At 64.6% G+C, this 56,698-nt stretch carries 53 protein-coding genes (1 of these 53 only partly in view); 20 read left to right on the top strand and 33 right to left on the bottom strand.

What is annotated here, in order from left to right:
• The 10 genes from DX905_RS12850 to DX905_RS12805 all read right to left on the bottom strand — a co-directional run.
• Positions 1 to 1,305, bottom strand: the 5' portion of a protein-coding gene (locus DX905_RS12850) for a PQQ-dependent sugar dehydrogenase (protein WP_116091699.1). 168 nt of this gene lie to the left of the window's left edge; the window shows 1,305 of its 1,473 coding nt (coding positions 1-1,305); the start codon lies at positions 1,303 to 1,305; the stop codon falls past the left edge of the window.
• 18 nt (positions 1,306 to 1,323) lie between these two features.
• Positions 1,324 to 1,641, bottom strand: a complete 318-nt coding sequence (locus tag DX905_RS12845) for a c-type cytochrome (protein ID WP_162875609.1) — start codon at positions 1,639 to 1,641, stop codon at positions 1,324 to 1,326.
• A 71-nt stretch (positions 1,642 to 1,712) separates the two neighbouring features.
• A complete protein-coding gene (locus DX905_RS12840) occupies positions 1,713 to 3,608 on the bottom strand; it encodes an outer membrane protein assembly factor BamB family protein (RefSeq protein WP_162875608.1) in 1,896 nt (631 codons plus the stop codon).
• 18 nt (positions 3,609 to 3,626) lie between these two features.
• Positions 3,627 to 4,532, bottom strand: a complete 906-nt coding sequence (locus DX905_RS12835; protein WP_116091696.1) for an MBL fold metallo-hydrolase — start codon at positions 4,530 to 4,532, stop codon at positions 3,627 to 3,629.
• A complete protein-coding gene (locus DX905_RS12830; RefSeq protein WP_116091695.1) occupies positions 4,533 to 6,158 on the bottom strand; it encodes an acido-empty-quinoprotein group A in 1,626 nt (541 codons plus the stop codon).
• Positions 6,155 to 7,117 carry a c-type cytochrome gene (locus tag DX905_RS12825; protein ID WP_116091694.1) on the bottom strand — a complete coding sequence of 321 codons (963 nt, stop codon included), beginning with the start codon at positions 7,115 to 7,117 and terminating at the stop codon, positions 6,155 to 6,157. Before DX905_RS12825 ends, DX905_RS12830 begins: the two co-directional genes overlap by 4 nt.
• Entirely contained in the window at positions 7,118 to 7,609 is a 492-nt protein-coding gene (locus DX905_RS12820; protein WP_116091693.1) for an SRPBCC family protein, read from the bottom strand.
• A 14-nt stretch (positions 7,610 to 7,623) separates the two neighbouring features.
• A complete protein-coding gene (locus tag DX905_RS12815; RefSeq protein ID WP_205412252.1) occupies positions 7,624 to 8,526 on the bottom strand; it encodes a ThuA domain-containing protein in 903 nt (300 codons plus the stop codon).
• A 28-nt stretch (positions 8,527 to 8,554) separates the two neighbouring features.
• On the bottom strand, positions 8,555 to 9,310 hold the full coding sequence (locus DX905_RS12810) for an SDR family NAD(P)-dependent oxidoreductase (RefSeq protein ID WP_116092541.1): 756 nt from the start codon (positions 9,308 to 9,310) through the stop codon (positions 8,555 to 8,557).
• Between the two features lie 22 nt (positions 9,311 to 9,332).
• Positions 9,333 to 10,586, bottom strand: a complete 1,254-nt coding sequence (locus tag DX905_RS12805) for an MFS transporter (protein ID WP_116091692.1) — start codon at positions 10,584 to 10,586, stop codon at positions 9,333 to 9,335.
• Positions 10,587 to 10,806: 220 nt separating this feature from the next.
• Here DX905_RS12805 and DX905_RS12800 point away from each other — a divergent pair, with 220 nt between their 5' ends.
• Both DX905_RS12800 and DX905_RS12795 read left to right on the top strand, forming a co-directional pair.
• Positions 10,807 to 11,640 (top strand): SDR family NAD(P)-dependent oxidoreductase, encoded by an 834-nt coding sequence (locus tag DX905_RS12800; protein ID WP_116091691.1) that lies wholly within the window; start codon positions 10,807 to 10,809, stop codon positions 11,638 to 11,640.
• Positions 11,641 to 11,650: 10 nt separating this feature from the next.
• Positions 11,651 to 12,391, top strand: a complete 741-nt coding sequence (locus DX905_RS12795; protein ID WP_116091690.1) for an SDR family oxidoreductase — start codon at positions 11,651 to 11,653, stop codon at positions 12,389 to 12,391.
• 6 nt (positions 12,392 to 12,397) lie between these two features.
• Here DX905_RS12795 and DX905_RS12790 read toward each other — a convergent pair whose 3' ends face one another.
• The gene (locus tag DX905_RS12790; RefSeq protein WP_116091689.1) at positions 12,398 to 13,243 is read right to left on the bottom strand and encodes a fumarylacetoacetate hydrolase family protein; all 846 of its coding nucleotides are present in this window, start codon (positions 13,241 to 13,243) and stop codon (positions 12,398 to 12,400) included.
• A 46-nt stretch (positions 13,244 to 13,289) separates the two neighbouring features.
• On the bottom strand, positions 13,290 to 13,991 hold the full coding sequence (locus tag DX905_RS12785; protein WP_116091688.1) for a GntR family transcriptional regulator: 702 nt from the start codon (positions 13,989 to 13,991) through the stop codon (positions 13,290 to 13,292).
• A 307-nt stretch (positions 13,992 to 14,298) separates the two neighbouring features.
• Here DX905_RS12785 and DX905_RS12780 point away from each other — a divergent pair, with 307 nt between their 5' ends.
• Positions 14,299 to 17,337 (top strand): TonB-dependent receptor plug domain-containing protein, encoded by a 3,039-nt coding sequence (locus DX905_RS12780; protein WP_162875607.1) that lies wholly within the window; start codon positions 14,299 to 14,301, stop codon positions 17,335 to 17,337.
• 99 nt (positions 17,338 to 17,436) lie between these two features.
• On the opposite strand, the gene dld is transcribed toward DX905_RS12780, so the two are convergent.
• Positions 17,437 to 19,161 carry a D-lactate dehydrogenase gene (gene dld, locus DX905_RS12775; protein WP_116091686.1) on the bottom strand — a complete coding sequence of 575 codons (1,725 nt, stop codon included), beginning with the start codon at positions 19,159 to 19,161 and terminating at the stop codon, positions 17,437 to 17,439.
• Between the two features lie 48 nt (positions 19,162 to 19,209).
• The gene (locus DX905_RS12770) at positions 19,210 to 19,608 is read right to left on the bottom strand and encodes a c-type cytochrome (RefSeq protein WP_205412251.1); all 399 of its coding nucleotides are present in this window, start codon (positions 19,606 to 19,608) and stop codon (positions 19,210 to 19,212) included.
• A 117-nt stretch (positions 19,609 to 19,725) separates the two neighbouring features.
• Between DX905_RS12770 and DX905_RS12765 the strand changes: the two genes are divergently transcribed.
• Positions 19,726 to 20,760 (top strand): beta-propeller fold lactonase family protein, encoded by a 1,035-nt coding sequence (locus DX905_RS12765; RefSeq protein WP_162875606.1) that lies wholly within the window; start codon positions 19,726 to 19,728, stop codon positions 20,758 to 20,760.
• A 25-nt stretch (positions 20,761 to 20,785) separates the two neighbouring features.
• Here the strand turns inward: DX905_RS12765 and ubiB are convergent, their stop codons facing one another.
• Together ubiB and DX905_RS12755 are read right to left on the bottom strand one after the other, a co-directional pair.
• The gene (ubiB, locus tag DX905_RS12760; RefSeq protein ID WP_116091684.1) at positions 20,786 to 22,318 is read right to left on the bottom strand and encodes a 2-polyprenylphenol 6-hydroxylase; all 1,533 of its coding nucleotides are present in this window, start codon (positions 22,316 to 22,318) and stop codon (positions 20,786 to 20,788) included.
• Between the two features lie 7 nt (positions 22,319 to 22,325).
• Complete coding sequence (locus DX905_RS12755) at positions 22,326 to 23,057, bottom strand: class I SAM-dependent methyltransferase (RefSeq protein WP_116091683.1); 732 nt, start codon at positions 23,055 to 23,057, stop codon at positions 22,326 to 22,328.
• Positions 23,058 to 23,103: 46 nt separating this feature from the next.
• Here DX905_RS12755 and mutM point away from each other — a divergent pair, with 46 nt between their 5' ends.
• The 5 genes from mutM to DX905_RS12730 all read left to right on the top strand — a co-directional run bounded on the left by mutM (position 23,104) and on the right by DX905_RS12730 (position 28,187).
• A complete protein-coding gene (gene mutM, locus DX905_RS12750) occupies positions 23,104 to 23,919 on the top strand; it encodes a bifunctional DNA-formamidopyrimidine glycosylase/DNA-(apurinic or apyrimidinic site) lyase (protein ID WP_116091682.1) in 816 nt (271 codons plus the stop codon).
• Positions 23,920 to 24,024: 105 nt separating this feature from the next.
• Positions 24,025 to 24,288 (top strand): 30S ribosomal protein S20, encoded by a 264-nt coding sequence (rpsT, locus tag DX905_RS12745; protein ID WP_116091681.1) that lies wholly within the window; start codon positions 24,025 to 24,027, stop codon positions 24,286 to 24,288.
• A 407-nt stretch (positions 24,289 to 24,695) separates the two neighbouring features.
• Complete coding sequence (gene dnaA, locus DX905_RS12740) at positions 24,696 to 26,105, top strand: chromosomal replication initiator protein DnaA (RefSeq protein ID WP_116092539.1); 1,410 nt, start codon at positions 24,696 to 24,698, stop codon at positions 26,103 to 26,105.
• An 8-nt stretch (positions 26,106 to 26,113) separates the two neighbouring features.
• Positions 26,114 to 26,563, top strand: a complete 450-nt coding sequence (locus tag DX905_RS12735; protein ID WP_116091680.1) for an MAPEG family protein — start codon at positions 26,114 to 26,116, stop codon at positions 26,561 to 26,563.
• Between the two features lie 151 nt (positions 26,564 to 26,714).
• Positions 26,715 to 28,187: a GT-D fold domain-containing protein gene (locus tag DX905_RS12730; RefSeq protein WP_162875605.1), complete on the top strand. Its 1,473-nt coding sequence runs from the start codon at positions 26,715 to 26,717 to the stop codon at positions 28,185 to 28,187.
• Between the two features lie 28 nt (positions 28,188 to 28,215).
• On the opposite strand, the gene acs is transcribed toward DX905_RS12730, so the two are convergent.
• The 3 genes from acs to DX905_RS12715 form a co-directional block, all read right to left on the bottom strand.
• On the bottom strand, positions 28,216 to 30,153 hold the full coding sequence (gene acs / locus DX905_RS12725) for an acetate--CoA ligase (protein WP_116091678.1): 1,938 nt from the start codon (positions 30,151 to 30,153) through the stop codon (positions 28,216 to 28,218).
• A gap of 10 nt (positions 30,154 to 30,163) precedes the next feature.
• On the bottom strand, positions 30,164 to 31,141 hold the full coding sequence (locus DX905_RS12720; RefSeq protein WP_240320843.1) for a bile acid:sodium symporter family protein: 978 nt from the start codon (positions 31,139 to 31,141) through the stop codon (positions 30,164 to 30,166).
• Between the two features lie 146 nt (positions 31,142 to 31,287).
• Complete coding sequence (locus tag DX905_RS12715; protein ID WP_116091676.1) at positions 31,288 to 31,470, bottom strand: CsbD family protein; 183 nt, start codon at positions 31,468 to 31,470, stop codon at positions 31,288 to 31,290.
• A gap of 108 nt (positions 31,471 to 31,578) precedes the next feature.
• Here DX905_RS12715 and DX905_RS12710 point away from each other — a divergent pair, with 108 nt between their 5' ends.
• Positions 31,579 to 33,162 carry a peptide chain release factor 3 gene (locus tag DX905_RS12710; protein WP_116091675.1) on the top strand — a complete coding sequence of 528 codons (1,584 nt, stop codon included), beginning with the start codon at positions 31,579 to 31,581 and terminating at the stop codon, positions 33,160 to 33,162.
• 54 nt (positions 33,163 to 33,216) lie between these two features.
• Complete coding sequence (locus DX905_RS12705) at positions 33,217 to 34,806, top strand: serine hydrolase (RefSeq protein WP_116091674.1); 1,590 nt, start codon at positions 33,217 to 33,219, stop codon at positions 34,804 to 34,806.
• A 5-nt stretch (positions 34,807 to 34,811) separates the two neighbouring features.
• Here the strand turns inward: DX905_RS12705 and DX905_RS12700 are convergent, their stop codons facing one another.
• The 5 genes from DX905_RS12700 to DX905_RS12680 all read right to left on the bottom strand — a co-directional run bounded on the left by DX905_RS12700 (position 34,812) and on the right by DX905_RS12680 (position 39,360).
• Complete coding sequence (locus tag DX905_RS12700) at positions 34,812 to 35,267, bottom strand: MaoC family dehydratase (protein WP_116091673.1); 456 nt, start codon at positions 35,265 to 35,267, stop codon at positions 34,812 to 34,814.
• On the bottom strand, positions 35,264 to 36,475 hold the full coding sequence (locus tag DX905_RS12695) for an alkaline phosphatase family protein (protein WP_116092538.1): 1,212 nt from the start codon (positions 36,473 to 36,475) through the stop codon (positions 35,264 to 35,266). Before DX905_RS12695 ends, DX905_RS12700 begins: the two co-directional genes overlap by 4 nt.
• Positions 36,476 to 36,515: 40 nt before the next feature.
• Entirely contained in the window at positions 36,516 to 37,613 is a 1,098-nt protein-coding gene (gene ychF / locus DX905_RS12690) for a redox-regulated ATPase YchF (protein ID WP_116091672.1), read from the bottom strand.
• Between the two features lie 599 nt (positions 37,614 to 38,212).
• The gene (locus DX905_RS12685) at positions 38,213 to 38,764 is read right to left on the bottom strand and encodes a pseudouridine synthase (protein WP_116091671.1); all 552 of its coding nucleotides are present in this window, start codon (positions 38,762 to 38,764) and stop codon (positions 38,213 to 38,215) included.
• A gap of 53 nt (positions 38,765 to 38,817) precedes the next feature.
• A complete protein-coding gene (locus DX905_RS12680; RefSeq protein ID WP_116091670.1) occupies positions 38,818 to 39,360 on the bottom strand; it encodes a DUF1579 family protein in 543 nt (180 codons plus the stop codon).
• Between the two features lie 105 nt (positions 39,361 to 39,465).
• Here DX905_RS12680 and DX905_RS12675 point away from each other — a divergent pair, with 105 nt between their 5' ends.
• Positions 39,466 to 40,296 (top strand): helix-turn-helix domain-containing protein, encoded by an 831-nt coding sequence (locus tag DX905_RS12675; protein ID WP_116091669.1) that lies wholly within the window; start codon positions 39,466 to 39,468, stop codon positions 40,294 to 40,296.
• 9 nt (positions 40,297 to 40,305) lie between these two features.
• On the opposite strand, the gene DX905_RS12670 is transcribed toward DX905_RS12675, so the two are convergent.
• Genes DX905_RS12670 through DX905_RS12650 form a run of 5 tightly spaced genes read right to left on the bottom strand, consistent with a single transcriptional unit; the run spans position 40,306 to position 42,908 of the window.
• Complete coding sequence (locus tag DX905_RS12670) at positions 40,306 to 41,070, bottom strand: SDR family NAD(P)-dependent oxidoreductase (RefSeq protein WP_116091668.1); 765 nt, start codon at positions 41,068 to 41,070, stop codon at positions 40,306 to 40,308.
• Positions 41,071 to 41,094: 24 nt separating this feature from the next.
• Positions 41,095 to 41,694, bottom strand: a complete 600-nt coding sequence (locus tag DX905_RS12665) for a TIGR02466 family protein (RefSeq protein ID WP_116091667.1) — start codon at positions 41,692 to 41,694, stop codon at positions 41,095 to 41,097.
• Positions 41,691 to 42,077 carry a VOC family protein gene (locus DX905_RS12660; RefSeq protein ID WP_116092537.1) on the bottom strand — a complete coding sequence of 129 codons (387 nt, stop codon included), beginning with the start codon at positions 42,075 to 42,077 and terminating at the stop codon, positions 41,691 to 41,693. Before DX905_RS12660 ends, DX905_RS12665 begins: the two co-directional genes overlap by 4 nt.
• A 58-nt stretch (positions 42,078 to 42,135) precedes the next feature.
• Positions 42,136 to 42,372, bottom strand: coding sequence for a helix-turn-helix domain-containing protein (locus DX905_RS12655; RefSeq protein ID WP_116091666.1), 237 nt, complete (start codon positions 42,370 to 42,372; stop codon positions 42,136 to 42,138).
• Positions 42,372 to 42,908: a hypothetical protein gene (locus DX905_RS12650; protein ID WP_162875604.1), complete on the bottom strand. Its 537-nt coding sequence runs from the start codon at positions 42,906 to 42,908 to the stop codon at positions 42,372 to 42,374. Before DX905_RS12650 ends, DX905_RS12655 begins: the two co-directional genes overlap by 1 nt.
• A gap of 189 nt (positions 42,909 to 43,097) precedes the next feature.
• Here DX905_RS12650 and DX905_RS12645 point away from each other — a divergent pair, with 189 nt between their 5' ends.
• From DX905_RS12645 to DX905_RS12635, 3 genes are all read left to right on the top strand, one after another.
• Positions 43,098 to 43,703, top strand: coding sequence for an outer membrane protein (locus DX905_RS12645; protein ID WP_162875603.1), 606 nt, complete (start codon positions 43,098 to 43,100; stop codon positions 43,701 to 43,703).
• Between the two features lie 9 nt (positions 43,704 to 43,712).
• Positions 43,713 to 44,030, top strand: a complete 318-nt coding sequence (locus DX905_RS12640) for a hypothetical protein (RefSeq protein ID WP_162875602.1) — start codon at positions 43,713 to 43,715, stop codon at positions 44,028 to 44,030.
• A 76-nt stretch (positions 44,031 to 44,106) separates the two neighbouring features.
• On the top strand, positions 44,107 to 44,565 hold the full coding sequence (locus tag DX905_RS12635) for a DUF4126 domain-containing protein (protein ID WP_116091662.1): 459 nt from the start codon (positions 44,107 to 44,109) through the stop codon (positions 44,563 to 44,565).
• Here the strand turns inward: DX905_RS12635 and pth are convergent.
• Both pth and DX905_RS12625 read right to left on the bottom strand, forming a co-directional pair.
• On the bottom strand, positions 44,562 to 45,128 hold the full coding sequence (gene pth / locus DX905_RS12630) for an aminoacyl-tRNA hydrolase (RefSeq protein WP_116091661.1): 567 nt from the start codon (positions 45,126 to 45,128) through the stop codon (positions 44,562 to 44,564). The genes DX905_RS12635 and pth overlap by 4 nt on opposite strands.
• A gap of 119 nt (positions 45,129 to 45,247) precedes the next feature.
• On the bottom strand, positions 45,248 to 45,877 hold the full coding sequence (locus tag DX905_RS12625) for a 50S ribosomal protein L25/general stress protein Ctc (RefSeq protein WP_116091660.1): 630 nt from the start codon (positions 45,875 to 45,877) through the stop codon (positions 45,248 to 45,250).
• 381 nt (positions 45,878 to 46,258) lie between these two features.
• Here DX905_RS12625 and DX905_RS12620 point away from each other — a divergent pair, with 381 nt between their 5' ends.
• Complete coding sequence (locus DX905_RS12620) at positions 46,259 to 47,452, top strand: class I SAM-dependent methyltransferase (protein WP_162875601.1); 1,194 nt, start codon at positions 46,259 to 46,261, stop codon at positions 47,450 to 47,452.
• Between the two features lie 49 nt (positions 47,453 to 47,501).
• On the opposite strand, the gene DX905_RS12615 is transcribed toward DX905_RS12620, so the two are convergent.
• Entirely contained in the window at positions 47,502 to 48,401 is a 900-nt protein-coding gene (locus DX905_RS12615) for a TraB/GumN family protein (protein ID WP_116091658.1), read from the bottom strand.
• A gap of 88 nt (positions 48,402 to 48,489) precedes the next feature.
• On the opposite strand from DX905_RS12615, the gene DX905_RS12610 reads away from it, so the two are divergent.
• From DX905_RS12610 to ppdK, 3 genes are all read left to right on the top strand, one after another.
• Positions 48,490 to 49,362 (top strand): glycine--tRNA ligase subunit alpha, encoded by an 873-nt coding sequence (locus tag DX905_RS12610; protein WP_116091657.1) that lies wholly within the window; start codon positions 48,490 to 48,492, stop codon positions 49,360 to 49,362.
• Positions 49,362 to 51,632, top strand: a complete 2,271-nt coding sequence (glyS, locus tag DX905_RS12605) for a glycine--tRNA ligase subunit beta (protein ID WP_116091656.1) — start codon at positions 49,362 to 49,364, stop codon at positions 51,630 to 51,632. The genes DX905_RS12610 and glyS overlap by 1 nt, the downstream gene beginning before the upstream one ends.
• A gap of 126 nt (positions 51,633 to 51,758) precedes the next feature.
• Complete coding sequence (gene ppdK / locus DX905_RS12600) at positions 51,759 to 54,446, top strand: pyruvate, phosphate dikinase (protein WP_116091655.1); 2,688 nt, start codon at positions 51,759 to 51,761, stop codon at positions 54,444 to 54,446.
• A gap of 352 nt (positions 54,447 to 54,798) precedes the next feature.
• Here the strand turns inward: ppdK and DX905_RS12595 are convergent, their stop codons facing one another.
• On the bottom strand, positions 54,799 to 55,320 hold the full coding sequence (locus DX905_RS12595; protein ID WP_116091654.1) for a hypothetical protein: 522 nt from the start codon (positions 55,318 to 55,320) through the stop codon (positions 54,799 to 54,801).
• 246 nt (positions 55,321 to 55,566) lie between these two features.
• Here DX905_RS12595 and DX905_RS12590 point away from each other — a divergent pair, with 246 nt between their 5' ends.
• Positions 55,567 to 56,670, top strand: coding sequence for an NAD(P)/FAD-dependent oxidoreductase (locus DX905_RS12590; RefSeq protein WP_116091653.1), 1,104 nt, complete (start codon positions 55,567 to 55,569; stop codon positions 56,668 to 56,670).
• The last annotated feature ends 28 nt before the right edge of the window (positions 56,671 to 56,698 follow it).

Raw genomic sequence — 56,698 nt, 5'->3', positions numbered from 1 at the left:
CACCTGCCGGCCGTGGATTTCCAGTCGCCGCAATTGCTGGCCGGCGAGGCCAGAAACGAACAGCGAGTTCTTCCAGCCCGGATATTTGCTGCCCGAATAGAAAGTGATGCCGCTCGGAGCGATAGTAGGCGTGTAAAAGACGACCGGCTGCTCCATACCGGGAGCGCTGGTGCCGGTGATGCCGGGCTGCTTGCCCATCGAGATAACGCCCCAACCGTAATTCCGGCCCTTCTCAATGATGTTGATCTCGTCGCCGCCGAACGGGCCGTGCTCCGATTCCCACAGCAGGCCCGTGACCGGATCCCAGGCGAGCCCTTCCGGGTTGCGGTGGCCGTAGGACCAGATGGTCGGAACTGCGTCCGGCGTGTGCACAAACGGATTGTCGGCAGGCACGCTGCCGTCGGCATTGACGCGGTGGATCTTGCCGAGTGGGCTCGCCAGATCCTGGGCGTTGCGCATGTCGCCGCGCTCGCCGACCGAGAAGAAGAGATGCCCGTGACGATCAAACAGGAAGCGCGAGCCGTAATGCGAGCCGCTGGTCGTATAGCGCGCGGACGGCGCCCGGAAAATAGTCTGGGTGTCGGTCCAGCGGTTGTTAGCATCCAGCCGGCCGCGGATCGCCACCGTCATCGTGCGCGGCACCGGATCGGCGGACGAGCCCGGGTCCGCCTCGCTGTAGGACAGATAGATCCAGCCGTTGCGGCGATAATCGGGGTGGATCGCCACATCGAGCAGGCCGCCATCCTGCCCGGCATGGATCGGCGGCAGGCCCGACACGGGAGCGGGCAACAGGGCGCCATTCCTGGCGACGATGCGCAGGCGGCCGGGGCGCTCGGTCACCAGCATGCGCCCGTCGGGGAGGAAGACCATGCCCCATGGCGTTTCGAGCCGAGCGACGACCTCCACCCGCACATCCTGCTTCTGCGTGTGCAGCACCTGACCGTCTGGACTGGGCACGAAGGGATGGCGCGGCGGCGTGGCGGGCGCGGGCGTGCGCAGATAGGCGGCCAGTGCGGCGATCTGCGTGTTGCTGAGCGTCCCACCGAAGGCGGGCATTTCGGTGCCTGGCACGCCGGCGGCAATGGTATGGCGAAGCTGGGCGTCGACCCGCGCGACCAGGCGCGCCTCGGTCAACGCGGGCCCGCGACCGCCCGCGCGATCTGCACCGTGGCAGCCGGCGCAATTGTCCGCGAACAGCCGTGCGGGACCGGCGGGTGGGTCGGACGGAGCTTGGGAGTGCGCCGCACTCCACAGGAGCAGGACGCTAGCGGTGGCCGCGGCAAGAGTCCTGATCGTGAGGCCCATTGCCGACTCGCTCTGTGACTATTGCGACTTAGCCGCAGACTTGGCGGGCTCGGCCGGAAACGACTTGCTAAGGTAGGCCTTGATCTCCGCCACCTCGGCATCGCTCGCCTGGGCGCCTCGCCCGACCATCGTTTCGACCAGTTCGTCCCAGCCGGCGGGGGTGAGCCGTTGGGTCGCGGCGATTTCGGGCGCGTGGCAGGCAGAGCAGACCTTCACGACGGTGTCGTGGCCGGGCCCGGGCGGGAGGGTCGAGGCTTGTGAAGGCTGCGCCGTTGCGGGGGCCGGCGCGGCTATTGCGACCGCGGCCACAACGAGGCCAACAATAGGTTTACGCATGATCAACTCCATCCAGTCCGTGCGCTACGTCTATCATCGCCGCCTTGCCCTGTACTGAAGATTCGCCTGCATCATGGCAGTGAGAAAGCCACCACCTCATCACCTTCCAGCTTGGTGATGTTCTGGCTGCCGCCGGTGGCGACGACCGCGATAAATTCCTTACCGCCCGCGCCGGCATAGATGATCGGCGTCGAGGCGGCGGCCGCCTCCAGCTTGGTGGTCCAGATTTCCTTGCCGGTGCGGCTGTCGAAGGCGCGGAAGCGCTTATCGTCCGTGGCGCCGACGATGGCGAGGCCGGTAGCGGTCAGCGTCGCGCCGCCGAGACCGGGGCGGCCGGTATTCTGCAGGCCGGCGGGGAAATCGTCGGTCACGCCCAGCGTCGAGCGCCAGGCGATCTTGCCCGTGTTGATGTCGACCGCGACCATCTGACCCCACGGCGTCGGCCCGCAGGGCAGGCGCCGGTCGGCATCCCAGAAGCGGCGCGTGCCGGCGAGCGGGCCCTGATTGACGTAGGTGCCCTCGGCGGTTTTCACCATCCGCATCGGCTGGGCGAGATTATTGACGTTGGCAATGAACAGGCCGCGCTTGGGATCGTAAGCGCCGCCATAATAATTCACGCCGCCCTGCGTGCCGGGCAGCGACACGGTGTAGCGATCGAGCTCGAGCGGCGTGTAGATCGGGCCGAGCTTCATATTGTTGTCGTCGACCAGTTTCTCGCAATAGGCCTGATGCGCCGCCTCGCCCTTGTAGAGATTGTCGCGACGCAATTCGGTCTGGGCAAGCGGCTCGGGTAACACCGGAAAAGGCTGGGTCGGCGACAATTGCTCGCCCGGGATCGTGCTGGCCGGAACCGGGCGCTCGACCGCGCCAAAGATCGGCTTGCCGGTGACGCGATCCAGCACGAACATCAGGCTGTTCTTGTTGACCGTGACCAAAGCCGGGATGACGCGACCGTTGCGGCGCACGTCGACCAAGGTCGGCGGAGATTGGGTATCCATGTCCCACACGTCATGGTGGGTAACCTGGAAATGCCATAGATATTTGCCGGTGTCGGCACGCACCGCCACGATCGAGCTGGAATAGAGATTGTTGCCCGGACGGTCGGCCCCGACGCGGTCATTATTGGGCGCGCCGAGCGGCATGTAGAGAATGCCGCGCTTCGCATCGATCGTGAAATAGCCCCACACGTTGACGCCGGAGCGCTGCTTCCAGCTGTCGCCCCCCCACGTCTCATGGCCGGGCTCGCCGGGGCCGGGAATGGTCTTGAAGGTCCAGACGAGCTTACCGGTGCGCGCATCCCAGGCGCGCGTATCGCCGGCCGGACCCTTGCCGCCGCTCGATCCGCCGGGCCCTTCGCCGGGTCCGGCGCCGGTGATGAGCAGGTTCTTCCAGACGATCGCGGGCGACGGCAGGATGTAGGAATCGCCCGGCCGGCCGTTCATGACCTCCGGCGTCTTGAGATCGACGATGCCCCCATTGCCGAAGCCGGCGTTGAGCGAGCCGTCGCGCGCGTTGAGGGAGATGAGCTTGCCGCCGCGCGTGCCGACCACAATCGACGGTGGCGCGGTGTGATCGCCGGGCCAATAAGAGACGCCGCGGATCGAGCCGACATCGTTGTTCGGCAGGATTGCGACCCATTTCTCCTGGCCGGTCGAGGCATCGAGCGCGACCACCCGGCTATAGGGCGTCGGCAGATACATGACGTTGCCGATGACGAGCGGGATCGCTTCCGAGGTGAAGCGCCGGTTGCTTGCGGTCGCGCCAGGGGCATCGGCGGGCTTCATATGGTAAGTCCAGGCGCGCCGCAGCCTGGTGACATTGGCCGGCGTGATCTGGGTCAGCGGCGAATAACGCTGGCTACCGAGGTCGCGGCCGGAGGTCGGCCAGTCGCCATCGGCCGCACAGGCGGTGCCCGTCAGCAACGCGGCGAACGATGCGCCGGCGATCAGCCTGTGTACGGCCCTCATACTCATCCTTCCTGACATTTATTTGGGAGTCCGGCCGCCGGCTTCAGCCCACAATCCGTCGAGCCGGGCCTGGGGCCAGGCGGTCGGGCTCCAGCTCCAGCCGAGATCGTCGACCTTGATGCGCGCGATCAGCTGTGCCTCGCCAGTGCCGGCGCCGACGGCCGCGCGGGCGCGATCGAGGAAGGTCTGCATCTTGGCGCGGAAGGCGAGCACGTCGGGCCGCCGCATCGGGTGATCGCCATGGCCCGGCACGGCCAACTCGAAATCGAGCTTGAGCATTTCGTCAAGTGTGGCGATCCAGCCGGCGATATTGGCGCCGCCGCCATAATCGATCGTCGGCGTGCCGCCGTTGAGCAGATCGCCGGCGGCGACGATCCTGCCGGTCGGGAAATAGACGACCGTGTCGCCGCTGGTGTGACCGGGGATGTAATGATGCGCGTCGACCCGACCGCGCGTCAGCACGAGCGAGAAATCCTTGCTGAACAGGATGTTGGGCGAGGCTGGTGCGGTGCCGCCGGCCGCCTGCGCGGCAAGCCGTTCGGCAAGGCCGTCATTGCCGATGACCATTACATGCGCGTCGATGAAGCGGCCATTATTGCCGACATGATCGCCATGATGATGGGTGTTGAATACCGCTATCACCGGCAGGTCGCTGACAGTGCGGATGGCAGCGACCAGATTGTTGAAATTGGCCTCGCCCGCCAATTTGTCGTCGACCAGGATCAGGCCGTGATCGGCGGTCCATACGGTGACATTTCCGCCGGCGCCGGTGACCATATAAAAACCGGGGGCGATCGCCTTGATGGTCTGCGGCTGAACGGCAGGCGGCGGGGCGGCGGGTTGCTGGACCGCAGGGGACTGGGCCGCGGCAGCGGAGGCAAAACCGGCCGCGGCCCAGAACAGGAATGGTAGGCAGCGGACCACTTAGTGGGCGACCGTTCCGCCGGCAGGCAAGGTGAAGGCATACAGATTTTCGCCGGCGGCGAGCACGACGTATTGCTTGCCGTCGAGCATGTAGCTGATCGGGGCGTTGGACTGATTGGCAGTGGCCTTGAGGTGCCACAAGATCTCGCCATTGCTGGCGCGGTAGACGATGATGTTGTTCTGATCGTCACCGGTGAAGAGAAGATTGCCTGCCGTCGCCATCAAGCCTGGCCCGACCGTGCTGCCGGGGCTGCTGATGCTGACATAGGGATGTTCCCAAGCATGTTTGCCGGTGAGCGGATCGATCGCCATCAGGATACGCTGCGCCTCGCCGAGTGATCCGCCGCCGCCACCGGCATAGCCCGCCGGCTTGGGGCTGGTATCGTAGAGATAGTAGATGCCCAGCCCTTTGACCGTGTTGATGTAGAACAGGCCGGTCTGGTCGCTATAGGCGGGATTGTACCAGTTGGTCGGGTTGGCGTTGCCGATCGAGCCGGTAGTCTTGGGATCGTTGTCGCGATCCGAAATCGGCTCCTGCGTCTTGGGGTTGATCCCCTTCACCCATTTCAGGCCGGGCATGTAGGGCGTCGAGACGATCGGTTTGCCGGTGATGCGGTCAACCGTCACGAACCAGCCGCTGCGCGCGCCGTAGGACAATAATTTGCGCGGTTTGCCGTCGATCACGCGATCGAACAGCACCGGCGTGTTGGTGCCATCATAGTCATGCGTGTCGTGCGGCATCGCCTGGAAATGCCATTTGAGCTTGCCGGTTTCGATATCGAGCGCGACGACCGAGGCGGTATAAAGATTGTCGCCCATGCGGCCCTGGCCGGCGAACACGGGATTGGCGTTGCCGGTCGTCCAGTAGAGCGTCTTCAGCTCGGCATCGTAGGTACCCGGCATCCACGTGCCGCCGCCGCCATGCGCCGCGGAATCGACGTCGGGCCAGGTCTCGATGCCGGGCTCGCCCGCGCCGGGTGTGACGTAGAATTTCCACTGCTCCTCGCCGGTCATCGGATCGAGCGAGAGCAGGAAGCCGCGGATGTCCATCGCATCGCCGCCGACGCCGACCAGCACGTGATTGCCGACGATGACGGGCGCGGACGTGGTGAAATATTGCTTGCGGGCGTCGGCGATCTCTTTGCGCCAGCGCTCTTTGCCGGTCGCGCTGTCGAGGCAGATCACCCAATCGTCCGGGCCCATGAAATAGAGCATGTCCTTGTACATGCCGACGCCGCGATTGGCGACGAGATGGCCGCCTTTGTCGACCCATTTATAGGTCCACAGCCGCTCGCCGGTATGCGCATCGAGCGCGTAGACCAGGTTCGGCAGCGTGACGTAGAGGATGCCGTTGACCATGAGCGGCGTGCCCTTGATCACCGGCTGGGGGGCGCCGCGCTGCGCGCCGACATCGTTGAACCGAGACGTCCATGCAATCTGGAGGCCAGCGACGTTGTGTTCGTTGATTTGCGTGAGCGGCGAAAAGCGGCGGCCGGTATAATCGCCCTGAAAAGTTGGCCAGCTATCCGTCGGCGGCGCACCGAGCCGCGCCGGATCGAGATAATTGGCGAGCGCCGGCGCCGGAAGAAGCGACAGCACCAGGGCCACCGGAAGTGCGCGCCTCACTTGAGCGACCCCAGGTAGGTGACGAGATCGGTCATCTCGCGGTCCTTGATGCGGAAGGCGAAATCCTTGTGCCACTGGAGCGGATCCTTGAGCATGACCTTGACATCCGGGCCGCGCTGGAAGGCGTGGACGATGTCTTTCTGGTCGATCAGGACGATGGCGAAATCGTCGATCTTGGTAATGCGGCCTTCAATCGATCCGGCGGCGGTGGTGACGGTCGCGCGGATGGCGCGCCCGGGATGATCCTCACGCGACGGGAAGATCATCGAGCGCTGCAGATCGAGCGGGCGGAATTTGGCGCCGACGCCCTTGAGGTCGCCGGTCACCGAATGACATTCGACGCAATTCTTGCGAAAAAAGGCAGCGCCCTTGGCGCTATCGCCGGTCATGACGTTGTTGGTGTTCTGATAGGTGCCGCGATTGGCGTAATTCTCGACCTGCTGGTGCAGGAATTCGGTGACGTCAGTCAGCGCGCGATCGCCGAGCTGAGCGAAGGGTGGCATGCCCTTGTCGGGACGACCGACCTTCAGGAACGGCACCATTTTCTCGCCATGGTCGTCATCGAGCAGTTGGCTGGAATAGAGCAGATTGGGGCCGATACCGCCGCGCGCGTCGGGCCCGTGGCAGGCGGCGCAATTTTCGGCGAAGATCGGCTTGCCGCGCCCGGCGGCGATGGCGTCCGGGGCAGCGCCGAGACCGAGGAACTGGCGGACGGCGTCGGCACCGCCGCCTGCGCGACGGCCCGGCGCGGCGGCCTTCGGCCCCATCGCCGCAGCCGCATCGTCAGTCGAGGCCGCGGCAGCACCTGGCGAGGGCGGCGCCTGGTCCGGCTTGGCCGGCACGGTCGCGGCCGGATGGCCGCCGGGGGCACTCTGCGCGAGCGCGATGCTGCCCGCGAGCAGCGCCGCGCTGGATATGAGCAGCAATTTACCCAGACGGGAGCCCGTGTCGCCGGCCATCTATTTACCCTCCGCGAGGTTTTTCATCACGCCGAGCAGCTCCTGAAAGCGCTTGTCGAGCCGGGCATGCTCCGATCGCCGGACGGCATCGGACGGCAACGCGCCCTGATCGTAAAACAAGGTGTAGGACAGGCGTGACCGCGTCGTGCCGTCGGGCTCGACTGCGAGCGTACCGTGAAAATTGGTAGCTACCATCGCGCCGACCGTCTGAACGTAGGTGTAGGAATGCGTGGTCTTGGCGACCATCGGCTCGATCGTGGTGGCATCGCGCAGACGGCGCACCGTGCCGACATCGCCACTGCCGGACGCATAGTCACACGTTACCTTCATCCATTCTGCGATGGCGCAATAGCCGCCGATCCGCGCCCACACTCGATCGGCCGAGCGCGCGACCGTCACGTCGTGGCGGATCGTGACGTAATCAGCCGCATGGACCGTCGGCGCGAAGCTGACGCCGAGCAGGCAGGCCGGAAGGATGCGGGAGAAGACCATCTGCGCCGATGCCGTCAATTGCGCTTGGGCCGCTCGGGCGTCGGCGGCTGCTTATAGTCGACCAATTCGTCGACCGGGTGGTGGCCGGCCCAGGCAATCCCGCGCAACAGCATCGCTTCGATCTGCGGATTGGCGAAATTGGCATATTCATGCCCCTGCATCCACACGAAGGCGCGGGCCGGCTTCCCGCCCGCTACCGTGTGTTCATACGTCCAGATCTGCGGGACGACCTGGCCGACGCCGCCACCCTGACGCGCGCTCGGCGTGTCGTCGATCACGGTGGTGGCGAGGACGTGAATGGCGGGATTGGACGCCCACGTCATCCGGTAGAAACTCTCTTCCGGATTGAGGGTGAGATTGGTCATGCCCTTCATGATCGGCGAGGCGGGATCGACGATCTTGTACGTGACGTTGGCGTCGAGCGTGTAATTGACTTCTCCATGCTTCTTGCCGCCACCAAGCAGCGCCGCCATTTCGGCGGGGTCGGGACCGCACATGGCATCATGAAAGGCGACGATGCCGCCGCCGCGCTTGACGAAATCGTTCAGCGCCGCGCGCTCGGCGGGCGTCATGAAACCCGTATCGCCCTTGTAGACGACGAGCACGTCGACGCCTTCGAGCTCCTGCGCGCTGGGCGCGTGGAACGACCCGTCGACGACCGCGCCGTGCATCGTCAGCACTTTGCTCCAGTCGGCGAGCCATTGCGGATAATCATGCTGGCCGGGCATGTGGGTTTTGAGCCCAGCGCGCAGATAGACGTGCATGCCCGCCAGATTCTGGCCGGGAATGCGCGGCTTTTCAGCGCCGGTCGGCACGCCGCTGCCGCTTATGGCGGCGGTCGGGCTTTGCGCCGATAAGGCAGGCGCAAGCGCCATGCAGGCCAGCAGCGGCGCCCATTTGATCGCAGTCCTGATCATATCATCTCTCCTAGCCGCGGGTCGGCGGTCACTTGACCGTCCAGCCGCCGTCGATCACGAAATCGGTGCCCGTCGCGAAGCCCGCGAGATCCGAGCAAAGATAACAAGCTAGCCCGCCAATCTCGCTGGCGTCGCCCCATCGGCCGACCGGCAAGGCCGCAAGGAATGCCTCATTGGCCTTGGGATCGTTCATCACCGGCGCGTTGAGCGGGGTCGCAAACGGGCCCGGACTGATGCCGTTGACGGTTATGCCTTCGCCGGCAAGCTCGAGCGCGAGCGCGCGGGTGAAACCCAGCAAGGCTGCCTTGCCCGACGAGTATGCGGTCCGCCCGGGCAGCGAGATGTGGGCCATGATCGAGGTCATGTTGATGATGCGGCCATAGCCGGTGCCCACCATGCCGGGCACGAAGGCGCGGCAGGCGAGAAAGGTGCTGATCAGGCTGGAATCGACCACACTCTTGAACTCGTCGAGCGTGAAATCGACGAGGTTCTTGCGGATATTTGTGCCCGCGCTGTTGATCAGGATCTGTGGCCGCGGGAAGCGCGCATTGACCTCCTCGGCCAGGCGAGCGACGTCGTTCTCATCGACCAGGTCAGCGGTAAAGACCGCCGCTGTGCCGCCCTTCGCCGCCAGCGCGTCCGCGATCTGCTCGAGCTTGGGGCGGTTGCGCGCGACCAGCGCGATCTGCGCACCGGCATCGGCCAGGGCGTGCGCCATCGCCTCGCCGAGTCCGCCGCTCGCACCCACAATCACCGCCGTCTTGCCGGAAAGATCAATCTTCACGCTTCGAATACCTTCGATAGGATTAAGGTTGCTCGGCCAACGCCGGCGCTTCCGCACCGGCGCGCTTGCCGGTGGGATCGAGGAACAGCCACAGGACCGCACCGAGCAGCGCCATGCCGGTCATAACGTACAGCACGGCGTTCCAGTCATTGTTGGTATGCTTGAGGATGATGCCGGCAATCCACGGCGCCACGAAGCCGGAGAAATTGGCGAACATGTTCATCGCGGCCGCGACGGTGGCGGTATAGCGACGGCCGACCTCCACACAGGCATTCCAGGAGATCGGCACAGTCAGGTCGCCGCAGAAGCTGATCGCGGCCATGATCACGATCGCGACCCAGACATTGGGTGCCAACGGGAGTGCGAACAACAAGGCCGCGACGGCGAGGAAAGCGAAAATCGCGACCGCGCGCCGCGATATGCCGAGCGGCAGCAGCCCGCTGACGAGCGAGCCGAAGCCACCGCATAGCAAAGGCAGGACCGAAAGGCCCGCCGTCCAGGCGGCGTTCTGGCCCTGCGCCTCCCGCAGGTAGGTAGGCATCCAGGTGACGAAGAAATACCAGACATAGGACCAGCAGAAATACTGGCACATCAGCAATATCGTCTGGGGACGCAGCAGGATGCGCGTCCAATTCTCAGTCTCGTGGCTGGTCAGCGTCCGCGATTCGTCGAGCAATGCCCGCTCGGCTTCATTGACCCCGGGATGGTCGTGCGGATTTTCGCGGAACCACAAAAGGAAGGCGACGCACCAGATCACGCCCAAGGCGGCGAAGGCGACGAAGCTCCAGCGCCAGCCGAACAGGTTGATGCCCAGCAGCGCCAGCGGCGGCGCGGCGGCGCCGCCCCAGCGTGTGCACGCCCACATCAACGCCTGCGCGCGAATGCGCTCGCCGCGCGGCAGCCACTGGCTGAGCATGCGCGTTAGGTTGGGAAAGCAGCCCGCCTCCCCCGCGCCGAACAGGAAGCGGATGATCCACAGCGACAGCAGGTTCCAAGCGGCGCCGGTGAGCGCGGTGAAGAATGACCATGCCAGCACGACCTGCGCCAGCACGCGACGCACGCCGAGCTTGTCACCCAGCAGGCCCATCGGAATTTCGAACGCCGCATAAGCAAGGCCGAACGCGCCCAGGACGGCGCCCAGCTGTTGCTTATCGAGATGCAGATCCGTGGAAATCGGCCCGGCCGCCTGCGAGATCGCGACGCGCTGGATATAGGAAAGGACCGCCAGCGATAGCGCGAAGCCCACGACGCGATAGCGAACCCGGCTCGCCTTCATGCGGCAATCCTGCCGGGCACGATCCCAATCCGCGACACGCCGCTTCTCCCTTGGCCGCGCCCTAGTCCGGCGCCGTTTGTTATTACATTCTGTATACTAAATGCAGATGGAGGCTTGTCAAGCAAGCCGCGCTCCGTCAAATCACGCGTGACAACCATGAACGAATGAGTGGTAGCGCGTCCAGAACCAGACAACAATCTGTATGCAATCGGGAGGAACAATGATCCAAGAAGAGGTCAAGAGGACGGGAGATGCGCCTCTCGCGGGCAAGATTGCATTGGTGACGGGCTCCGGTCGCGGGCTCGGCCATATGGTCGCCGAATTTCTCGCAAATCTGGGCGCTGCAGTTGCCATTCACGACATTAGTGAGGATGCGCCCGCCCAATATGGCGAAGCTCCCAACCTCAGCGCTGCCGCCGCGGCGCTGGCTGGGGACGGTGGCCGCGCGATCGGCGTAACAGGCGATATCACCAGCGAAGCGGATGTTGCCCGCCTTGTGGAGCAAGTCGAACAACAGCTCGGTAGCATCTCGATTTTGGTGAATTGCGCGGGCGGCGATATCGGCGCGGCCGGCACCAAGCCCGATCCCAACGGCGCGCTCGATATCAGCCTCGCCGACGCGATGGCGGTGTTCCAGCGCAACTTCATCGGCACGATGCTGATGTGTCGCGCGATCGCGCCCGGCATGGCTGAGCGCAGCGAGGGGACGATCATCAACTTCGGCTCTTTGAACGGCCATCAGGGCGTCTCGCCCGAGGTCGTCTATGGCTGTGCCAAGGCCGCGATCGTCCATTATACACGCTGCCTGGCGCTGGAGATGCGACCGCACGGCGTACGCGTGAACGTGGTCAGCCCCGGCCCCGCCAAGAGCGCGCGCTTCCTGGCAACGCGTCAGACCGATCCGAGGATGATGGCAGAAGGCCCGTCGCTTGATCGTTATGCGAGCCCTGCCGAGATCGCCGATGTCGTGGCATTTCTTGCCTCTGAGCAGAGCCGGTTCATGACCGGCCAAGTGCTTCGGGTCGATGGCGGCATCGGCCTCTACGCGGCATGAGCGAGAAATTATGACGAACAGATTGTCGGGTAAAACCTGCCTCGTCACCGGCGCGGCCCAAGGGATTGGCCAAGCGGTGGCGGAAGCTTTCCTGCGTGAAGGCGCCGCCGTGATCGCGACCGACCTTCAGCAGGACCGGCTGGACGCGACTTTTGCTGGAAAGGGGGCGATCACCGCCCGCCTGGACGTCACCGATGCGGCGGCGGCGCAGGCGCTGGCCCGGGCGCATCCTGAAATCAATGGGCTGGTTAACTGCGCCGGCTGGGTTGCGGCAGGGACGATCCTCGACAGCGATCCGGCGGACCTCGAACGCAGCTTCGTGATCAACGTCATGTCGATGACCAACACGATCCGGGCCGTGTTGCCGGCCATGCTGGAACGCAAGGACGGATCCATCGTGAACATTGCGTCCGTGGTTTCCTCGGTCATGGCGGCACCCAACCGCTTCGCTTATTCGACCAGCAAGGCAGCGGTGGTCGGGTTGACCATGTCAGTGGCCCGCGATTTCATCGCCGAGGGGGTGCGCTGCAACGCAATCAGCCCCGGCACGGTCGACAGCCCATCGCTCGCCGACCGCCTGCGCGCGACCGGCGACGAGGCCGCGGCACGTGCCGCGTTCGTCGCGCGTCAGCCGATGGGCCGGATCGGCAAGCCGCAGGAGATAGCCGAGGTTGCGGTCATGCTCGCCTCGGACGAGGCGCGGTTTATGACCGGCACCAATATCGTCATCGACGGCGGCATGAGCCTCTAAAGGCCGTCAGGTGCCGTAGCGCCGGACGTTCTGCCGTTGCGCGCCGAGTCCGTCGATACCGAGGGTGATGACGTCGCCTTCCTTGAGCCAGACTTGCGGCTTCTTGCCCATGCCAACGCCGGGAGGCGTGCCGGTGCTGATCACATCGCCGGGCTGCAAACTCATGAACTGGCTGACATAACTGACGATGTGCGGCACGTCGAAGATCAGGCTCGACGTATTGCCGGTTTGCATGCGAGTGCCGTTGACGTCGAGCCACAGACCGAGATCGTTGATGTCGGAAACCTCGTCCAGGGTCACGAGATAGGGGCCGAACGGACCGAACGTGTCGCAGCCCTTGCCCTTGTCCCAAGTGCCGCCGCGTTCCAGCTGATATTCCCGTTCGGACAGATCGTTAACCAGGCAAACGCCGGCTACGTGATCCAGCGCTGCTTCGCGCGAGACGTAGCGCGCCTCTTTCCCGATCACCACGCCCAGCTCCACTTCCCAATCCGACTTGGCGGACTGGGGCGGGAGATAGACGTCGTCATTCGGCCCGATGATGGCCGACGTCGCCTTGGTGAAGATGATCGGCTCGCTCGGGATCGGCATGCCGGATTCGGCGGCGTGATCGCTGTAGTTCAGCCCGATGCACAGGAATTTGCCGACGCTCGCGACCGGTTCGGCCAGCCGGACATCTGGCTCGACGATCGGTAGCGTCTCGACGTCGATCTCGCGCAGCTGCCCCAGGCCGGTGGCGAGCAACGCGCCATCGATATCGGTGACGTGTGCGGCCAGCGAGCGGATCCTTCCCGCCTGATCGAGCAAGCCGGGTTTCTCCTGCCCCTTGGGGCCATAGCGCAGCAACTTCATGATCTTCCCTTCGATCAGACAGGTCCGCCCTGCGGCGGCACGGAGGTCAGGATTGGGCGAAAGCCGGCGTGGCTGCGAGACTCGAGAAGCGCTCGGGCTCGGTATAGGCCATGCGAAGATGGGTGAGGATCGCGAGCTGCGGATCGCCTTCGCCGCCGGCTACGAAGTCCAGCAACGCGCGGTGATGATTCAGACGCCAGCGGCGGATCTCCTGACTGACATGCTCCAGCGCCTTATGCGCGAACAAAGATGTTGTGAGCGAGATAAGCGTGCGCTCCAGAAAGGGATTCCCGGTCGCGTGCCACATCACCGCGTGGAATTTGCGATCGAGCGCGGCCGCATCGATCAGCGGGCCGTCCCATGCCTCCATCTGTTCGACCAACGCTGTCAACTCGGCGAGCAACTCCGGGGTCATCCGCATCCGCACGAGGCGCAGGGCCTCGGCTTCCAGCACCATGCGCAGGCTGTTGATCTGCTGCACCTCATCGGGCGAAAGCTTGATCACGAACATGCCACGGCGCTCGTGATTCATCACGAGCCCCTGTTCCTGCAATTGCGACAAAGCTTCGCGGACGGGAATGCGGCTGATGTTGAACTCGCGTGCGATCTGGCTTTCATTGAGCCGCTCGCCGGGGCGATATTTACCGCTCATGATCTGTGCGCGCAGCGTCTTGACGACATGCGTGCGCAAAGTCGGCGGCATGCCATCCAAAGTTTCCGGATCTTCGCTCAGCGTTGCTAGCTGCATTGTTTCTGCTTCCGTCGTCTGCTCGTCATCCACATGGGATTGCCGCCGACGATATACACCATTCGCGGCGATAGCCGAGCCGCCCTACGGGCGAACATTTCATTAACGCTGCTCACATCCTCACACCGATCGCTCATTGTCTCGCTGTATACTAAATATTATTCCTAGCTCAAGCAGGCTCGTGGTGGCGGGCGGGGAGGGCTACGCGGTAGTAGCTCTTGCGGGCACAGCGTTCTTGACATCCCCTGAGCAGCGTATGCATACTGTATGCAGTTAGCAGCCGGTGAGCTGAAAAAGGGGAGTGGATGTGACACGACTTTATTCCAAGGCCGCGCTGTTGTGCACGGCAGCTTCGTTCCTGCCGCTCGCGGTTTCGGCTCAGACAGTCGCAATCCCCGCCGGTCCGCCGGCAACCGGGTCGGAAATCTCGCAGCCTTCCACGAATGATTCCGCTGCGGCCTCGCCAATTTCGAGCAGCAACCCGCCAGCCTCCGGTCGCGATGCCGCTTCCGCCGGAGAGGGCGAAATTGTGGTGACCGGCTCGCGCATCGTCACCAACGGCTACAAGGCGCCGACGCCGGTAACGGTCGTAAGCACCACCGAATTGCTCAAGAAGGCCCCGGAAAGCATCGCCGCCGGCCTCTCGACCCTGCCGCAATTCAAGATGTCGTCCGGCTCCAACGTTACCAGCAGCCAGGCGCGCGCGACCAATTCCGGCAATTATCTTAACCTACGCGGGCTTGGCGAAAACGAAACGCTGCTGCTGCTGGATGGCCAGCGACTTCCGCCGACCAGCTATGTCGGCACGACCGACGCCAACATCATCCCGCAGGCGCTGGTACAGCGTGTCGACGTGGTGACCGGCGGCGCTTCGGCCGCTTATGGGTCGGACGCCGTCGCAGGCGTGGTCAACTTCATCCTGGACACCAAATTTGATGGCGTGAAGGGATCGGCACAATATGGCATATCCAGCCGCGGCGACGATCATCAGGTAAAGGCGAATCTCGCGTTCGGTACCGGCCTCATGGACAACCGGCTGCACCTCGAGGGCAGCTTCGATTATTTCTATCAGCCCGGCATCCCAAACAATGGCGAACGCCCCTATGGCGGCAATTATGACGGCGGCTGGGTCGATGTCGGGCAATATGTGCCCGGCACCGGTACCAACACCGTTGCCAATGGATGTCCAGCGTCGGGCTGCGCTGCCGGTACAAAGCAAAACCCGTACACGCCCATGTTCAACGTCCGGCTTGCCAATGGCACATACGGCACGCTCGTAAATTCCGGCCGCAACGCAGCCGGGCAGACCGTACCCTTCACGCTCAACCTCAATACGTTCGAGCCGAATGGCAGTTATCATAAAGCCGATCTCGGCACGCCGACCGGCACCCCTAACTTCAACGTCGGCGGGCGCGACACGGCGGTTTCGTTCGGTACGACGCTGACCAGCTACCTTAAGACCAAACAGGGCTTCCTGCGGGCCGATTACGACTTTGGCGGCGATGTAACCGGCTTCTTGCAAGGCAGCTATACCAACGCGAAGACACAGTTCGTGACGGTGGCCGCGGGAACGCAGTTCCAGTCGTTCCAGATCTTTTCGGACAATGCCTTCCTGCCCACCAGCTTCCGCGACGCGATGGTCGCCCAGGGGGTGAACAGCTTCGTCGGCAGCCGCGTCGAGGCGGACCAGACGCCGAAGCGTGCCTATGACAACAATACGGCGAAAACGGTGCTGGCCGGGATCAAGGGCAAGCTCGCCAACTTCAACTGGAACATCACGGGATCCTATGGCGATTCCGATCTGAAGGTTCGCCACAGCGGCAATTTCAACCAGTCGCACTGGTTCGCCGCGCTCGACGCGGTGCGCGGTCCGCAGGGCAATATCGTGTGCCGCATCACGGTCACCAATCCGGGCCTGCAGGACAATTGCGTGCCGTGGAACCTGTTCGGCAACGGCTCCCCGTCCAAGGCTTCCTATGCCTATTTCGAGGAGGATTCGACCTTCCACGTGAAGTCGCGCCAGAGTGACGTCGCCGCCAATCTCACCGGCGCATTGTTCGATCTGCCCGCCGGCTCGGTCAACATCGCGGTTGGCGGCGAATATCGGCACCAATATCTGGACGTGACCAGCAACAACGATCCGTCGACGCCGATCGATCTGACCGGGCTGCGCACCTATGCCGGCGTGTACAATCTGAAATTCAACAGCACCAATCAGGGCAAGGCGCACGGCACCCAGAACGTCAAGGAAGGCTATGCCGAGGTCGCGGTGCCGATCCTGCGCGACACGCCGTTCTTCCAGAGCCTCGATCTCAACGGCGCGGTTCGCTACACCGATTATAGCGTGAGCGGCGGCATTTGGGCGTGGAAGGGTGGCGCAAGCTGGTCGCCAATCCAGCAGCTCCGCTTCCGCGGCACCTATTCGCAGGATATCCGCGCACCAACCCTCAACGAATTGTTCGCAGGCGTGTCATCCACGCGCGGCACCTTCACCGACGTCCACACCAATATCAACACCAACACGATCACGCTGACACGGGGCAATCCCGATCTGAAATCGGAGAAAGCACGCACGCTGACGATCGGCGGCATCTGGCAGCCGCCCTTCATCCCCGGCTTCAGCGCCTCGCTCGATTATTACCATATCAAGATCAACGATCAGATCAGCACGCTCAGCACGACCGACCTCAACCAGCGGTGCGAAGATTCGGGCGGTACCGATCCGCTGTGCGTATTCGTCAATCGGCCGCTGCCGTTCAGCGATCGCAGCCCGGCCAACTTCCCGACCAATATCTCGACCGTGCCGTTCAACCAGGCATCGGCGGTCACGCGCGGCTTCGATTATGAGCTGAATTACCGGCTCGGCCTGGGCAATTTGCTGTTCGACGAACCGGGCCGCATTGATCTGCGCTTCATCGGCAATTACACGCCATCCTACGTCACCAAGACTGGCCCGACGGTAACGCCGGTGCAATTGGCCGGTGTTGCCGCCGGCAGCGGCGTTCCGCGGCACAAGTTCACCGCCTCCGCGCAATTCACCGACGGGCCGCTAAGCTTCGGCGCCGACGTGCGTTTCATCGGCGTGATGCACTACACTAAGGTCGCGACGCAGTTTTACACCAACAACCGCTTGCCGGCGGTCGCCTATCTGAGCGCGAACATCTCCTACGATCTCAAGATCGGCGGCCATGCGATCACGATCTATGCGACGGGCACGAACTTGACCGATCACTTCGCTTTCGCCCCGCAGGCGAATGCCCAGCCGACCGAATTCTACCCGAGCTTCCAGTCCTTCTACGACGTGGTCGGCCGCTATGTAGTGGGCGGTATCCGGTTCAAATTCTGATCCTAAAGCAGCCCCCATCGCTGCTCCTGATGCCCGCGGGAAACCGCGGGCATCTTTTTTTAAGCGGGCACGTCAGCGGTGCAGGGACGTTCGCTCCGCTCAGGCCACGCCGGAAGCGCCCCAATGCCGTGCCTTGCTTGTCTGGCCGATGCCGGGGTTGAGCTGATTGCGCGGGTCGATCGTGCGGTAGAATTCCGCCAGCGCCGGCTTGGCCTTGTAGAGATGACCGACATTATGCTCCGCCGGATATTCCGCGCGCCGACCGTTCAGCAGCGTCCACATCGCATGTTCGAGCGCCACCGGGTCATGCCCCTTCCGGACGATATAATCCTGATGGAAGACATGGCAGAAGAAGTGGCCGTAATAGAGCTTATGAATGATTGCCCGGTCTATCTCCGGCGGCAAGGTTTCGAACCAGCTTTGCTCGTTGCGCGGCAGCGCGATGTCGAGCGCCACGATATCCTCGACGTCGCGCGCATGGATCGCGCGGTAGCGAACCGCCGCCCCCGCCGCAGCGAAGCGATGCAGAAAGGCCTTGGTCGCCTCGTCGGGCGTGCATTCGAAGAAATCGCCTTCACCGGAGGGGAATAGGCCCGCCAGCAGCGCCCGGGTCGGCGCGGCATTCGCCTGCGTCACCTTGAGCATCAGATGATGCTCATAGCGATCGCGATAGTCTCGCAGTCGCCGCGGCAGGTGGCGGGGGAAGGCACGGGCGGCAATCTGCAGCAGCCGATCGCTGATATTGTGCCGACCCAAGCGCAGCTTAGCGGCAATCGCATCCACGCGCGCCTTTGCCCCGAAGAGCAGCGGCAGGCGATCCGTCCCCAGATGCTGGATCGCGACGAACGTATCCTTGCCGTAACGTGCGGCGATGTCGAACGCGGCGCGGTGCATATATTCGGCCGCGATCGGCAGATGCTCGAAGGTGCCGAGCATGGTTCGCCGGATCCGGTTGAGCTCGCCCGGATCGTTAGTACCGATATAGAAGGTCGTTGTGCCTTTATCCTTGGGGAAGGTATCTAGCCGGGCGGCAAACAGGATCAATTTGCCGGCGCTGCCCGATGCCTCGAACAGGCAGCGCGGATCGGCATTGTAGCGGGCGGGCGTATCCGCATCGACCGCGCGGACATGCTCGGCATATTCATGGTTGGAGGCATGTTTGTGCGGATCATGTTCGATTTCGGCAGCCGTGAAGTCGCCATCCTGCAGCCGCTGCAAGATGGTTTCCGGCGCATTGCCGAGCCGGATGCCTAAGTGATTGACCAGCTCGAGCTCGCCGCCCGCGGTGACCCGCGCGAACAGCGCATATTGGGTGAAGGACGGACCGCGCTGGATCAGCGATCCGCCTGAATTGTTGCAGACGCCACCTAGCACGGATGCCCCGATGCAGGAGGAACCGATCACGGAATGCGGTTCGCGATCAAGGGGCGCCAACGCCCGTTCCAGATCGTATAGGGTCGTGCCCGGCAGGCAGACCACCTGGCGGCCTTCGTCGATCAGATGCAGCCCCGTAATCCGCGTTGTGCTGACGATCACTACCCCGTTGGGATAATCGTCCCCGTCGGGGGTCGAGCCGCCGGTAAGCCCGGTATTGGCGGCCTGCATGATCATCGTAACGTCGGCGGCCAGGCAAGCCTGCGCGACCTGCCATTGCTCGATTAGGGTGCCTGGGCGCACGACTGCGAGCACTGGGCCATCACCGTAGCGATAGCCGCGGCGATAACGGCGGGTCGTTCCGTCCGTGGTCAGGACGTGACCCGGCCCGACGATCGTGCGGAGCTGCGCCCGCAGGGCGGAAGCCGAGGAACCTTCGTGCGAGCTCATCTTGCCGCCAAGTCTCTCTTCACTACCGACACCGCTTGTGGAGAGGCGCTATTTCAGCGTTTTCAGATAGGCGATGATCGCCGCGCGCTTCGCGGCATCGGGCAGGCCGACATAGGGCATGCGGTTTCCCGGAACCGCCTTTTGCGGCGCCATCAGAAAGGCGTCGAGCGTGGCCGGGTTCCAGGTGCCACCCTTGCCCTTCATCGCCGGGGAATAGGCGAAGCCGGGAATGGTACCGGGCGTGCGGCCGACCACGCCCGCCAGGCTCGGGCCGATGCCGGAAGCGCCCTTGATCGTGCTATGGCACACGCTGCATGGCGCGAATGCGCTCTTGCCGGCGGCGGCGGTCGCCGCCGCGCTGGCAGGCGCCGCGGTTGCGCCCGATCCGATGAGCGCCACTGGCAGCAGCAAAGCACCGGCCACCACGCATTTCCGCAACGCAACCATTCTTCTCTCCACTACGATCCGCCTGCCCGTCGCAAGTCTGTATACAGAGTACAATTATTCCGCCTAGGCTTTTGTCATTGTTGGGCTGAAGCCATGCTGAATATTGTTGGAGAGACAATGGGAAGGTCCCTGCTGATCCTATCGCTGCTTGTGCTGGCATCCTGCGGGCGGCCGCCGGCTGCTTCGGAAAAACTGTTCGTCTCGAACGAACGCGGCGATTCGGTCGTCGCCCTCGATCCAGCGAGCGGTACAGTCCTCCAGCGGATCAGCCCCGGCAGGCGCCCCCGCGGATTGTTGCTGTCCCCTGACGGGGCCACGCTGTATGTCGCGATATCCGGTTCGCCGATCGGTGGCCCGGGCGTTGATGAGAGCAGACTGCCCCCGGCCGATCATCGCGCCGACGGCATCGCGGTGATCGATGTAGCGTCGGGAAAGGTCGCGCGCGTCCTTCCGGCCGGCACCGATCCCGAGACGTTCGCCTTGAGCCCTGATGGACGAACCCTGTTCGTATCGAACGAAGATCAGGGCGTGGTTTCGGCGGTCGCGGTCGATGGTGGGCGTGCGGCGATCACGACGAAGGTCGGGAATGAGCCGGAGGGCATCGCGGTCACGCCGGACGGTGCACGCCTGTTCGTCGCCTGCGAGGCGTCCGACCATGTCGCGATGCTGGATGCGCGTACGCTCAAGCTGATCAAGACGATCGCGATCGAGGGCCGCCCCCGCGGACTGCTGATGTCGGCTGACGGCGCGACCGTTTATGCGTCGGTCGAAAGCGGCGGGCGGCTAGCGCTGATATCGGCGGGTGACGGCGTAGTTCAGAAGCAGATCGACCTCGCCCAAGGCGATAAGAGCATCAAGCCGATGGGGATGGTGGAAGCCCCTGACGGGCATGTGTTCGTCACCACTGGGCGCGGCGGAATGGTGTTGGAAGTGGATCCGATGCGCGGCGCAATTGTCCGCGGCATCGCTCGCGTGGGCGCGCGGCCCTGGGGCATCGGCATCACCGCCGACCGCAAAACGCTGCTTACCGCCAATGGCCCGTCGAACAATGTCACGTTCGTCGACCGCGTCTCCGGCAAGATCATCCGCCACGTGGCGACAGGCGAAGGGCCATGGGGCATTGCCAGCCGCGCCGGCGGTGGAGCTCAATAATCAATCGCGCGATGGCGCTAGCGGATCAGCGCAGCAGGAGCATGGCCGCCACGGCTACGGCCGCCGCTAGCGCGGCAACCATTGCATAGCGCCAGCCGCCGCCGATCCGCACCACCTCGACTGCGCGCAAGGGAGGCGGCGGGGGCGCGGCACCGGGCGGCGGGTAACGCGCCTCGATCCGGCGGATTAGATCGGGCAGCCTGAGCAGGGCCCGCACATCGGTGCGCAGGCGCTCGGCGAGCCATGCCTCGGGGCCGAGTTCGTCGCGCAGCCATTCCTTCACGAACGGGCCCGACACTTCCCACATATTGATGTCGGGATCGAGCGCGGTGGCGACGCCCTCGACCATCACCATCGTCTTCTGGAGCAGCAACAGATGCGGCTGGGTCTCCATGTCGAAGTCGCGCGTGATCGCGAACAATCCGTCGAGCATCTGGCCGATCGAGATGTCCTTGACCGGCAGGCCGCGGATCGGCTCGCCGACCGCGCGCAAGGCGGTGGCGAACTCGGCTTGATTGTGATGCGGCGGGACATAGCCCGCTTCGAAATGAATTTCCGCGACGCGATCATAATTGCCGGTGATCAAGCCGTGCAGAATCTCTGCGAGCCACAGCCGCGCCTGACGGTTGACGCGGCCCATGATGCCGAAATCGATCGCAGCGATGCGGCCGTCGGGCAGCGCGAACAAATTGCCCTGATGGAGATCGGCATGGAAGAAGCCGTCCTCGATCGCCTGGCGCAGGAAGGCGCGCACCAGGCACGATGCGAGCGCATGCATGTCATAGCCGGCCGCGATCAGGTCGGCGCGCTTGGACAGCTTTATGCCGTCGATCCATTCCAGCGTCAGCACGCGCCGCGTGGTGCGTGACCAGTCGATCGCGGGCACGGCAAAGCCGGGCTCGGACGCCATATGCTCGGCCAGCTCGGAGGCGGATGCGCCTTCGCGGCGCAGATCCAGCTCGCGCAACGTCCATTGGCGGAAGGTGGCGATGGTGAGCCGGGGACGCAGCCGCGCCAGTTCGCCGCCCATCGCTTCGGCCTGCGCCGCGGCCCATTCATAGGTGTCTATGGCACGGGCCATTTCCTCCTCGATGCCCGGGCGCAGTACTTTGATCGCGACCGCGCGACCGTCGAGCGTCACCGCGCGATGGACCTGTGCGATCGAAGCTGCGCCGACCGGCTCCGGATCGACTGAGGCGTACAATTGCCCCAGCGGCTTTTCGAGGCTGCGTTCGATCGCGTCGCGGATCGCGTCGAACGGCACCGGCGGCACCGCATCCTGCAGGCGCGCAAGATCGTGCGCGGCTTCCTCGCCAACGAGATCGGGCCGCGTCGCCAGCGCCTGGCCAAGCTTAATCGCAGCCGGCCCGATCGCCTGAAAGGCATCGGCGTAGCGCGGCGTCGACGGCACGCGCACGCCGATATGGGCAAGTTTGATCAGGCGCTTGACCGCCGGCGGCGTGTTGGGATCACGCTCGAGTCCACGCAGTGCGCCGTGACGGGCAAGGATGCGGCCCCAGCGGAGCAGCCGCCAGACATGAGTGCTCGGACGCGTCATGCCGGCGTCAGATCTTCCAGCCGGAATGGATGGCGACCAAGCCGCCCAGGATCGGCTCCGCTTTCACCTGCACGAAGCCGGCAGCGCCGATCATGCCGCGAAATTTCTCCATGTCGGGGAAGCGGCGGATCGACTCGACGAGATAGCGATAGCTCTCCTCGTCGTGGGCGATCGCCTTGCCGAGCTTGGGCACGATCTTGTGTGAATAGAAATCATAGACGTCGGCGAAGCCCGGCCAGAGCGTGGTCGAAAATTCCAGGCAGAAGAAGCGGCCGCCGCGCTTGAGCACACGGTGCGCCTCGGCCAGCGCGCGATCGATGTGGGTGACGTTCCGGATGCCGAAGGCGATCGTGTAAGCGTCGAACATAGCATCGCCGAAACTCAGCGTCTCCGCATTTTGCACCGACCAGGCGAGCCCCCCCAGGCCCTTCTTGGCGGCACGTTGCTGGCCGACCTCGAGCATGGCAGGATTGATGTCCGACACGGTCACATCCGCGCCCTTTGCTTTCATGCGGAAGGCGATGTCGCCGGTGCCGCCGGCCATATCGAGGATATGCTCGCCGGCGCGCGGCTTGACGCGTGAGACGAAACGGTCCTTCCACAGGCGGTGCATCCCGCCCGACATGGCGTCGTTCATGATGTCGTAGCGGCGGGCGACGCGCGCGAACACCTCGCCCACCTTGGCGGTCTTTTCTGCGGGTGTGACTTCGGAATAGCCGAAGGAGACGGTCTCGGTCATGCCTCGCCCATAGCGAGCCCTTCCCATATCGGCTAGCGGCGCGGATATGCCGGAGCTTCCTGAAGTCGAAACCACTGTACGCGGGCTACGTCCGGTGTTGGAGGGGCAGCGGCTGACGCGGGTCGAGGCGCGCCGCGCCGACCTGCGCCGGGCGATCCCGCCCGATCTGCGCCAGCGACTGACCGGGGCGACCGTTACCCAGCTTGGCCGGCGTGCCAAATATGGGCTGATCGGCACCGATCGGGGCGACACGCTGATCTTCCATCTCGGCATGTCTGGCCGCTGGCGGATCGATCCGGGCGAGATCGGCAAGCACGATCATCTGCTGCTGGAAACGGAAGCGGGTCACGTGCTCGCGCTCAACGACCCTCGCCGATTCGGTTCGCTCGATTTGGTCCCGACCGCGACGGTCGAGGATCTTCCCGCCTTCCGCGCGCTCGGCCCCGAACCGCTCGGGCCGGCGCTGACGGTCGCCTATCTTTCCGGCAAGCTCGATGGCCGCATCGCGCCGATCAAATTGCTGCTGCTCGACCAGCGGGTCGTCGCCGGCCTCGGCAACATTTATGTGTGCGAGGCACTCAACCTGGCGCGGATCGATCCTCGCAAGCCGGGGGGCGGCATATCGACGCCCGCGCTTAAACGCCTGGTCGCGGCAATCCCGGACGTGCTCGACGCAGCGATCGAGGCCGGCGGGTCGACGCTGCGTGATTATGCCCGCCCCGATGGCGAGCTTGGCTATTTCTCCAAGCAATTCCGCGTCTATGGGCGCGAAGGCAAGCAATGCCCCTACGACAAGGGAATCATTCAGCGCCAGGTCGACGGCGGGCGCTCGACCTTCTGGTGCCCAAAATGCCAGCGCTGATCATGCCCGAAGTTGACGGACGTGGCCTCGTTATGTAGAGGGCGCGCAACACGGCGTGGGCCTGCCCGACGCCGCATTCCCAATTGAACAGAGGTCTAGAGACGCATGGCGAACACGCCGCAAGCCAAGAAGCGCATCCGCCGCAACGATCGCCGTGCCGATATCAATGGCGCGCGTGTCAGCCGTATCCGCACCTTCCTGAAGAAGGTCGAACTGGCATTGACGAGCGGCGACAAGGCCGAGGCAACGGCGGCACTCGCAGCAGCGCAGCCTGAACTGGCGCGTGGTGTTTCAAAGGGCGTGCTTCACAAGAATACGGCCTCGCGTAAGTTTGCGCGCCTCACTAAGCGAGTCGCCGCGCTCGGATAACCCCTTTTTCCGATCGGTTTTTAAGAGCCCGCCGGTCCCGGACCGGCGGGCTTTTTGCTGCTCCTGCGAAGTGCCGCGCAATGTGCGGAATTTCAATGATTCTCCGAAACGTCACACGACCGTAATATCGCTCTTGTTAAGAAAACTTCATTGATTTCAAACGCTTAATAAATAAGCGCCGAAAATTGGCGGACTTCCGCTGTCAATATAGTTTATTTCAGAATCGTGACGGCTCCGACGCTTGAATAGCGCGCCGGGTTGTTCCTAAAGTCTGCCTGTTCGATCGGCGATTCTCCGGTTCGAGCCAACCAGCGATTGTGTGTTCTGGCGCGTACGGGGGTTCGTATGCGCGGGGGTCGAAACTTGTTCGGATAGGCCTGCCGGCGCCGAAGATGGCGTTTCCGGCGATGGGAGAGGTGTGCGTGGAGCAGGTCGTCGAAGCAGATGTGAATGCAGGCCAATTACCGATTGAGGCGGCCTGGGACAGCATCCGCTTGAGCCTGCGCAAGAGCTGCGGCGAGCGTATCTTCGACGGATGGCTGAAGCCGCTCCGCCTGGCCGCATGCGATCCCGATTCGGGCGAGGTTCGGCTGGCCGCCCCGTCAGCCTTCATGGCGACTTGGGTCCAGAATCACTTCGCCGAACAGATCAGCGCCGCCTGGCGCGCGATGCTGCCGCAGGTCCGCCATATTGTCATCGAGGCGGCGACCGACGCGCCGGGACGGACCGTTGTCGAAGCGACGCTGCCGCAGCCTGAGGCCCAGGCCGTGGCCGCACCACCCGCGGCACCGAAAGGCACCGTGCTTGACCCGCGCTATAGCTTCGACAGTTTCGTCGTCGGCAAGGCGAACGAGCTCGCCTACAATGCGGCGCGGACCCTGGCCGAAGGGGGCAAGCTCGCCTTCAACCCGCTATTCCTCCATGGTGGCACGGGCCTCGGCAAAACGCACCTGATGCACGCAATCGGGCAGGAATATCGCACCCGCCACCCCGACGCGCAGATTCTCTACATGTCGGCTGAAAAGTTTATGTTCGAGTTCGTCTCAGCACTGCGCGCCAAGGACACGCACAGCTTCAAGCAGCGGCTGCGCGCTGCCGACGTGCTGATGATCGACGACGTCCAGTTCATCGCGGGCAAGGATTCGACGCAGGAAGAATTCTTCCACACGATGAACGAGCTGATCTCGGCTGGTCGGCGGCTGGTGATCAGCGCCGATCGCAGCCCGCAGAATCTCGACGGGATCGAAAGCCGCATCCTGTCGCGCCTGTCTTGGGGTCTGGTCGCCGACATCAACCCGGCCGATTTCGAGCTGCGCTACAATATCATCGTCAAGAAGCTTGAGTCGCTTCCCGCCGGGACGGTGCCCGATGAGGTCGCCCTGTTCCTCGCCAAGCGGATCAGCGCGTCGATCCGCGAACTGGAAGGCGCGCTCAACCGCGTGATCGCTTTCGCCACGCTCAACAACCGCGTGATCGACCTCGATTTCGCACAGGAAGCGCTCGCCGAGCAATTGCGCGCCAGCCAGCGCCGCGTCTCGATCGACGAGATTCAGCGCAAGGTGTGCGAGCATTTTCGGATTCGCCAGACCGAAATGGGCTCGGCACGGCGCGCGCGTGAAGTCGCCCGTCCCCGCCAGATCGCGATGTACCTCGCCAAGCAGCTTACCCAGCGCTCGCTGCCCGAGATCGGCCGCCGTTTCGGGGGGCGCGACCATACGACCGTGATTCACGCGGTGCGCACGATCGAGGCGTTGCGCGTCAAGGATGCCGAGATCGACGCCGATGTGCGCCTGCTCCTGAGACAGCTCGAAGGCTGAGCCAGCCCGTGACGACCGCAATCTTTTGGCCCACATTCGCACTGGTCGCGCTTGTCTATGCGGTATTATTGATGCTGGGCGTGAAGCGCTTCGGCTATATCCGCAGCAACCCGCCGCGCCGCGCCGACTTCGCCAGCAGTGCGGCGATGAAGAGCTACTTCACACCCGTCTCCGGCCCGGCCGACAATCTCAGCAATTTGTTCGAAATGCCGGTGCTCTATTTTGCGCTGGTTCCGCTGCTGCTGCTTTTCCATCACGCCAACCATATCCAGGTGGCACTTGCCTGGCTGTTCGTCGCGCTGCGCGTGGCGCACAGCATCGTGCATATCGGCGGGGCGCGGGCGAACGTCCGCTTCATCATCTATTTTGCCGGATGCATCGTGCTGAGCGTGATGTGGATCGGCTTCGCCATCGATATGGCAGGTGCGACAAGCGCTGCAGCCGCTAACGCCCTTTAACGCCGGCGCGGGCGAGTTGCTTCGAGCCGGGCGGCGCGGCTAAGCATTTGGCGTGACCGACAGCAATTTTCAGAGCGGGCCGGCGCGGGCCAACGCCGAGCAAATCCGGTCTTTTCTCACAAACCTGCGTTCCATCGAAAAAGCGTGGGCGATGCTGGACGCAATCGAGCGAGGCGCGCCGGGCGATATCGAGGAGGCGGTCAACCTGGCTGGCGCCAGCGCGCCCACGCTGACGCGGGCGGCAGCCCTGCTTTCCGACAGCGATCCGGCGAGAGCGCATAGAGTGCTAGAGCAGGCGGTGGCGCTCGACGCGGCGCCGGCGCCCGCGCAGCTGGCGTTAGCGCGCAGCTTCCGCGCGAAGGGCGACGATGCGGAAGCCAGCCGCTGGCTGCGCGGTGCGATGCTTCGCGCGCGGCCCGATGCCGCTTTGCTGCTCGAACTTGCTACGATCGAAAGCGAATATGCACGTGAGCTCGTCGATGTCGCACGCAGCCTCCCGTGTCGCGATGCGCGCACTGCAGAGGCTGCCGCCGCCATGCTTATCGCAGCCGGCAGCCGCAAAGAAGCGCGGATCGCCAGCGATATCGCCTTCCAAGCTGGCGCGCGCGGCGCCGATTTCCTGACCGGTTATAGCGATCTGCTGGCCGACCCGCAGATGCACGAGGACCCGCCCTTGCCCAACGGGCCGCTGGGTATGCCGCACTGGTGGAATGTCGCAACTCATGCGGCACAGGTCCTTCTGGCGCGCGCGCATCCGCCGAGCACGCTGGCCCCCGCCCTTCAGGCACGTGAGGCATCGGCCGCGTGGGTCGACCGCGATGCGCTGGCGCCGCTTTTGGCCGATCGCATTGCTCGCGCCGAACCCTTCTCCTGGATCCGCCTGGGTGACGGCGAGGCGCGATTCCTGCTGCACCTTCACCCCGCATTGCGCAGCGCGATCCCCGAACGCGAGACGGAGGGGATGGCCCGGCAGATCTGGCATGTCTGGTTCGGGCAGGACATAACAACGATCGCACCGGAAGAGCTGGCGACACTCGGCCAGCGTCTCGATCAAGCGATCCACAGCGCCGATCTGCTGGGGGTATCTTCGGTCGAACGCCTCACCAACGATGCCAATCATTACGGCTTTTGCGCAAGCCTCGAACTCTACTTACGCGATTTGCTGGGCGATCAGCCGGGCAAGCTGGTCACCGATTCCTGTTTTCACACGATGCTCAATGAACGCGAACCGTTCCTGTCCTCGCTTTTGTCCGGCCTGGACTTTCTAGGCGTGATCAGCCCGCATCCGGAATTGGCCGGCCGTCTGCAGCGCAAGCTCGGCATCGGTGCGGTCCGGCATTACGACATACCGGGCGAAGGCCGCCTCGATCGGCCTCAGGAACATGGCAATCGCGGCAGCCATTTTCCGCAAACCTACAAAAGGATCATGGCAGAAATCGACGTGCCGCGCCGTGGCGCCGTGTTCCTGGTCGCGGGCGGCCTCCTCGGCAAAATCTATTGCGATCGGGTGCGGGAATTAGGCGGCATCGCGCTCGACATCGGGGCGCTGGCCGATGCCTGGATGGGCTATAATACACGCGGCGGGGCGCTTCATACAGCGATGCGCTGGCAATTGCCGGCCTGAAGCGAGCCCGGTGCGTTATCGCGCTGCTTTAACCAACACGGTTTCGGATCAGATCGTCAACAACGCTTGGGTCGGCCAGCGTCGATGTATCGCCGAGCGTGGACACATCACCCTCCGCAACCTTACGCAGAATGCGGCGCATGATCTTGCCGGAGCGCGTCTTCGGCAGGCCGGGGGCGAACTGGATCGCGTCCGGCGTGGCGATCGGGCCGATCTCCGTGCGGACCCATTGGGTTAGCTCCCCGCGCAAAGCGTCGCTTGGCGCTTCGCCGGCGTTGAGCGTGACATAAGCGTAAATGCCCTGCCCCTTAATGTCGTGCGGGAAGCCGACCACGGCCGCTTCCGCTACCTTGGCATGGAGCACGAGCGCGCTTTCGACCTCTGCTGTGCCCATGCGATGGCCCGAAACGTTGATGACGTCGTCGACCCGGCCCGTGATCCACCAATAGCCATCCTCGTCGCGGCGGGCGCCGTCGCCGGTCGTGTAGACGCCGGGAAAATGCGAGAAATAGGTCTGGAAGAAACGCTCCGGATCGCCCCACACGCCGCGCATCTGACCGGGCCAGCTGCGCGCGAGGACGAGGTTGCCGGAGGTGGCGCCGTCCAGCACCTGGCCTTCATTATCGAGCAATTGCGGCTCGATGCCGAAAAATGGCTTGGTGGCGGAGCCGGCCTTGAGCGCGATCGCGCCGGGCAACGGCGTGATCATGTGTCCGCCGGTCTCGGTTTGCCACCATGTGTCCATGATCGGGCAGCGGCCATCGCCGACTATTTCATGATACCAGCGCCACGCCTCGGGATTGATCGGCTCACCGACGGATCCGAGGATGCGCAACGATGCACGGCTGGTGCGCTTCACGAATTCGTCGCCCTCGCGCATCAAGGCGCGGAGTGCGGTCGGTGCGGTGTAGAGGATCTCGACCTGGTGGCGGTCGACAACCTGCCAGATGCGGCTGGCGTCCGGCCAGTTAGGCACGCCCTCGAACATCAAGGTCGTCGCGCCGTTGGCGAGCGGGCCGTAGACGATATAGCTGTGCCCGGTGACCCAGCCGATGTCCGCGGCGCACCAGTAGATCTGGCCGGGGCGATAATCGAACACCAGTTCGTGGGTCAGGCTGGCCCACAGCAGATAGCCGCCCGTAGTGTGCATCACCCCCTTGGGCTTGCCGGTAGAACCGGACGTATAGAGCACGAACAGCGGGTCTTCGGCGTTCATCGGCTCGGCGGCGCATTCCGCCGGCGCGACTGCCATCGCCTCGTCATACCAGACGTCGCGGTCCGGCTGCATCGTCACCGCGCCGCCAGTCGCGCGCACGACGATAATTGTCTCGATCGTGCAGCGCTCGGCGGCGGCATCGACATTGTTCTTGAGCGGAACGGGCTTGCCGCCGCGGCGGCCCTCGTCGGCGGTGATGACGACGGTCGAGCCGCAATCCTCGATCCGGCCAGCAAGCGCGTCCGGCGAGAAGCCGCCGAAGACCACCGAATGGATCGCGCCGATCCGCGCGCAGGCGAGCAACGCCACCGCGGCCTCGGGAATCATCGGCATATAGACGGTGACGCGGTCGCCTCTCTTGACGCCCTGCGCCTTGAGCACATTGGCGAAGCGGCACACGTCGGCGTACAGTTCGCGATAGCTGATGCGCCGCGCTTGTTCGCCAGGCTGATCGGGCTCCCAGAGGATCGCGATCTGATCGCCACGCTCGGCGAGATGGCGGTCAAGGCAATTGGCCGCGACATTGAGCGCGCCGTCGGCGAACCAGCGGACGCCGAAATCCTCCTTGGCGAAGCTGCTCTCGTCGGTCTTGGTCGGGAAAGTCGACCATTCGAGACGTTTGGCCTGATCGAGCCAGAAGGTATGCGGATCGGCGAGCGAGCGCGCATACATTTCGGCATAAAGCGCGGCATCGACCTTAGCGGTGGTCGCCCATTCGGCCGGTACCGGATAGATTAGGTCCTCGCTCATCCCCGTTCCCTTATTCGCGGTCTGAAGCCGCCTTGCACTGATCCGCATAGCGCCGCGCGATGAAGGCGCATGCCATGAGCTGCATCTGATGGAATAGCATGATCGGCAAGAGGATCACGCCTGTTTGAGGCCCCGGGAACAGGACTTTGGCCATCGGCACGCCCTGCACGATCGATTTCTTGGTGCCGCAGAACAGGATGGCGATGCGATCCGCCCGATCGAAACCCAAGGCCCGGCCCACGCCCCAGGTTACTGTCAGTCCGATCGCCAGCAGCAGGGCATCCACCGCGAACAGTAAGGTCAGCGCGCTCGGCGAGAGCTTGTGCCACAAGCCTTCGATGACGGCGGCGGAAAAGGCGCCATAGACCGCGATCAAGATGGTCGAGCGATCGGTCATGCCAACCAGCTGCTTGTGGCGCAGGACCCAACCGCCGATCCACGGCCGCAGCAGATGGCCCGCGACGAACGGCAGCAATATCTGCGCGGCAATCTTGCCTACGCCTTCGACCCCGATTCCGCCGCCATGCGCGCCGGCCATCGCCCCCATCAATAAGGGTGTGAGGAGGATGCCGAGCATCTGGCTGGCCGAGGCGCTGGCGATTGCCGCGGGCACATTGCCTCTGGCCATTGATACGAACGCAATCGCGGATTGCACGGTCGAGGGTAAGGCACAGACGAACAGGACGCCGATCCACAGATCACGCGGTAGCAGGCCGGGCCAGCTATACGCACCGATCATGCCGATGATGGGGAACATAACGAAGGTACAGGCGAGAATGGTGAGGTGCAGCCGCCAGTGCGTCAGTCCGGCGATGACCTGATCACGGGCGAGCTTCGCGCCGTGGAAGAAGAACAGCAGCACGATGGTGACCAGCGACAGCCAGCTGACGATGGTCGCGAAAACGCCGCGCGCCGGCAGCAACGTCGCCAGCAATACGCTGGCCACCAGAAAAATCAGAAAGGGGTCGGGGACCAAACGACGAAGCACGCGAAGCCTTTGGCAGGCCAAGCGCGCTTCGCCAAGATTCGCTGCTTCGTCATGCTGAACTTGGTTCAGCATCCTTCACAAGGAAAACGCCCCGCCGCAGAATGGACCCTGAACCAAGTTCAGGGTGAGGGGCATTTTCGTAACGCTCAGATCTTGTCGCCGAAGGCGCCCTTAACGGTGCCCTTCAGGTTCTGGCCCTGACCCTTGAGGTCCTGAGCAGCACCATCGGCCTCGATATCGGGACGGTCGGCGGCATCGCCGACAACCTGCTTGGTCTGGCCGGCGACCTGATTGGCCACGCCCTTGATCTTGTCGGTAAGCTCACCCATCGGACTTCTCCTTCATAACGTGGGTTAAACCGTCCGCCGGAGGGAGTGTTCCTGCAGATGCGGCAGGCCGTGACGCCCTCGCCCTCAGCTGCTAGGCGGCACGCCATCATGGCATCCCCCGATCAAAACGAACGCCGCACCTTCGCGATCATCTCCCACCCCGACGCCGGCAAGACCACGCTGACCGAGAAATTGCTGCTGTTCGGCGGCGCGATCCACGCGGCGGGCGAAGTGCGGGCGCGCGGCCAACAGCGGCGCGCGCGTTCGGACTGGATGAAGATCGAGCAGCAGCGCGGCATTTCCGTCACCTCTTCGGTGATGACGTTCGAGCGCGAGGGTATCACCTTCAACCTGCTCGATACGCCCGGCCACGAGGATTTTAGCGAGGACACGTATCGCACGCTGACCGCGGTCGATTCCGCCGTGATGGTGATCGACGCGGCGCGCGGCATCGAGGCGCAGACGCGCAAATTGTTCGAGGTCTGCCGCCTGCGCAACGTGCCGATCATCACATTCATCAACAAGGTCGATCGCGAGGGGCGCGCGCCATTCGCCTTGCTCGACGAGGTCGCCGACGCGCTGGCGCTCGACGTCTGCCCGATGAGCTGGCCGGTCGGAATGGGAGGCACGTTCGAGGGCATTTACGACCTCGCCAAGAACGTGCTGCACCGTCCGGCCGACGATGCCACCGGCGCATTCGAAGGCGACAGCGTGCCGGTCGGTGGGCTCGACGACAGCGACCTCGACCAACTGCTCTCCGAAGATGCGGTCAACCTGCTGCGCGAGGAAGCCGAGCTGGCGGTGGCAGGCTATGCGCCATTCGATGAAACCGCCTACAAAGCGGGCGACCTGACGCCCGTCTATTTCGGCTCGGCGCTCAAGGATTTCGGCGTCGACCAGCTGATCGACGCGCTGGCCGATTTCGCCCCCGCCCCGCGCCCGCAGCCGGCCGAGCCGCGCGAGGTGCAGCCAGACGAGCCGCAGGTCGCGGGCTTCGTGTTCAAGGTGCAAGCGAACATGAACCCGCAGCATCGCGACCGCGTGGCCTTCATGCGGCTGTGCGCGGGCAAATTCCGGCGCGGCATGAAGTTGTCGCAGGTGGGCACGGGTAAGACGATCGCGGTCCACTCGCCGATCCTGTTTTTCGCGCGCGACCGCGAGCTGGCCGAGGAAGCCTTCCCCGGCGACATCATCGGCATCCCCAATCATGGCACGCTGCGCGTCGGCGACACGCTCACCGAAGGGGAGACGCTGCGCTTCACCGGCATCCCCAATTTCGCGCCGGAAATCCTGCGGCGCATCCGGCTGGGTGACCCGACCAAGACCAAGCAATTGCGCAACGCCCTCAACGACATGGCCGAGGAAGGCGTGATGCAGGTATTCCACCCGCAGATCGGCTCCAACTGGATCGTCGGCGTGGTCGGCCAGCTTCAGCTCGACGTGCTGATTTCACGGCTGCAGGCGGAATATAAGGTGGATGCCGGGTTCGAGCCGAGCCCGTGGGACACGGCCCGCTGGTTGACGTCGGACGATGCCAAGGCACTCGACGCATTCATCGGCGAGCATCGCGCGGCGATGGCGGAGGACCGCGACGGCGCTCCGGTGTTCATGGCCAAGGATACGTGGGAGCTAAACTACGTTTCCGGCCGCTTCCCGAACATCCGCTTCGCCGCGACCAAGGAACGCCACTGAGGCCCTTCCCACTCCGCGCATGACCGCATAGCCTGTTTCCAAAGGGGAAACGGGGTGAATGGATTCGCAGGAAGCCGGCGCGGCTTCGTGATCGGGGGCCTGAGCGGCCTGGCGCTGGCAGGTACGGCCGCTCGCGGCATATCGCTCGCCACGCTGGAGCAGATGATCGGCGTATGGGCCGACGGCTTCATAAAGGCATTCGACGCACCGGGCCTAGCAGTCGCGGTCGTGCGGCCGGGCCAGCCGGATTTTGCCGGCGGCTATGGCGTGCGAACGCTGGGTGTACCCGGCAAGGTCGACGCGCACACCTTGTTCGGCATCGCGTCCAACAGCAAGGCCTTCACCGCCGCCGCGCTCGCCATTCTGGTCGACGAGGGCAAGGTGGGCTGGGAAGAGCCGGTCATACGCTACATTCCGGAATTCCGCATGTCGGATCCGGTCGTCACCAACCTGGTGACGGTGCGCGACCTGCTCGTGCACCGCAGCGGGTTGGCACTTGGCGCGGGCGACCTGATGGAATTCCCGGCGAGCTCGCACAGTGTCGAGGATATCCTGCACGGGCTGCAATATCTGAAGCTCGAGCGCGGTTTCCGGTCCGGCTACGCTTATGACAATATCCTCTACATCGTCGCAGGAATCCTGATCGAGCGGGTCACGGGACAGAGCTGGACCGACTTCGTCACCGCGCGCCTGCTGCAGCCGCTGGGCATGACCGAGACAGTGGCGACACGCTCGCGCGCCCGGACCGACAATATCGCCGGGCGCCATGCGCGGCTGGGGCCGCCGGTGCGCGGCATGGGGCCGATGCGGGTGGTGTCACCTGACGAGCAGGACAAGATCGCCGCCGCCGGCGGGATCAACACCAGCGCGCATGACGTGGCCGCCTGGTTCCACGCTCAGCTCAACCGCGGCTTGCTCCCCAACGGTCAGCGGCTGTGGAGTGCGACTCAAGCGGAGGAGATGTGGCGGCCGCAGACAATCACCAGCAGCGGCCCCGGCCCGAGCGCCGACAAGCCGATGCGCCCGGTGATCGAGGCCTATGCGCTAGGCTGGAACGTGCAGGATTATCGCGGGCAGCGGCTGCTTTCGCATGGCGGCGGGCTGACCGGCCAGATTACGCGCCACGCGATGCTGCCCGAACTGGGCTGCGCGGTGGCGGTCTATTCTAATGTGGAGGACGGTTATGCCTCCACCGGCCTGCGCAATGCGATCCTCGACTACCTAGTCGGGGCGCCGCCGTTCGACTGGCTGGCGGCGATGCAGAAGCTTCGCACCGAGCGCGAGGCAGAAGCGCTCAAGGAAGTATCCGGCGCGGGAATTAGACAGCCTGTGGGCGCGCCTTCACTGCCACTGGCGGCCTATGCGGGGCGGTATCGCGACCCCTGGTATGGCGACATCGTGATCGCGGTGAAGGGTCAGGGGCTGACGATCGACTTCACCCGCACGCCGGTGTTCAAGAGCGCGCTGGAGCCGTGGGGGCCCGATGCCTTCCGCACGCGCTTCCCGGCCGAAGCCGGCGAGGATGCGGTGGTGACGTTCGTGGTCAAGGATGGGGCGGTTACCGGCGTCACGATGAAAGCCCTGTCGCCGCTGGCCGACTTCAGCTTCGACTTCCAGCATCTGGCGTTCGTGCCGGTACGCTGAGCCCGTCAGGCGGGGCGGCGGCGGACGAGCACGTTGCTGAAATGGCTCATCACCGCGACATTGTCCTGATTGAACAGGGTGGTGCGGAAGCGGACGATGCCGAGGCCGGGCTTGGAAGCGGAGGTGCGCGCCTCGACCACTTCGGCTTCGGCGCGAAGCGTGTCGCCGGGATAGACCGGCTTTAGCCAGCGCAGCTCGTCGATGCCGGCGCCGCCGAGGATGGAGCCCTCGGCACCAAGCGATGCCCAGAAGTCGGCGGTCATCCGCATGCCCATGGCGGCGGTGTGCCAGCCGCTCGCCGCCAGCCGACCGAACAGCGGATTGGCGGCCGCGGCTTCGTCGTCGAGATGGAAAGGCTGAGGATCGAATTTGCGCGCGAAATCGAGCGACGCCTCGCGCGTCACCTCGATCGATCCGTAGCTGTCCTTGCGCCCAACCGGCAGGTCTTCGAACCAGATCATCGGCGCTTCAGCGCGTTCTTGAAGGGCGTGTCCGTCCCATCGATGCCCGGCTTCGGCGGCAAGCTGAGCAGCTCGCGCAGCAGGGGATAGACGTCGACATTGTCGAAGCTGGGGAGCTTGCCACGCGGTTTGATCGAGGGGCCCGCAGCCACGAACAATGCCAGCATTTCGGGCGCCGCATTATCATAGCCATGGCTCCCGAGATCGACCCCCCACTTCTTGGGGAAGACATCGAGTAGCAACCAGCCAGTTTCGGCGATGCAGACGAATGGCGCGACGCGGGGGTTGCGTCCGAAATGAAGCCGCTGGGGAACGTCGGCCTTGCGCATGCAATTGATATGCGGGCGCGGCCGGAGCAAGCTCGCCGCGAGGGCGGCCTCATGGCCTGGCACCGCATCGATAGTGGCGACGGGCCCTTCGTCGATCACATGATAGTCGGCCGGATTCGCGATATCGTGCAGCCAGACCACGCGGTTCGGCGAGCTTGGCGCCATGCCATGATCGGCGACGATAATGAGGTTCGCGGGCTGGTGAAGCTCGGACAGACCGGCGCGGAGCGCTGCGAGCTGCCGATCGGCCTCGCGCACGGCGGCGTTGAGCTCGGGACTGTCGGGTCCGTGGCGGTGCCCGGCTGTGTCCACCAGGTCGAAATAAAGGGTCAGGAAGCGCGGACGGAGCGCCACCGGACGGCGCAGCCAGTCCAGGACCGTGTTGACGCGCTGAACATTGGTGACGTTCTCGCTAAAGGGAAACCAGTCCTGCGCACGTATGCCACCATAGGGGGCGTTGGACCCCGGCCAGAACATCACGCCGGTGCGAATGCCGGCCTTTTCCGCGCCGACCCAAAGCGGCTCCGCCTGGCTCCACCAGAAGCTGTCGTCACTGTTCTTGGTGGTGAAGGTCTCGCCAGGGCGGGCGGCGTCCTCCATCTTGTTGCCGACGATGCCGTTGCGATCGGGGCGCAGGCCCGTGACCAGCGCATAATGGTTGGGGTAGGTCTTGGTCGGGAAGGAAGGCCGCATCGCCGCGCTGACGCCCTGCCGCGCCAATGCGGTCAGCGTCGGCGTCAGGCCGCGATCGAGATAGTCGGCGCGGAAGCCGTCGATCGAGATGAGGATGGTGACGGGCCGCCGCACCTCCGCCGCCGAAAGCGGGCTGACGAGCAAGGAAAGCAGCGCAAGCAGCGCGAATCGAAGGGGCAACAACATTGTCCCTTCGATGCCCCAGCCATAGGACAAGGGAAAGACGTCAGACGTTGAAGCGGAACAGCATCACGTCGCCGTCATGGACGACATAATCCTTGCCTTCGGACCGCAGCTTGCCCGCGTCGCGCGCGCCGGCTTCGCCCTTGTAGGTGACGTAATCGTCGAAGGCGATCGTCTCGGCGCGTATGAAGCCACGTTCGAAATCGCTGTGGATGGCGCCGGCGGCCTGGGGTGCCTTGGAGCCCTTCTCGATCGTCCAGGCGCGGGCTTCCTTGGGACCGACCGTGAAGAAGGTCAGCAGGTGGAGCAGCTCGTAGCCGGCGCGGATGACGCGCGCGAGGCCGGTTTCCTGCAGGCCGAGATCAGACAGGAATTCGGCACGGTCGGCGGGATCGAGCGTGACGATCTCGGCTTCGATCGCGGCCGAGACAACGACCGCGCCGGCATTCTCGGCCGCAGCTTTTTCGAAAACCCTGGCCGACAGCGCATTGCCCTCGGCGGCCGAGCCTTCGTCGACATTGCAAACGTAGAGGACGGGCTTGGCAGTAAGCAATTGCGCCTGCTCGAACAGGCGCTTCTCGTCATCATCCCGGGGCTGGGTCAGACGCGCGGGCTTGCCCTCGCGCAACAGCTCGAGCGCCTGGCCGAGCACGGAGGCGGCGGACTTGGATTCCTTGTCGCCCTGCTGGCCCTTCTTGATCAGATTGGGGACGCGCTTCTCGAGGCTTTCCAGGTCGGCGAGCATGAGTTCGGTCTCGACCGTCTCGGCATCGGCGATCGGATCGACCTTGCCCTCGACATGCGTCACCTCGCCCTCGAAGCAGCGCAGCACGTGGATGATCGCATCGCACTCGCGGATATTGCCGAGGAACTGGTTGCCGAGCCCCTCCCCCTTCGATGCGCCGCGCACGAGGCCGGCGATGTCGACGAAGGCGAGCTGGGTTTCGATCTTCTTGGCCGAGCCGCCGATCTCGGCGAGCTTGTCGAGGCGCGGATCGGGCACTGCGACCTGGCCGACATTGGGCTCGATCGTGCAGAAGGGATAATTCGCCGCCTGCGCTGCCGCCGTTTCGGTCAACGCATTGAAGAGGGTCGACTTGCCGACGTTCGGCAGGCCGACGATGCCGCACTTGAAACCCATGTCTCGCCTGAATTCTTGAGGAAGCGCGCCACATAGGGGGTTGGGGGATGGAAGGCCAGAGCAGGCCGCCGCGCGCCGACCGCCGCGCCACGGACGCGCGTCATCATAGCCTGGCAACAAGCCTATGATCGGCGCGGGTCCGCCGCCTGCCTGGGCTGCGGGAGGGCATGCGGTCCCTAGCCTTTCCCGGATTGCTCCGGGGGCGCCGCCCGCAATGTCCTCACTGCACGGCGCCGGCCTGTGGCCTTCGGACTTTGGTCCGGGTAGCCTTCGGGCGATTAACCCGGGGCCCCTCTTGCGAGCGTCCTGCCCTGTACCACGTGCTGCGGACGCCGAACCGGAGGCTGCGGCATTTGCCGGGGGTTACCCCTGAAACGTCGACCGCATAGCCCCGGTACGCGACGCCGAACCTACCCTCGGCCGAACCGGTCGGGTGTCACGGAAGTTTGCGAAGCTTCGACTTGGCGTCCCAAGCAGCCCCACGCCGATCGATCCCCGCCGAAGCGAGGAGGCATGCACTGCGGCTGATCAGGCTACAGTACGTGTCATACGTACACGGTTTGTTCCTGTATGTCAAGTCTTCGTCGAGCGGCGCGTGACTATGCTCCATCGATTATCCGCCATTCCCCCGGCGCCAGCCCCTCGACCGCCCAGCCGCCGATCCGCCAGCGGACCAGCCGCAATGTCGGATAGCCGATTGCCGCGGTCATCCGACGAACCTGACGATTGCGGCCTTCGCTAATCGTCAGTCTGAGCCAACAATCGGGGATGCTCTTGCGGACGCGGATCGGCGGATTGCGGGGCCAGAGCATGGGATCGGCGATGCGCTCCGCCTCCGCCGGACGGGTCGGCCCGTCCTTCAGCGCAATGCCTTGCCGCAATTGGCTGATGCTGGCTTCCGGCACGTCGCCCTCGACCTGGACAAGGTAAGTTTTGGGCAGCTTGAATTTGGGATCGGCGATGCGGGCCTGGAGCCGGCCGTCATCGGTGAGCAGCAGCAACCCCTCACTATCGAAATCCAGCCGCCCCGCGGGATAGACGCCCGGCAAGTCGAGATAATCTTTCAACGTCGCACGTGGTGTCCCCGTACCGTCATCGGTGAATTGGGACAGCACGCCATAGGGCTTATTGAACAGGATCAGTCGCGCCATCGCCTTCCCCTACCGGGGACTTGACCTCGATCCAAACGTCGCCACCGCCTTCGTCAAACGACGCGCGTATATTCCAGCCGCACAGTCAGCGCTTCCCGGCCGTCGTGCGTTTCGAAATATTCGTAGGTGAAGTGATCACGATCCGTGAGCCTCATAACCTCCCGCACCGGAATCGCGCCGCCGCCGGCTGCCGCCATCGTGCCGCGGAAGATATAGGCCTTGGCCGCCGCATCGTAACCGCCATGGGCAACGACCATGCCAGGGAAATTGACATCCATCCATATGGTGAAGAACCGGGCCGAGGCGGTATCGTAACCGATATAGCCGAGGCCCTCGAAATCCGTGCCATCGGCAATGTGCAGTTTCTGACGGAGGTGCTGCTGGCGTAGCACCATAGCGAACTCCGCCTTGCCCTGGTCGACTTTTGGCGCGGCGCCAGGCGCCGCCCAGAAGCTTTGCCGGACCGACCATGGACCGCTGAGGCCGGTCAATAATAGATGCTGCGAGTCGAGCGGAACAGCGGACGGCGCCGCCCGCGCCGGGAGGGTGGACAGGATGGCAAGCAAGCCAGCCAGCAAAGCGCGAGGCAATTTCATCGATGTCGGCTCCGGTTGCGGGATGAAGGAGCTGACAGTCGCGCAGGCTGAGTTCAACTACCTTGCAGGTCGTTGCAGGGGCGCTAAGCAGAGGGATAACGAGCCATGACCTCGCCGCGTGAACAGGATCGTTACCCGCCGATTGGCATGCTGCTTCGTGAATGGCGTAGTGCGCGCCGGATGAGCCAGCTCGATATGGCGCTGGAATGCGGCATGTCGGCGCGGCACCTCGGCTTCGTCGAGACCGGCAAGGCCAACGCTTCGCGCGAAGCGGTCGGGCGGTTTGCCGATGCGCTGGCCATTTCCCTACGCGAGCGCAACGCGCTGCTCCTCGCGGCGGGCTATGCGCCGGTTTATGAAGAGCGCGAGCTCACGACGTCGGAGCTGGAGCGAATGCGCGACGCGGTCGGCCTGATCCTGCGCCACCAGAACCCCTATCCGGCATTCGTGCTCAATCGCCATTTCGACGTGCTGGACGCGAACGAGAGCGCCGTACGCATCAACCGGTTCGTCATGCAGGGGCGCGAAAGCGGGCACCGCAATCTGCTGCACCAAATATTCGATCCGGACGATTTCAGGCCGGCAATTGCAAACTGGCACGAAGTGGCGAGCGGGTTCCTGCGGCGGCTGCACGATCATCTCGCCGCAACGCCCGGGGACGCACGCGGGCAAGAGCTGCTGGCAGAGCTATCGCGTTATCCCGACGTCCCGCAGGAATGGCGCTTTCGCCCGGTCAACCAAGAGATCAAGCCGGTACTCACGCTCGATTTCCATAGCCCCGCCGGAACGCTGCGCTTCTTCGAGACGATCACAACCTTCGCCGCGCCATTTGACGTTACGCTGGACGAACTGCGTATCGACTGCGCCTTCCCGGCGGACGCCTTGACTGCCAGCACCTGCGCGGCGCTGGCCGCGGATGAATTGCCCGCGCCCTGACCGACGGCCTCAATCGGCGGTCCAGCCGCCGTCCACCACGAGTGCGCTACCGGTCATCAGCGACGACGCGTCGGACGCCAGCAGCAGGAGCGACCCGGTCAACTCCTCCATCCGGCCGAGGCGGCCGAACTTGATCCGGCTGAGGACATGTTCGCGCGTACCGGGCGTATCGAGGATCGGGCGGGTGAGCTCGGTCTCGATAAAGGTCGGGCAGATCGTGTTGACGCGGATGGCATGCGGGGCGAGATCGATCGCCATGCATTTGGTCAGCCCCTCCAGCCCGAATTTGGACGCGCTGTAGAGCGAGCGGCCACCGCCGCCGACCAGGCCCATTTGCGAGGAGACGTTGATGATCGATCCGGGCTTGCCCGCCGCCAACAAACCTTGAGCGACCGCCTGGGCCACAAACAACGCCGCCTTGAGATTGAGGCCGAGGACGGCGTCGTAATCCTCTTCGGTGATCTCGGTAATCGGACGGATGCGGTTGGTGCCGGCATTGTTGAGCAGGATGTCGAACGGGCCGCGCGCCGCAATCTCGCGGCGGACGGCGGCGATGTCGTTGACATCGAGCGTGAAGGCGTCCGCGACATATCCTGCATCGCGAATTTCACGGGCTCCCGCTTCCACTTCGCCGGCCGTGCGCGCACACAAAGTAACCGCGGCCCCGGCCTGGGCGAAAACGGCGGCGGCGGCGGCGCCGATCCCCCGGCCGGCGCCGGTAACGAGCGCCTTCTTGCCGTCGAGGCGGAAGGAGGGCGAAGGTGTGAGCGTCATGGCAAATCCCCGCGTTGATTGGTTTCAGCGGTAGTTGAAGCTGATCGAGATGCGGTCTTCGCGCGCGTCGCTCGGCATTACTTCGTGCCGCAACCAGCTTTCCCACAGAAACACCGAGCCCGGCGCGGGATCCGCATAGACGAAGGTCTGCAGATCGGGCGCAGCATCGGGACGGCGGCGGGGCGCGGCCATCAACATCGCCAGGCGCGGGTCCTCGAGTTTGAGCGCACCGGAACCGGGCGGAACGGTGACGTAGATCGTGCCGGAGACGGCGCTGTGCGGGTGGATATGCCCCGAATGAGTGCCGCCGCGCTTCATGACATTGACCCATAGGCTGTCGAGCCTGAGCGGGCGCGCGAGATCGAAGGCGCAGTCGCGCGCAAATATTGCGACGTGGCGGTTCAGCGTCTTCACGAGATCGGCGAAGATCGGATCGCGCTGGGGCAGATCATTGAGCGAGGCGTAGGAGGTGTAGCCGCGATAGCCGTGTGCTTTGGACCAGGCACGGCCGGCGCGATCGTCTTCGGCCAGGGTGCGGCAGCTATGGTCCAGCTCGGCGAGCAGAGCTGGATCGGCGAGCGCGCCCTCGTAGAAGCGGGTCGCGAACAGGCTGCGCGAGGTCATGCCGGCCCCTCCCCTGCGCTCATCCGCCAGGGTGGGAAACGGCGATTGTCGCCGGCGTGATAGAGGCAGATCACATTGCCGTCAGGGTCGGCGAGCCGCGCCTCGCGCCACAGCCACGGCTGGTCGGTTGGAGGCACGATTGGGATTATGCCACCTGCCGCCAGGCCCGCGATGGCGGCATCGACATCGTCGACCTCGAAATAAAGGATCGTGCTCGACCGAACCTCGGACATGGCGTGGATCGACAAGGTTTCACCCGCGGGCGTTTCGAAGCGGGCGTAACGCGGCGGCGCCTCGACGATCTGGGTCAGCCCCAAGGATCGATAGAATGCGACCGATGCGGCATAGTCCGTGCTGCCGACCATGACCTGATTGAGCTTCATGCGCGCATGCTTCGCCCGGTTCGCGCCAGGCTTCAAGTGGCCGGGCCGCCACCTCGCCTTAATCCTCCATGTCGGGCGAAAGATCATCGTCCGATGGCTCGTACCCGAGGATGTCGCCGGGCTCGCATTGCAGATAGCGGCAGATCGCCGCGAGGGTGGAAAAGCGCATGCCGCGGACCTTGCCCGACTTCAGCAGCGACAGATTGGATTCGGTGATGCCGATCGCACGCGCAAGCTCGTTGGACCGCACCTTGCGGCGGGCAAGCATGACATCCAGATTGACCGTCACGGGCATCAGACGAACTCGGCAACATCGCGACTGGCGCGGCTGCCGGCCGCGAGCGCCCAACCGACGATAAAGGCGGCGAAGGCGAGCAGCAGGCCCATCACGAATGGCCCCAGGTCGATCGCGAAATACCAGCTCGGTCCGCTCGGCGTGGCGGGCAGCAGCAGCATGGCGCGCAGGCTGTTGGCGAGTGGCGGCACGATCGCCGCGGCCAGCGCCGCGAACGACGCACGTCGCAGCCAGGGCAAAGCACGCGCAAGCTCGTCGGTACCGCGATTGCCCAAACGCCACATCGCGGCGGCTACCGACAGCATCAGCAAGATAAAGGGGGCGGCCTGCGCGACGTCTATCGCGGCGAGGCCGGTCTGAACCATCGGCCGCCGCACATAAGCGGAAAAGCGCGCCATGGCGCCCGGCGCGGCAAGGACGGCCGCCCGCTCTTCCTGCGGCAACAACACTTCCGGCCGCGCTGTCCCGTCACAGCCGGCATTGCTGCACTTCACTTCCAGCCCGGGCATCGCGCCGAGCACGATCGGAACTGCCACCGACACCGTCCGGATCAAGGAAGCGGCAAGAAACAGAGCGGCTGCAATATGACAAATCAGCGCCTGGCGAGCCGAGATAGAATAGCTGTTAGACATAAGTTTCTTTCTGTTTTGCAGAAATAATTTGTCATGTTACTCGCGTTAGGCCAGGCACGCGACTCGTCGTGCGGGGTAGCAGGGGAGAATGCGGTGATCGCGAGAACGGCAAGCTTTTGCGCCATAATTGTGGTCGCTGCCGCGGCAACGCCTGGTTTCGCCGCCAACGGGCGAGCGGTGGCCTTTACCGGCGCCTATGCCGGCCCCGAGCTAGGCGCCCACGAACATCATTTCTATCTCAGGGAGACCAATCTGGCGACAGGTGCTCAGCGCGGGCGTTACTATCGCGCATGGGGCGTGGGAGGCGGTGCATTCGCGGGGTACCAATTCCCAGTGGGACGGCGAGTCCGGATCGGCGCCGAAGTGGGTTGGGGTATCGGAGGCGACGCGCCGGTAGCGCACTTCTCGGGCGGAACGAGATATGCGCGCCATCCCCAGTGGGGCGTGCGCGGAACCGGACGTCTGGGCTATATGCTCACGGAGCGTCTGCTTGGCTACGGGACGTTCGGCTATGGCGGCTACCGCTATCGGGACGATAACAGCGCAGGAGTGACCAACGCGCAGGCGTGGGCCAGCAGCTTCACTGTCGGTGCGGGCGCCGAATATCGCCTGTCGACGCGCCTGGGCATTCGGCTGGACTTTCGCCATCTCGACAATTCGATGAGCCAAATCCTGGTTGGGATACCGATCCAGTTTTGAGGGGGCATGATGTTGCTGATCCTGGTCGCCGTGCTTGCCGCACCGGCTCCCGCACCTGTTACGGCACCGCCCGACGAGGTCGTCGTCGTCGGGGAGCGGATGAAGCGCGTTCGCGTCGTCACCCGCCGCGACCGTAAGACCGGTGGGACCCGCTGCCTGGTGCGACGGACAAGCGGCGACGATGGCCTGGACCAAGCGATCTGCGAAGCGACGCTAGCCTGCGCGCAAACCGAGACGAAGATTGAGGGCATGATCGCCTGCTTGAATCCGCGCATGGCCGCCGTCGCGCAGCGCTTCGCCAAGCGGTCGCCTGCGCCCGAGCAATGAGGGTGTTCGCTCCACCGGAGCAGCGGATCGTTCGCGCCGTTCGGCCGTTCGTTGCGGCCAAGAGACAGGAGCCCTTATGCTACGTTCGATCCTGATGGGGCTGGTAGCCGGCCAGCGCGCGATGACGCCGCTCGCCGCGCTTGCCGGTGCCGCGCGCCGCGGCACTTTGCCGCACGACAATGCCGAGGCGCGATTGCTGGCGCGCCCCCTTCCCGCCGCCGGCGGCGTGGTGATGGCGGCGGCGGAGATGGCAGGCGATCAAATGAAGTCCGCGCCGGATCGCACAGTCTTGCTGGGCCTGCTCGCGCGCGCAATCACCAGCGGTTTCGCCGGCGCGACGCTCGCGCCGCCCAAGCGGCAGCTGGCGGGCGCGGCGCTGGGCATCGGCGCGGCGATCGGCTCGTCTTATGCCGGGCTGGCCGCACGCAAGTGGGCGATGCGGCGCTGGGGGCAGACGGCGACCGGCTTTGTGGAGGATGCGATCGTCCTTGCTGCGGCCAATGCGATCGCCAATGCAAGGCGCGCGCGCGGCTAAGCGAGACGGAGTGCGATCTCGCTCATGAAGCGGGCATCGTTGCCGTCGGCAAGCAACGGCGCTTCTGCGGCGACTGCGCCGAGCATGTCGGTCAGGTCGTCGAGTTCGGCCTTCGCGTAATTGCCGAGCACATAGCCTGTAACGCGGTCCTTGTGGCCGGGATGGCCAATACCGAGGCGGACGCGGCGATAATCCTGTCCCAGATGCGCGTCGATCGAACGCAGGCCGTTATGGCCGGCGGAACCGCCGCCCACCTTCACCTTGACGCGAAAGGGATCGAGATCGAGCTCGTCGTGAAAGGCGGTGAGCGCTGCCAGATCGAGCTTGTAGAAGCGCAAAGCCTCACCGACCGCGCGGCCGCTTTCGTTCATGTAGGTGGCGGGCTTGAGCAGGAGAATGCGCTGCATGCCGATGCGGCCGGCCGATATCCAACCCTGAAAGCCCTTCTTCCACGGCTCGAAGCCATGGACTTCGGCGATCGCATCCACGGCCATGAAACCGACATTGTGCCGGTTGAGCGCGTAATCCGCGCCGGGATTGCCGAGACCGACCCAGATTTGCATGCGAGTGTCTTAGACCGACCGACCGCACCGAGCGAAGTCGGAACGCACCGCCGAGCGAAGTGAGATTCTCGACTTCGCCCGGACAGGTGTCTCGACTCCGCTCGACACGAACGGGTCGATTAAGCCTCGGGGGTTTCCGCCGCGGCTTCGGTTTCGGCGTCGTCGCCTTCGCTCGACTTGAGCGCGGACGGAGCGACGATCGTGGCAATGGTGAAATCGCGATCGTCGATCGCCGACTTCGATCCCGACGGCAAAGTCACGGCAGAAATGTGGATCGAGGCACCGACGTCGAGCCCGGCGAGCGAGATTTCGATCTGCTCGGGAATTTCCGCCGCGTCGCAGATCAGCTCGAGCTCGTGGCGGACCACGTTGAGCACGCCGCCACGCTTGATGCCGGGTGCCGCTTCCTCGTCGACGAACACGACCGGCACGTTGACGTGGACGGTGGTGTGCTCGCTGATGCGCAGGAAATCGACGTGGAGCGGACGGTCGGTGACCGGGTGAAACTGGACGTCCTTGGGCAGGGTCCGGACATTTTCGCCGACGCCGTCGATCATCACGACGGTGTTCATGAAGTGGCCGTTGGCCATCGCCTTGATGAGCGCCTTCTCTTCGAGATGGATCGCCAGGGCTTCCTGCTTGTTGCCGTATACTACGGCGGGGACGCGGCCTTCGCGACGCATGGCACGGGAGGCTCCCTTGCCTGCCCGTTCGCGCGTCTCGGCCGACAGGGTGAGCAGATCGCTCATATCATGTCTCCAGTTTCGCTAGTTGATGGACCCGCCGCCTCCAGGGATGTCCGGCGGGAAGCGGCGGCCTGTAGCGGAAGCGGCCCGGCTGGGCAAGTTTGGCGAGATAGACCGGAATGGAGCCATCCATCACGCTATCGTCTTGCCACGCAATCGCGCCGATCCTAAGCCGCGGCCCCAAACATGGATCAATCCAGAATGCTGAAATGGCGCTTTGGCGGAAATAATGCCGCCTTGCACTCCTCTATTGCCGTACGACATGAGGATCGGCTCGAGATCAGAGCCGTAGGAGGCGCACTCTTCGGCCCTTATATCGCGGTACCGGCGGGTACCCTCACTGCCCGTATCCTGCTCGCTGGGCCGTGCAGTGGCGAGGCCAGAATGGACATCGTTAGCGATCTGGGTGCCCGCACATTCGCGGCGCGCGATCTAGATCTCACTGACGAAGATCGCATCCTCAACCTGACGGCCGAGATAGATGAACCCGTTTCCGGCCTGGAAGTACGGCTGACGGGCGATGTGCGCGCGGAGATTGTGGGGCTTGAGATCGACCTCGAGCAACCACGCAATCTCCCGGCGCCGGATCCGAACCGGCCGGTCGGCTTCGAATCGCGCAAGACCTACGCCGACAAGATCGCCAGCGGCTTTCTCGACAAATATCTTTCAGGCGCAGCCGTGCTGGAGGTGGGCTATCGCGGCTATATCGACGGATGCGTGCCGATCGTTCCGCAGGCGATCGGGGTCGATATCGGCTATCCCGGTTACGACGGCATCACCCTGCCGTTCGCCGACGGCAGCTTCGACGCAATCTACAGCAGCCACTGTTTCGAACATATTGCTGCCTATCAGGAAGTGTTGCGTGACTGGTACCGGGTCCTGAAGGTTGGCGGCTACCTGATCATGGCCGTGCCCCACCAATATCTCTTCGAACGCAGGGCGGCGCTACCTTCGAAGGGTAATAACGACCACAAGCGCTTCTACACGCCGGAAAGCCTGCTGCGCGAAATCAGCGAATCGCTGGGTGTGAATGCCTATCGGGTGCGTGAACTGGCCGAGCATGATGCCGGCTATAATTATGACCGTCCGACCCGTGACGATCTGGAGGGGCAGTTCGAAATCGAAATCGTAATCGAAAAGATCGCCCGCCCGTTCTGGAACCTGGATAATGGCAGCACCCGTCCATACAGTGCCGGCGAATTCGAAAGCTCGGCGGCACGGCCCGATCCCTTCCGCATCGAGATAGATCTTTCGGAAGAGCAGGAATGGTTATTCTGGGGGCCCTACGCCCCAATCCTGGAAGGTAGCTACCGGGTCGATTTCCTGTTCGAAGCCTCGCCAGAGGCGCAGGGTCTGACCGCAGCCGGAGTGACGCTCGACGTGGCGGTGGACATGCACAAGATCGCCGAGCTTCGTCTAACGCCCGAGATGCTCATGCAAGGCCAGGCCTCGATCCTGTTCGACAGCCGATCGCGCGAGGCGACCGCCGAATTCAGGATGAGTAAGCAAGCACGGGGTGAGGGCAAGATTGTCTTTACGGGTGTTGTTCTGTCCTACGCGGCACCGGATTGGCACTAGCGTCTAGCGCCGTGGCGAAATGCGGTCGCGACGCCCGAACGCTGCCGGATTATTGCACCCGCACCACCTTCAGGCCTTGCGCGGCGAGCATCGCCTGGACCGAATCCGGGCCGACGAGATGGCCGGCACCGACTGCCACGAACATGGTGCCGGGTTTTTCGAGGCGGCGCGCGAGCGCGTCGGCCCAATTCTTGTCGCGCTGGCGGATCAGCAGATCGCGCAGTTCGGGCGTGAATTCGGGATCGTCGGCGAGGGCGCGCGCAATCTCCTCCGGATCGCCGCGGGCCCAGGCCGCGACCATCGCTTCGAAATCGGCACGCGCTTTCGTGGGCTCGTCGAGCGTCGCGACGAGGAAGGAACGCTGCGCGGCTTCGGGGAGGCGATCGAAGAAGCCGAGCTGCTGCTGAACGGTTTCCAATCCCTCGATCGGCTTGTTGGCGGCCTTGAACAAGGTGGTGAGCTGCGGTTCGACGCCCGGATCGCCGCTGCCGAGCCCCGCCTGCTGCAGCGCGACCGAGGTCAGGAAGAAAGCGGCGGTCCACGTCTTGAGATGGTCGAGCGTCTCGACCGGCAATCCGCTGTCGGCCACCATCTTGGCCAGGACGGCGCGTTTCGCGGGCGGGACACGCTCGGCGAGTGGCGGCAGATTTTGCCCGCGGCCCATTGCCATCACGATCGCGGGAACATTGGCCGCATCCGCACCGGCAATCTCGAGCGTCAGCGATTGCGAGGCGTTGACCGCGCTCATAATCTTCGGATTGAGCCACTGCGTTCCCGCCGGCAGGATGTGGATCGAGCCGAACAGCCAGATGGTGGTATCGGCGTCGGCCAGCTTCCACAGCGCTGGACGTGCCGGAGCCGGCGTGTGGGCAGGATGCGCATCGCGCAGGCCGGGCGCGGGTGCCGCGGCGAGGAACAGCAACGGGGCGAGCAGGCGAAGACGGCGCATGACAGCTCTATCCCCTCGCCTTGACCCCCGCGCAAGGCTCCGCCAAACGCCCGGTCTCAACTTAATCGTGATTTTCCGGGGGTAATCCTTGGCCGACGCCAAGCCGCTCAGCTTTCAGCAGCTTATCCTGACGCTCCATGATTATTGGGGCAAGCAAGGCTGTGTCATTCTGCAGCCCTACGACATGGAGATGGGCGCCGGCACCTTCCACACCGCAACCACGCTGCGCGCGCTCGGTCCCGACCCTTGGAATGCCGCCTTCGTCCAGCCGTGCCGGCGGCCGACGGACGGGCGCTATGGCGAGAATCCCAACCGGCTGGGCGCTTATTACCAATATCAGGTCATCCTCAAGCCGAGCCCGCCTGACCTGCAGAACCTCTATCTCGGCAGCCTGGCCGCGATCGGGATCGATCCGCTCGCGCACGACATCCGCTTCGTCGAGGACGATTGGGAGAGCCCGACGCTCGGCGCCTGGGGCCTGGGCTGGGAAGTGTGGTGCGACGGGATGGAGGTGACCCAATTCACCTACTTCCAGCAGATGGGCGGGTTCGACTGCAAGCCGGTGTCGGGCGAACTGACCTATGGGCTCGAACGGCTGGCGATGTATGTCCAGAACAAGGACAGCATCTTCGACCTCGCTTATAACGATCATGGCGTCACTTATGGCGACGTCTTCCTCGAGAATGAGCGCCAGATGAGCGCCTATAATTTCGAGGCGGCGAACACCGACATGCTGTTCAAGAGCTTCACCTTCGCCGCCGACGAGGCGCGCGCGCTGATCGAACGCAAGCTGCCGATCCCGGCCTATGAACAGGCGATCAAGGCGAGCCACATCTTCAACACCCTACAGGCGCGCGGCGTGATCTCGGTCGCCGAGCGCCAGGCCTATATCGGCCGCGTGCGCGAGCTGGCCAAGGGCGCGTGCGAGGCGTGGATGACGCATAACGGGTGGGACGCCTGATGGCTGACTTCCTGCTCGAGCTGCTGTCCGAGGAAATCCCGGCGCGGATGCAGGAGAAGGCGTCGGCCGATCTGGCGCGCCTGTTCGAGGCCGAGATCGCCAAGGCGGGCTTGGCCGCCCAGACGGTCGAGACCTATGCCACGCCGCGCCGGCTGACGCTGATCGCGCGCGGATTGCCGGCGGCGACCGAGGCGGTGTCGGAGGAGACCAAGGGGCCGAAGAGCTCCGCGCCGCCGCAGGCGCTGGAAGGGTTCCTGCGCAAGACGGGACTGACGCGTGAACAACTGACCGAGCGGGACGGCATATTGTTCGCGGTGGTCGAGAAGCCGGGCCGAGCCACGACGGAGGTGCTGGCCGAGGCGATCCCGGCGATCATCCGCGCCTTTCCATGGCCGAAATCGATGCGCTGGGGCGCGGCTTCGCAATCCACCGCCAGCCTGCGCTGGGTACGCCCGCTGCAGGGCATCGTCGCCTTGCTGGGGGAGGATGTGGTGCCGTTCGAGATTGACGGCATTACCAGCGGCGCAGCCACATTGGGCCACCGGTTCCACCATCCCGGTATGATCACGATCGGCTCAGCGCATGATTATGCCGAGAAATTGCGCGCCTGCCACGTCATCCTCGATCCCGCCGAGCGGCGCGGGATCATCGAGGGCGGCGCGCGCGCAATCGCCGAGGCGCGCGGGCTGCATGTCATTCCCGATCCCGGCCTGGTAGCGGAGAATGCCGGGCTGACCGAATGGCCGGTGCCGTTGCTCGGCGACTTCGATCCCGCCTTCCTGGAGGTGCCGCGCGAGGTGATCCAGCTCACCATGCGCACCAACCAGAAATATTTCGCGTGCGTGGACGCGAGCGGCAAGCTTGCGCCCAATTTCATCTGCACCGCCAATATCGTGGCCACGGACGGCGGCGCGGCGATCGTCGCGGGCAATCGCAAGGTGCTGGCCGCACGGCTGTCGGACGCGAAATTCTTCTGGGAGCAGGACCTCAAGGTACCGCTTGCCGAGCAGGCGAAGAAGCTCGACCAGATCGTTTTCCACGAGAAATTGGGCACGGTCGCCGACAAGGTCGAGCGCGTCGCAAAGCTGGCGCGGTGGCTGGTCGAGGAGGGCGTCGTCAAAGGCGCCGATCCGGGCCATGCCGAGCAGGCCGCACGCCTCGCCAAGGCCGATCTCGTCACCGGCATGGTCGGCGAATTCCCCGAATTGCAGGGCGTGATGGGCGGCTATTATGCCCGCGCCGAAGGCCTGCCGCACGAAGTCGCTGACGCGATCCGCGACCATTACAAGCCGGTCGGGCAGAGCGACGACGTGCCGACCGCGCCGGTGACGGTGGCGGTGAGCCTGGCGGATAAGTTGGACACTATGGCGGGGTTCTTCGTAATTGATGAGAAGCCGACTGGATCCAAGGATCCTTTCGCCCTGCGTCGTGCCATGCTTGCGTTCATCCGCATGGTGGAATCTAACAAGTTGCGGCTCAAATGGCTCGATCTATTCCGCCAAGCCGCTGACCAGATTTACACGCCCGCCTTGGCTGCGCGCCTTAGCGATTGGGGGGTGTTAGGCGAAGGATTGGCTGAAGTCCGCCCGCCTGATTTTCCCAACCCCGACGACGAATACGGTCCAGACCAGCAGGCAATTTGGTCCTGGACCGTTGAAGCAAAAGAGGTCGATGCCGCAACGTTTCACGCACCTGCAGATATAGCTGCCTTTCTCGTCGACCGTCTCAAGGTGCAGCAGCGCGAAGCGGGCATCCGGCATGATCTGATCGACGCGGTGTTCGCGCTCGGCGGCGAGGACGATCTCGTCCGGCTGCTGGCACGGGTGACAGCGTTGCAGGCGTTCGTGGCGACCGAGGATGGGGCGAACCTGCTCGCGGGGTATAAGCGGGCTGCGAACATCCTGAAGAAGGAGTCCGTCACCCCGGCGCAGGCCGGGGTCCACCAGGAGGGTGGCGCTGGTGGAGCGATGGATCCCGGCCTTCGCCGGGATGACGGATTGGGGTTGGGATTTGCGCCCGAGCCTGCGGAATCGGCCCTATCCGCTGCGTTGGAGGTAGCGGAAGCCGCCGCCTCTTCAGCCGTCGCTCAAGAAAATTTCGAAGGCGCCATGGCGGCGCTTGCGGGGTTGCGCGGGCCGATCGACGCGTTCTTCGATAGCGTTACCGTCAACGATGTCGATCCGGCGAAGCGGGCGGCGCGTCTCGGCTTGCTGGCGCGGATCCGCGGGGCGGTGCACCGCGTCGCGGACTTCTCCAAGATCGAAGGGTAGCGCTACCGCTGCACTTGCGAGCCAGATCGGACGAATTCTCCGTCCCAGCGCTGACTTGATTGCGTATATCGGCAGGCCTAGCGCTTTTGCACCGCAGCAGGCGGACAGCCAAGGAGTCGGTTAGAGATGGCGAGCGTGGCCGTGAACGTCGAGACTGAGCGCTATGTCTACCGTTTTGGCGGCGGCGTATCCGACGGCGGAAACGGCGATAAGAATCTGCTCGGCGGCAAAGGCGCCAACCTCGACGGCATGGCTGGCATCGGCCTGCCCGTCCCTCCCGGTTTCACCATTTCGACCGCCATGTGTACGCGTTATTATGACGAGGGCGGCGCCTTTCCCGACAGCCTGCGCGACGAGGTCGCCAATGGGCTGGCGCATATCGAGCGCGTGACGGGCAAGCGGTTCGGCGATGCGGCCGACCCCCTATTGGTCTCCGTCCGCTCGGGCGCGCGCACGTCCATGCCCGGCATGATGGATACCGTCCTCAATTTGGGCCTCAACGATGCGACCGTGGAAGGCCTTGCCACGGCATCCGGCGACGCGCGGTTCGCGTGGGACAGCTATCGCCGCTTCATCCAGATGTATGCCGACGTCGTGCTCGAGTTGGATCATGGCGCGTTTGAGGAAGCGCTCGAGATCGCCAAGGAAGATCGCGGCGTCAGCCTCGACACCGAGCTCACCGCCGACGACCTGCGCGAGCTGGTCACCGCCTATAAGGCTCTGGTCGAGGAGCAGTGGCACAAGCCGTTCCCGCAGGACGTGCACGATCAATTGTGGGGCGCCATCGGGGCAGTGTTCGGATCGTGGCAGTCGGATCGTGCGAAGGTCTATCGTCGCCTGCATGACATTCCCGGCAGCTGGGGCACCGCGGTCAACGTCCAGGCAATGGTGTTCGGCAATATGGGCGAGACATCGGCGACCGGCGTCGCCTTCACGCGCGATCCGTCGACTGGCGAGCGCGCTTATTATGGCGAATTCCTGATCAACGCGCAGGGCGAGGATGTCGTGGCCGGCATCCGCACGCCGCAATATTTGACGAAGGCCGCGCGGGAACGGGCGGGTGCCAAGGCGGCGTCGATGGAAGAAGCATTGCCCGAAACCTATGCCGAGCTGGCGCGCGTGTTCGATCTGCTGGAAACGCATTATCGCGACATGCAGGATATCGAATTCACGGTGCAGCAGGGCAAGCTCTGGATGCTGCAGACGCGCGCGGGCAAGCGCACCGCCACCGCGGCGCTCAAGATGGCTGTCGACATGGCCAATGAAGGTCTGATCACGCAGGACGAGGCGGTGCTTCGCGTCGATCCGGCGGCGCTCGATCAATTACTCCACCCGACCCTCGATCCGAATGCGCCGCGCGACGTGATCGCCAAGGGCCTCCCGGCATCTCCCGGCGCGGCCTCCGGCCAGGTCGTGTTCGACGCCGATACCGCCGAGAAGCGCGCCGCCGCGGGCGATGCGGTAATCCTGGTGCGGGTCGAGACGTCACCCGAGGATATTCATGGCATGCACGCCGCCAAAGGCATCCTGACCGCCCGCGGCGGCATGACCAGCCACGCGGCGGTGGTCGCTCGCGGCATGGGGCGGCCATGCGTGTCCGGCGTCGGCAGCCTCGCCATCGACGCCAGGGCCAAGCTGTTCCGAGTTGGCGGCAAGGAGGTGCGCGAGGGCGATATCGTGACGATCGACGGCGCCACCGGCGAGGTGATGCTGGGCGAAGTCGCGACCGTGCAACCCGCGCTGGCGGGCGATTTTGGCGTGCTGATGGCCTGGGCCGACGATGTCCGCCGCCTGAAGATCCGCGCCAACGCCGAGACCCCGCTCGACTGCCGCACCGCGCGCCGCTTCGGCGCCGAGGGCGTCGGCCTGTGCCGCACCGAGCATATGTTCTTCGACGCGGGACGCATCTCGGCGGTCCGCCAGATGATCCTGGCGGAGGATGAGAAAGGGCGCCGCGCCGCGCTTGAGAAATTGCTGCCCGAACAGCGTAGCGACTTCGCCGAGATTTTCGAGATCATGGCCGGCCTGCCGGTGACGATCCGCCTGCTCGATCCGCCGCTCCACGAGTTCCTTCCGCATGAGGAAGCGGAATATGCCGAGGTGGCGGCCGCCTCGGGCGTCTCGGTCGAGCAACTCAAGCGCCGCGCGACAGAGCTACACGAATTCAATCCGATGCTCGGCCATCGCGGCTGCCGGCTGGGAATCACCTATCCCGAAATCTACGAGATGCAGGCGCGGGCCATTTTCGAGGCGGCGGTTGATGTCGCGGTGAAGACCGGCGAAGCACCGATCCCCGAGGTGATGGTGCCGCTGGTGGCAACACGGCGCGAGCTGGAGATCATCAAGACGATGATCGACGCCCAGGCCGAGGCGGTGTTTGCCGAAAAGGGCACGACGCTGGACTATCTGGTCGGTACGATGATCGAGCTGCCGCGCGCGGCGTTGCGCGCTGGCGAGATTGCCGAAGTCGGCGAATTCTTCTCGTTCGGTACCAACGACCTGACCCAGACCGCGCTCGGCGTGTCGCGCGACGACGCGGCCCGCTTCCTCGGCACCTATGTCGAGCAGGGCATCTACCCTAAGGATCCGTTCGTCAGCATCGACGTCGAGGGTGTCGGCGAGCTGATTCAGATCGCCGCCGAGCGCGGGCGCGCTACGCGCCCGGACATCAAGCTCGGCATTTGCGGCGAGCATGGCGGCGACCCGGCCTCGATCGCCTTCTGCGAGAGCGCGGGCCTCGATTATGTCAGCGCCTCACCCTATCGCGTGCCGATCGCGCGCTTGGCAGCGGCGCAGGCGGCGATGCGGAAGTAGCTTAGAGGCCCGGCGCCTAACGATGAGCAAGACCGATGGACACGTGCTGTGACGCGCTGCGTTCCCAAAGTCGCAGAAGCTACCTAAATGTTCCCGAGGCAGAGTTACCCGACGCATTGATCGAATTTCACCCGGAACGCGGCTGGCTAATCTGGATGCCTCAGACCGGTCATCACTGCCGGCACGTCCGATATTGCCCTTGGTGTGGCACCGAACTGTCTACGTTACGGCCCTAAAGCGGCATACAAAGAGCCCTCGTTCCCGCAAAAGGGGGGACCCCGCTTGTTGCGAGCACGACACAAGGTGGCCGGCTCCCGCTTTCGCGGGATCTCGGAAAAAGGGCGTGTGCCGCTCAGCCGTAGGTCGCGCGGTGCTCGTCCAACTTGCCGTCGGCGAGCAAAGCCGCCTGTTCGCGCCAGCGCTCCTGCTCGATATAGCCCTCGTCTGCGCCGAGTTTCTCTTCCAGCGCGGCTTCTTCCGCAGGCGTCATCGCGGCGATGTCGGCGTAGCGGTAAATGCCTTCCTCGTTGAGGCGTCGCTGGCCGGCGGCACCGATGCCGCGGATGAGCGACAGATCGTCGCGCGAGGAATCGAACCTGTCGCCGGTCGTGCGCTGCGCGATCGTCACCGGCTCGGCCGCGGCGACGGGCGCGACCGTGGTCGGCGTAACGACGACCGGACGTTCGTTTTCGAGCTCGACGATGCGTGCGTTGGCGGCTTCCAGATGACGCTGCTCGTCGATGCGGGCATCGCGCTCGGCCTCATAAGCGAGCTTCCATTTCTTGCCGCCCGACCGGGAGATCAGCCCAAGAAGCCAACCCAGCACCAGCACCAGGAAAAGGATCGCCCACTGATTGGTGGTGAATTCGGGCATATTTTCTTCCCCTCGCCAATTTGGGCAAGGATTGCGCGAGCCTGCGCCCGCGGTCAACCGGCGTAGCTCCATTCTTGCACAGGTTGCCAACGCGGGAACCGTCAGCAGCCCCGGGCCTGCGATGAACAGAGGCCGGAGATGACCACAAGCGGCGGCAAAATCGTGGACAGGCAGGAGCGATGCGCTAGACGGCGGCGGCCGCCTGATCGAAACCGGGCCCAATCGTAATCGGGGTTTGAACCCGCCATGACCCACCTGCCGGCAGACATCGCCATCATCGGCGCCGGCGTTGCGGGAGCAAGCCTGGCCGCGATGATCGGCGATCGCGCACGGTGCGTGCTGATCGAGGCGGAGTCGCAGCCGGGATATCATTCGACGGGGCGTTCGGCGGCTTTCTGGTCGGAAAGTTACGGTGGGCCGATCGTGCAGCCGCTCACGACCGCGTCGGGCCCATGGCTGGCCGACCAAGGCTTCCTTCGCTCCCGTGGCTGCATCCACATCGCCGGCGCGGAGGGTGCCGAGGCGCTGGCGGCACTTGCCGGGCAGATGGCGGCGGGCGGGGTCGCACACGAACGGCTCGACCGGCAGGCGCTCGAAGCCGCCATCCCCGGGCTGCGGCCCGAGTTCACGTCGGGCCTGAGCGAGCCGACCTGTCGCGACATCGACGTCGGCGCGCTGCACGGCGACTTTCTGCGCACCGCCAGCCGGACGGGCGCCCGCCTGCTGACCGACGCGGCGGTGTCGGCGATCAGCCGCGACGGCGGATTATGGCGCATCACCACGCGCGGCGGGGAAGTGCGCGCACCGATCCTGGTCAATGCCGCGGGCGCGTGGTCCGATCAGGTCGCAGCCCTGGCCGCCGCGTCGCCGATCCACATCCAGCCCTATCGCCGCACCATCGCCCAGCTGGCCACCGATCCGCCGATGGCGGCCGACATGCCGCTGGTGATGGACGCGCTCGGCCGCTTCTATTTCAAGCCAGAGGCGGGCGGGCGGCTGTGGCTGTCGCCGCATGATGAGACACCGGCGCCGGCGCACGACGTCGCGCCGGAGGAACTGGACGTGGCGGTCGCGATCGACTGGTTCGAACGGGCGGTCGACTGGCGTGTGCTGAGGCGCGAGCGCGCCTGGGCAGGATTGCGCAGCTTCGCGCCGGACCGGGTGCCGGTCTACGGCTTCGACCCCCGGGCGCCCGGTTTCTTCTGGTGCGCCGGCCAGGGCGGGTTCGGGATCCAGACGGCGCCGGCGGCGGCGATGCTGGGAGCAGCCCTGCTGATGGGCGAGGAGTTGCCGGACGCGATCCGCGGGATCGACCCGGGCCTTTATGCGCCCGACCGGTTCAGCATCTGATCGTCACCCTGAACTCGTTTCAGGGTCC

Origin of the sequence: Sphingomonas crusticola (genome assembly GCF_003391115.1) — a bacterium.
Taxonomy (GTDB): Bacteria; Pseudomonadota; Alphaproteobacteria; order Sphingomonadales; family Sphingomonadaceae; genus Sphingomonas_I; species Sphingomonas_I crusticola.
This window is presented reverse-complemented; position numbering and strand designations above follow the sequence as displayed.

Excerpts from the sequence above, each read along its gene's own strand:
- DX905_RS12845 (WP_162875609.1), bottom strand. The coding sequence starts at position 1,641 with ATGCGTAAACCTATTGTTGGCCTCGTTGTGGCCGCGGTCGCAATAGCC.
- DX905_RS12840 (WP_162875608.1), bottom strand. The coding sequence starts at position 3,608 with ATGAGGGCCGTACACAGGCTGATCGCCGGCGCATCGTTCGCCGCGTTG.
- DX905_RS12825 (WP_116091694.1), bottom strand. The coding sequence starts at position 7,117 with ATGGCCGGCGACACGGGCTCCCGTCTGGGTAAATTGCTGCTCATATCC.
- DX905_RS12820 (WP_116091693.1), bottom strand. The coding sequence starts at position 7,609 with ATGGTCTTCTCCCGCATCCTTCCGGCCTGCCTGCTCGGCGTCAGCTTC.
- DX905_RS12815 (WP_205412252.1), bottom strand. The coding sequence starts at position 8,526 with ATGATCAGGACTGCGATCAAATGGGCGCCGCTGCTGGCCTGCATGGCG.
- DX905_RS12805 (WP_116091692.1), bottom strand. The coding sequence starts at position 10,586 with ATGAAGGCGAGCCGGGTTCGCTATCGCGTCGTGGGCTTCGCGCTATCG.
- DX905_RS12800 (WP_116091691.1), top strand. The coding sequence starts at position 10,807 with ATGATCCAAGAAGAGGTCAAGAGGACGGGAGATGCGCCTCTCGCGGGC.
- DX905_RS12795 (WP_116091690.1), top strand. The coding sequence starts at position 11,651 with ATGACGAACAGATTGTCGGGTAAAACCTGCCTCGTCACCGGCGCGGCC.
- DX905_RS12790 (WP_116091689.1), bottom strand. The coding sequence starts at position 13,243 with ATGAAGTTGCTGCGCTATGGCCCCAAGGGGCAGGAGAAACCCGGCTTG.
- DX905_RS12785 (WP_116091688.1), bottom strand. The coding sequence starts at position 13,991 with ATGCAGCTAGCAACGCTGAGCGAAGATCCGGAAACTTTGGATGGCATG.
- dld (WP_116091686.1), bottom strand. The coding sequence starts at position 19,161 with ATGAGCTCGCACGAAGGTTCCTCGGCTTCCGCCCTGCGGGCGCAGCTC.
- DX905_RS12770 (WP_205412251.1), bottom strand. The coding sequence starts at position 19,608 with ATGGTTGCGTTGCGGAAATGCGTGGTGGCCGGTGCTTTGCTGCTGCCA.
- DX905_RS12765 (WP_162875606.1), top strand. The coding sequence starts at position 19,726 with ATGGGAAGGTCCCTGCTGATCCTATCGCTGCTTGTGCTGGCATCCTGC.
- ubiB (WP_116091684.1), bottom strand. The coding sequence starts at position 22,318 with ATGACGCGTCCGAGCACTCATGTCTGGCGGCTGCTCCGCTGGGGCCGC.
- DX905_RS12755 (WP_116091683.1), bottom strand. The coding sequence starts at position 23,057 with ATGACCGAGACCGTCTCCTTCGGCTATTCCGAAGTCACACCCGCAGAA.
- mutM (WP_116091682.1), top strand. The coding sequence starts at position 23,104 with ATGCCGGAGCTTCCTGAAGTCGAAACCACTGTACGCGGGCTACGTCCG.
- rpsT (WP_116091681.1), top strand. The coding sequence starts at position 24,025 with ATGGCGAACACGCCGCAAGCCAAGAAGCGCATCCGCCGCAACGATCGC.
- dnaA (WP_116092539.1), top strand. The coding sequence starts at position 24,696 with ATGGGAGAGGTGTGCGTGGAGCAGGTCGTCGAAGCAGATGTGAATGCA.
- DX905_RS12730 (WP_162875605.1), top strand. The coding sequence starts at position 26,715 with ATGCTGGACGCAATCGAGCGAGGCGCGCCGGGCGATATCGAGGAGGCG.
- acs (WP_116091678.1), bottom strand. The coding sequence starts at position 30,153 with ATGAGCGAGGACCTAATCTATCCGGTACCGGCCGAATGGGCGACCACC.
- DX905_RS12715 (WP_116091676.1), bottom strand. The coding sequence starts at position 31,470 with ATGGGTGAGCTTACCGACAAGATCAAGGGCGTGGCCAATCAGGTCGCC.
- DX905_RS12710 (WP_116091675.1), top strand. The coding sequence starts at position 31,579 with ATGGCATCCCCCGATCAAAACGAACGCCGCACCTTCGCGATCATCTCC.
- DX905_RS12700 (WP_116091673.1), bottom strand. The coding sequence starts at position 35,267 with ATGATCTGGTTCGAAGACCTGCCGGTTGGGCGCAAGGACAGCTACGGA.
- DX905_RS12695 (WP_116092538.1), bottom strand. The coding sequence starts at position 36,475 with ATGTTGTTGCCCCTTCGATTCGCGCTGCTTGCGCTGCTTTCCTTGCTC.
- ychF (WP_116091672.1), bottom strand. The coding sequence starts at position 37,613 with ATGGGTTTCAAGTGCGGCATCGTCGGCCTGCCGAACGTCGGCAAGTCG.
- DX905_RS12685 (WP_116091671.1), bottom strand. The coding sequence starts at position 38,764 with ATGGCGCGACTGATCCTGTTCAATAAGCCCTATGGCGTGCTGTCCCAA.
- DX905_RS12680 (WP_116091670.1), bottom strand. The coding sequence starts at position 39,360 with ATGAAATTGCCTCGCGCTTTGCTGGCTGGCTTGCTTGCCATCCTGTCC.
- DX905_RS12675 (WP_116091669.1), top strand. The coding sequence starts at position 39,466 with ATGACCTCGCCGCGTGAACAGGATCGTTACCCGCCGATTGGCATGCTG.
- DX905_RS12670 (WP_116091668.1), bottom strand. The coding sequence starts at position 41,070 with ATGACGCTCACACCTTCGCCCTCCTTCCGCCTCGACGGCAAGAAGGCG.
- DX905_RS12665 (WP_116091667.1), bottom strand. The coding sequence starts at position 41,694 with ATGACCTCGCGCAGCCTGTTCGCGACCCGCTTCTACGAGGGCGCGCTC.
- DX905_RS12660 (WP_116092537.1), bottom strand. The coding sequence starts at position 42,077 with ATGAAGCTCAATCAGGTCATGGTCGGCAGCACGGACTATGCCGCATCG.
- DX905_RS12655 (WP_116091666.1), bottom strand. The coding sequence starts at position 42,372 with ATGCCCGTGACGGTCAATCTGGATGTCATGCTTGCCCGCCGCAAGGTG.
- DX905_RS12640 (WP_162875602.1), top strand. The coding sequence starts at position 43,713 with ATGTTGCTGATCCTGGTCGCCGTGCTTGCCGCACCGGCTCCCGCACCT.
- DX905_RS12635 (WP_116091662.1), top strand. The coding sequence starts at position 44,107 with ATGCTACGTTCGATCCTGATGGGGCTGGTAGCCGGCCAGCGCGCGATG.
- pth (WP_116091661.1), bottom strand. The coding sequence starts at position 45,128 with ATGCAAATCTGGGTCGGTCTCGGCAATCCCGGCGCGGATTACGCGCTC.
- DX905_RS12625 (WP_116091660.1), bottom strand. The coding sequence starts at position 45,877 with ATGAGCGATCTGCTCACCCTGTCGGCCGAGACGCGCGAACGGGCAGGC.
- DX905_RS12620 (WP_162875601.1), top strand. The coding sequence starts at position 46,259 with ATGGACATCGTTAGCGATCTGGGTGCCCGCACATTCGCGGCGCGCGAT.
- DX905_RS12615 (WP_116091658.1), bottom strand. The coding sequence starts at position 48,401 with ATGCGCCGTCTTCGCCTGCTCGCCCCGTTGCTGTTCCTCGCCGCGGCA.
- glyS (WP_116091656.1), top strand. The coding sequence starts at position 49,362 with ATGGCTGACTTCCTGCTCGAGCTGCTGTCCGAGGAAATCCCGGCGCGG.
- ppdK (WP_116091655.1), top strand. The coding sequence starts at position 51,759 with ATGGCGAGCGTGGCCGTGAACGTCGAGACTGAGCGCTATGTCTACCGT.
- DX905_RS12595 (WP_116091654.1), bottom strand. The coding sequence starts at position 55,320 with ATGCCCGAATTCACCACCAATCAGTGGGCGATCCTTTTCCTGGTGCTG.
- DX905_RS12590 (WP_116091653.1), top strand. The coding sequence starts at position 55,567 with ATGACCCACCTGCCGGCAGACATCGCCATCATCGGCGCCGGCGTTGCG.